We start from the raw sequence: 40,956 nt of genomic DNA on the forward strand, positions 1-40,956 counted from the left end.
CCCAACTCGATAGCCTGCGGCAAACGCTTAACTTCACACACAGCGATACTGCGCGCGTGCGGGTGCTCCTTCAACTCAGTAGAGCTTATTCGGAAACGGACTCGGCACAAGCATGGGCTTTTGCGCAGCAGTCCCAGGCTCTAGTCCGGCAGCACCAACTCACGCTGCTGCTACCCGGAGTTTTGAGTAGCCTGGGGCACGTGCTGTACAAACAGAACCGGCTGCCCCAAGCGCTCCGCTACTACCACCAAGCCCGACGCCTGAGCCAGCAATTGGGCCTACTTGGGCCGTTGGCTTCGAGTTACCGCAGCATTGCCCAAATCCAAGGCAAGCAAAACCGGGCGTTGGCGGCATTACAGTCATACCGGGCGGCGCTGGCCGTATACCGCCGAGTTGGCGACACGCTGGGCATGGCTAAAACGCATAGTGACATAGGCGTCGAATATGAGCGGCAAGGGGACTACGTGCGGGGCTTGCAGGCCTATCTGACGGCTTTGCGCCTAACTGAGCAGCACGATAACAAAGGCTATGTACGCGTCCGTATTCGCTTGCTACTTAACATCAGTGCCCTGCATAGTAGGCAGCAGAATACCCAGCAGGATTTGTACTACCTGCAGCAGGCTCACCGTCTCTTACATCGGTATCCCGATCCTCTTACGGAGGTGAATGTGCTGACTGATTTGGGGTTGCACCATATTGATGCCAAACGCGACTCGGTGGCGAGGCCCTACTTACTGGCTGCCGAGCGGCTGTGGCAGCAGTACGGCGGGCAGGCGCCGCGCCGTGAGCCGGCCGATATTTACTTGGGCCTGGGCACGCTTGCGTTGCGACGCCACGCTTACCGCCAAGCTCATGCCTACTTAAGCCGCGCCGCCGCCTACTACCAACGGATAAACTACAACCTGGAATATCTGGATGTGCTGCACAGTATAGCGGAGGTATACTGGCAGCAACGGCGCTACGGGGCGGCTACCGCTGTCGTTCGTCAGGCTTTGGCATTGGGCCAGCAGGCGGGCTATGCCAACAGTGTGGCCGATAGTTATAAGCTGCTAGCTGACATCAGCGTTACGGCCGGCGACTCAGCGGGCGCGCTTCGTTACCAAACCCGCTACCTGAGCCTGCACGACAGCCTATTCAACCAAGAGAAAGCCCAGCAGCTGGCTGCGTTGAACACGAGCTACGAAATGCAGAAAAAAGAGGCTCGTATCACGTGGCTCCAGCGCAGCATGGCCCTGCAGCAGCACGCACGCAACTTGTTGCTTGGCGGCTTGGCCGTTGTGGCCGTGCTGGGCGGCGCAGTGTACTGGCGTTATCGCCGTGAGCACCGCGCCCGCCGCCAACTGCAAGCCAAGGAGCAGGAGCTAGAGCAGACCCAGCAGCGCCTGCGCCAGTCGCTAGCCGAAAAGGAAGTGCTGCTGAAAGAAGTGCACCACCGCGTCAAGAATAACCTGCAAATCATTGCCAGCCGCCTGGCTTTGCAAGCGCTGGAACAGCCGGGCAACTTCGCTGTGGTCGCTGCCTTGCGCGACAGTCAAAGTTGGGTAAAGACCATTGCGCTGATTCACGAAATGCTCTACCAGTCCGACGACCTGGCCTCGGTGGAGTGCGCGCCGTTTCTGCAGCGGCTTGTGGCGCAGCTCAGCCGGGCGTTTGCCGGCGCTGGCAGCGCCGGCGCTGTAGCTTGTGAGGTGCAGGCGGCCAGCATTCGGCTGAGCACCGCCACCGCCATACCCCTGGGGTTGATTGTCAGTGAGTTGCTTTCCAATAGCTACAAGCACGCGTTCCAGAATACAAATGCCGGCCGTGTGTCCATTCGGCTTGACACGGATGAAGTGCGCGGTGACTACAGCCTATCAGTCCGTGATAACGGCGTCGGTTTGCCCCTGAATTTTTCGCTTGAAGAAACGAATTCTTTGGGCTTGAGCCTGGTACGGGACCTGGCCCGCCAGCTGGAGGGTTCTTTCGCGGTAGAACGGTTAACGGTCGGCACGAAATTCTGCATTTCTTTTCGGGAAGTGACCGAGCTTCCCCAAGCCGCTTAACGCTGTCCTTAGTAGTGCGTCGCTCTTTTTTTACAGTCGTATGCCAAGCCATAAAATTCTCATAGTGGAAGACGAATCCACCATTGCCCGGCACCTGAGCCGGGTGCTCGAGCTCCTCGGCCACCGCGTGACGGGTATAGCCGGCCGCGTGAGTGAGGCCTTAGAAAGCCTACACCAAGAACGCCCCGATCTAGTACTGCTCGACATTAAACTACGCGGCGAGTTGGACGGCATCGACTTAGCAACCCGCCTGCGCTCCGAATATCACCTGCCATTTGTGTTCGTGACCTCGCAGGCAGACGCCCGGACCGTGGAGCGCGCCAAGCTTACCCGCCCCCATGGCTACCTGATCAAGCCCTTCGATGAGAACGACATCTTTGTGGCAGTGGAATTAGCATTGTCTGTTGCGGACGATGCCAGCCTGGCGGACCCCATGTCATCTTCCAGCAAAGAAGAGAAAGTTGAGGATTCCCTGTTTTTGCGGTACCGCAAGCAGTTGGTGAAAGTGCGGTTCACTGACCTGTGCTGGGTGAGCTCCGACCGCAACTATACCACGCTTCATGCCACCTCCGGTAAGTATACCATGAATTATTCGTTGAAATATGTGGAAGAACATCTGCCGAAAAGCGACTTCTTGCGCGTACACAAATCATATATCGTAGCTATTTCACGCATCACCGCTTTTAATTTCAACGACAACTATGTGGTGGTCGACGGAAACGAAATACCTGTCGGGCGGGTCTATCAACCTACGTTGGTCAGCCGGTTTAACTTGCTCAGCGACGAGTGAAGAAAGACTATAGCCTGTTGCTTGTGCGGTAGCACGGGCAGTACCGTCCAAGGCCCATCAGCAATACGAATGGCAGGAGGATGTTTGGGCCGGAACTTCTGCTTGATAGAACGCATAACCCCGGCCATGCAGCCGGCAACTCGCGCTACTTTCGCAGGCCCAGCTTGCTATGCTTGAAGCCGTAGTTGAAGTACAGGGCCAGCCCGATAATCAGCCAGCCGAAGAACAGCAGCCAGTTGTTGACGCCCAGCTGGGTCATCAGGTAGAGGTTGGTGAGCAGGCCCAGCACTGGCAGCAAGCTCAGGCGCCGCCGAAACGACAGCCAGGCCAGCCCCACGCAAAACCCAATGAACACCAGCATGGGGATGTAGTGGCGAAACTCCTCGTAGCCCCCGTCGCCGCGCACGGCGCTGGCAAAGGCTTGCAGCCCTTCCTGGTTGTACACCACCAGCAGCGCCAGCCCCACCAGCATCACCAGCGGCACCAGGTACTGGCCGTTGATGTAGGGCACTTTGAAGCGGGCGTTGCTATGGCCGTGGGGGTCGATGACGAGGATGCCGCCGCACACCAGGGCAAAGGCAAAGAGCGTCCCGATAGAAGTCAGGTCAATGACCAGGTCCATGTTGAGCAGCAGGGCCGGCACGCCCACGAAAAAGCCCGTGACGATGGTGCTGAACGAAGGCGTGTGGAAGCGCGGGTGCACCCGCGCAAACACCGGCGGCAGCAGCCCGTCGCGGCTCATGGTCATCCAGATGCGGGGCTGGCCAATCTGGAACACCAGCAGTACCGAAGCCATGGCAAAAATGGCCGACACCGCCACAATACCCGCCAGCCAGTCCATGCCCAGGCGCTGAAACACAAACGCCAGCGGGTCGCCCACACCCAGCTCTTTGTACGACACCATGCCGGTGAGTACCAGCGTGATGATAACGTAGAGCACCGTGCAGATAATGAGGGCGTAAATCATGGCCCGCGGCAGGTCGCGCTGGGGGTTTTTGCACTCCTCGGCCGTGGTGCTGATGGCGTCGAAGCCGATGTAGGCGAAGAACACCGCCGACACGCCCTTGAGCACGCCTCCAATGCCGTTTGGGGCGAAAGGGCTCCAGTTGGCCGGATTCACGTAGAACACGCCCACCCCGATAACCAGCGCCACCACCGCCAGCTTGAGCAGCACCAGCAGGTTGGAGGCGTTTTTGGATTCCTTGATGCCCACGTACACCAGGGCCGTAATGGCCAGGGTAATCAGGCCCGCCGGCAGGTCCACCACCAGGCGCAGCCCGCCCGGCAGCTCCGGCGCCGCCGACCACGCCTTGTAGCCTTCCAGCTGGGCCGCCGACGCCTCGGCCAGCGGCTTGCCGGCCTGCATCAGGGCCATAACCTCGTGGTAATGCTTGTGGGCGCTCTGCATGCCCATGGTCAGCCACACGGGCAGGTTGACGCCCACCCCCGACAGCAGCCCGGTGAAGTAATCAGACCACGAAATAGCCACCACGATGTTGCCGACGGCATATTCCATAATCAGCGCCCAGCCGATAATCCAGGCCACCAGTTCCCCAAACGAGGCGTAGGCGTAGGTGTAGGCCGAGCCGCTGACCGGAATAGTGGCCGCAAACTGGGCGTAGCACAAAGCCGAAAACGCGCAGGCCACGGCCGTAAACACAAACAGCAAGGACACGGCCGGCCCACCGTCGTGAGAAGCATTGCCGATGGTGCTGAAAATGCCCGCCCCAATGACGGCCGCAATGCCCAGGGCCGTCAGGTCGCGCACGGTGAGGTGGCGGGCCAGGCCACCCCCGCTGCCGCCGTGGCCCTCGGCGTCGGCGGGCGGGTTGAGGAGGATGTCGTCGAGTTGTTTGCGGCGAAACAGGCCGCTGCTGCGCGTGGGAGGAAGGGGCTGGGACAAGGCGGTAGAGGAGAGTTTAGAGGGGCAAAAGATACAGAATAATGCGCCGGGGCTACACCGCAGCGCCCGTTTGCCGTGGAGAGCCGCACGAGAAACCAGGCTGCTGCGTGGCGGCTTACTCACGAGATACCCTATTTCTTCTGTAACTCGCGTGTGGAATCCGACCCAGCTCCGCATCTACCAGGTCGACACCAAATCAAACCCGCTATGCCGCGCCCCGTCATCACCATTTCCAGTCCTTGCCACGAGAGCTGGGCCGCCATGACGCCCGCCGCCCAAGGCCGGCATTGTGCCGCTTGCGACAAAGTAGTAACCGACTTCACCCGTATGACTGATGCCGAGATGCTGGCGTGGCTGCAGCACCCGGCTGCGCCTACCTGTGGCCGGTTTCGCGCCGACCAGTTGCACCGGCCACTGGTGGTTCTGGCTCCGGCACCCCGGTGGCGACAGTGGCTAGGGGCCGGGGTGGCAGTGCTGGGAATAGGAGTAGCAGGGCCTACTGCGGCTCAGGTAACACCCATGGCGCAGGTTGCGCAACAGAGTGCAACCGATGGTGTAGTAAACACCTCCGCAGTGCCTGAGAAACTAGTGCTACCCTCGCGTTTAATCAGGGGACGTGTGACGGATACTCAAACTGGTGAAGGGCTGCCAGGTGTGACAGTATTGGTGAAAGGGACCCATACGGGAGTAACTTCTAATATGGACGGCACCTTTGAACTACTCGTTCCTGAAGCCCTTACCAACCAGCAGGTTATTACCTTTTCCTCAGTAGGGTATATCGAAGAAGAGAAGAATATCGGTACGCTGGTCGCGCAAAATGGCCTGGCTGAAATACACTTGCATGGTGCTGTGACAGGTGGCATTTTTTATCCTGTATATACTCTCCGTGGCTTGTGGCAGCGCCTGATGCGTCCGTTCCAGCGGTAAAGGCGGCGTCCTCTTTAGTTCCTAACCGGCCTTCTGCATTGCCAACTCGGCCGACTATCTGGGCACTCAGCAGATTTTTCCTCCCGCTTCGTGTGGAATCGGCATTGAGGGCGCATCAACTCAGCACACCAACCTGCTGAGCCCTTATGCCGCACCGCCCCACCGTCACCATTCCGCAGCCCTGCCACGAAAGCTGGGCCGCCATGACGCCCGCCGCCCAAGGCCGCCACTGCGCCGCCTGCAACAAAGTAGTAACTGACTTTACCCGCATGACCGACGCCGAGGTAGTGGCCTGGCTGGCGCAGCAGTCCGGTTCGTCGTGCGGCCGGTTCCGCCAAGACCAGCTGCATCGGCCGCTGCATACTGCGGCGCCCGAAGCAACCCTGTGGCGCACGTGGCTGGCTGCTGCCTCGGCGGTGCTGGGGTTTGGTGCTGTGGCTGCTCCCGCTGCTCAGGCTCAGCAAAAAGAGCGAGTGGAAACGCACGTAACCGTGGGCATGGTAGCTACCCCAAAGCCCCCGCAACCCCTATTGCTGCCGCCGCCAGTGGTGCGCGGCGTGGTGCTGGACTCTGCCACGCGGGAGCCGCTGCCGGGCGTGACGGTGCTGGTGAAGGGCACCACTATTGGTGTTTATACGAATGCGGATGGGTCGTTTGAGCTGGTATTGCCGGAGGAGTATCGGGATAATAGCTCAGTAGAGCTAACGTTTAGCTCTATCGGCTACGTCAATCAGTTCCACAGAGCCATTCGCAACGAATCCCTCACGATAGTTCTGGCACCCGACCACCGCGAACTTGGTGGCTTAATGGTTGTTGCGGGCGGTTACTATGTTTCTCCCTGGTACACCCCTCGCGGCCTGTGGCAGCGTCTGATGCGGCCGTTTCGGCGGTGGTAGCCGCCTCCCCCCCGGCCCCGCAACTGCTCCATACGCAGTATCCCGTGGACAGGGAGAGCTGGACGTAACAGTTCTACACCGCCCCTTTGGCTACCGTCTCCGGAGCTGCTACAGCTTGTATTCGCACAGGGGGCCACGTAACGGTTGAAGAATTGTAGCAGCAACACGAGAAAAAAGCCCAGTGCCGCGTAGCAGTGCCAGACACGTTCAAATTGTTTCTTGCACCGCTACGCGGCACCGGGCCTTCTCTTCGTCTATCTACAATCCTCCAGGCCGCTACGCGGCTACTCAACGACACTTGGCTGCTCAACTGGGTAGCCGTACTGGAGGCGGGAGCCGACAGGGCGGCGTCGAACGACCCGGAACTGGCTCCCCCTCTCCACGGGAGAGGGGGCCGGGGGGTGAGGCTAAACCTTTCCACCCTCAAAACCCTTATTCCGGCAGTATGAAAAACTTACTGCTGGCACTTACTATCCTCCTCGGCACGGCTTCCAGCTGTGCCCTCAAGCCCACCAACAAGCACGACGTATTCACGGAGCGGGCCCAGCTGCCCCAGGAAGAAGCCGTGCACCCGCGCAACTCCCTGGAGTGGTGGTACTTCACCGGCCACCTGCGCGACAAAGCCACCGGTGAAATGTTCGGGGTGGAGTACGTGTTTTTCCACTTCAACATCACGGGCAAGAAGGACTGGCAGATGGTCAACTTTGCCCTCACTGACCCGCAGCGCCAGCAGTTCCGCTATGACTATAGGGTGGAGCGCCTGCCCCGGCTGCTGGCCTCGGCCCTGCCGCTCAACCTCAGCACTCAGAAGAAAGACCAGCGCTGGACCCTCACCGGCCAGGAAGGCACCTACCACCTGCAAGGCCGCATGGCCCAGCACCGCGGCCACGCCATCAACCTGCGCACCCAGCCCCTGAAGCCCGTGCTCCTGCACAGCGGCACCGGCTACGAAAACTACGGCGACGTGGCCCGCGCCGGCTACTACAGCTACCCCCGCCTGACCACCACCGGCACCCTCGAAATCGACGGCAAGGTGCGCGAGGTGGAAGGCCAGCTCTGGTACGACCGGCAGTGGAACTGCAACTCCGTCACCAACAAAGGCATCGGCTGGGACTGGTTTTCTCTGCAACTTGATGAGCCGGCCGTGACGGCGGGCGGCGCGGCCCCCACGGCCCCGGTCCAGCACGAAATCATGGCCTACCTGCTGTTCGACCGAAACTCCAGCCGCACCGTGAGCGGGGGCACCTACAGCGGCCCCGGCCAGGCCGTGGACCTCAAAGCCCAGGACTTTCAGCTCGATGTGCTCAGCTACTGGACCAGCCCTCACTCCCGCCTGCGCTACCCCAGCAAGTGGCGCCTGCGCATTCCCAGCCAGGGCTACGACCTCACCATCACGCCCCTCGTGCCCGACCAGGAACTGACCCTTAAGCTATTTGCCGGCATCAAAATGCACTACTGGGAAGGCATGTGCCGCGTCGAAGGCACCCACCACGGCCAGCCCGTGCAGGGCAACAGCTACGTGGAGCTGACGAATCGGGGGAAATCGGAGAAGTGAGATGGTGAGACATGAGACTATGAGACATGAGAGGTGAGACTTTCGTGCTGACGGCCGCGCCGCTAGAACATCGTCTCACCTCTCACTTCTCAAAGTCTCAGGTCTAATCACTACTCCTCCCTCAATATTACCCGGAACGTGGTGCCGCGGCTTACTTCGCTCCACTTCACGAAGAGGCGGCCCTGGTGGTAGTTTTCGATGATGCGCTTGGCCAGGGCCAGGCCCAGGCCCCAGCCTCGCTTTTTGGTGGTGTAGCCCGGCAAAAACACGCTTTCTAGCTTACTCTTCGGAATACCCTTGCCGGTGTCGGTGATGTCGATGGCAATCTGGGTTTTGTTGCGCACGGGGCGGCGCAGGTGAATGGTGATGGAGCCGCGGCCGTCCATGGCGTCCACGGCGTTTTTGCAGATGTTTTCGATAACCCAGTCAAACAGCGGCACATTCACCAGGGCGGGCGTGTCCAGGGGCAGGTCGGTTTTGATGGTGAACGTCACCTTCCTCGATACCCGGCTTTGCAGGTAGCTGATGGCGTTCTGCGTGACGCGCAGGATGTTTTCGGGCTTGAGCACCGGCACCGAGCCGATGTTGCTGAACCGCTCGGTAATAATCTGTAGGCGCCGGATGTCCTTGCTCAGCTCCTCCACGATGGGCTCGTCCCGAAACCGCTCACTCTCGCTCAGGTAGCTCTGCCAGGCCATCAGGCTGCTCAGGGGCGTGCCCAGCTGGTGGGCCGTTTCCTTGGCCAGGCCTACCCACACCCGGTTCTGCTCGGCCCGCCGCGAGTAGCTGAACGCGAAGTAGGCAATAACCGCCAGGCACCCGATAATTGCCAGCTGCACCAGCGGGTAGTAGCGCAACTGCGTCAGTAAGGCCGACTCCTTATAATACAGGTAAGAGCGCAGGCCGGCCCCCAGCTCAATCACAATGGGCGGGTGCTGCTCCTTCATCACCTCCACCTGCTCCCGCAGATACTTTTCCTGCTGCTGGGGCGTGAGGCCCTGGGGCATGTTCAGGTTCTGAGCGTCCACGGGGTAGCCTTCGTCGTTCACCCAGATAACCGGAATGGTCTTGTTGGCCTCCACAATTTCGGTCATCAGAAACGACACGTTCGACTCTTCCTCCGACGTAACCAGGTAGCGCTGGGTGCGGGCGTAGAGGTCAATCTGCTTCTGCTCCCGCTCGGCCAGGCGCCGCACCAGGATGTTGGTGTAAATAACGGTGGCGGCGGCCACCAGCAAGGCCACGCCCACGATAATGAGCTTGATACGGGACTTTTGGTCGTAAATCGGAATCACGCGGAGGAAGACAGCAGGAACAACAACGCGGAGCCACGGCTCCCCGGCGAAGATACGGCCGCCCCGCCGGGAAGTGTCAACTCCTCCGCCCTGGCCTGGTACTTTTCACCAACCATGGGGGCATTGCATAATTTTTATCCGGCTTCAGATGATTCAAACAGCTGTTCGTCCGTGTAATCGGCCTTTTTGTCATCAATCCCGTTTAGTGCGAACCTGAGGCGGGGTGCTACTGTTTTTACCCTAGCAATTTCTAGCGTATTTTTGCCTCCTGTTTTTGCACTAGCTCCCGCTATGCTCTATCCATTCAAGGCCGTTAGTCTCTCCTACAAGAAAGCTCCGCTAGCCATTCGGGAGCTGATTGCCTTGGATGAGGCTGCCTGCCGCCGCTTCCTGCACACCCTGCACCACAACCTGGGCCTTACCGACCTGCTCGTGCTAAGCACCTGTAACCGTACCGAAGTCTACTACTCGGCGGAGCGCGACCAGAGCCCGGTTATCATCGAAGCCCTCGGCCAGCTTAAAGGCCTAGCCCATATTGCCGAACACTTTCCCTACTTCGACGTGCTCGACGAGCACGCCGACGCCGTGCGCCACCTGTTTGAAGTTGCCATGGGCCTCGATGCCCAGGTGGTCGGCGACCTGCAAATCAGCAACCAGGTGAAGCAGGCCTACCAGTGGTCGGCCGATGCCGACGCGGCCGGGCCCTTCCTGCACCGCCTGCTGCACACGGTGTTTTTCACCAACAAGCGCGTGCAGCAGGAAACCGCCTTCCGCGACGGCGCCGCTTCTACTTCCTACGCCGCCCTCGAGCTGGTAGAGGAGCTAACCGCCGACGTGGCCAACCCGCGCGTGCTGGTGGTGGGCCTGGGCGAAATCGGGGCCGATGTGTGCCGCCACCTCGGCGACAGTAAGCTGTTCCCGGACGTTACCATCTGCAACCGCACCCGCAGCAAGGCCGACCTCCTGGCCCAGGAGTGCGGCCTGAAAGTGCTCGATTTTGAATACTTGGTGCAGGGCCTGAAAGAGGCCGATGTCGTTATCAGCAGCATCGCCCGCGACGAGCCCTTCTTCACCCGCGACATGGTAGAGCGCCTCGAAGTGCTGAGCTACAAGTTCTTCATCGACCTGTCGGTGCCGCGCAGCATTGCTTCCGATGTCGAAACCGTGCCTGGCGTACTAGTCTACAACATCGACGCCATTCAGAGCAAAGCCTCGGCCGCTCTGGAGCGCCGCCTGGCCGCCGTGCCGCAGGTGCGGGCCATTATCGAGGAAAGCATGGCCGGCCTCCAGGACTGGACCAAGGAGATGCTGGTGTCGCCGACCATTCAGAAGCTGAAGAACGCCCTGGAGCAGATTCGGCAGGAGGAAATGGACCGCTACCAGAAGAAGCTGAGCGCCGAAGAAGCTAAGCGCCTCGACGACATCACTCGGTCCCTGATGCAGAAGATTCTCAAGCAGCCCGTGCTCCAGCTCAAAGCCGCCTGCAAGCGCGGCGAAGCCGACCAGCTCATCGACGTGCTCACCGACCTCTTCGACCTGGAGCGCCAGCCCGATGTGGCGTAAGCTTTAGCCTCACCCCCCGGCCCCCTCTCCTGCGGAGAGGGGGAGCCAGTTCCGGGTCGTTCTACGCTGCCCTGTCGGCTACCGCCTCCAGAACGGCTACCGGATTGTAGTGGCACGGTAGCCGCGTAGGGGCCTACAGGTTTGTAGATAGATGGGGAAAGAACAGGCTAGCACCGCGTAGCGGTGCCAGAGACGCCCGAACGTTTCTTGCACCGCTACGCGGCGCTACATTCTTCTACGTGTGGTTTCTACACTCCTTTAGCCGCTACGCGGCCACTGTGCTACTACAAGCAGGTAGCCGTCCTGGAGGCGCTAGCCGACAGGGCGGCGTAGCACGACCTGGCGTCAGGCTCCCCCTCTCCGCGGGAGAGGGGGCCGGGGGGTGAGGCCCTACAACAAGAAAGCCCGCTCCGGCTGTCCGGGGCGGGCTTTTCTGGACCGGTACGGCGCCGGCTAACGCATGCGCTACATCGTGTCGCAGCAATCCTCCAGCGAGTCGATAACGTCGAGCAGCTTGGGGATAGACAGGGAGTAGTAGATTTTGGTACCTACTTTAAACGAGGACAGCACGCCACGGTCTTTGAGCGTGATAAGGTGCTGCGAAGCAATGGCCTGGGGCAGATCCAAGGAGCGGTAGATTTCGGTTACCGTCATCTTCTCCTCTTTTCCCAGCAAGTCCACAATGGCCAAACGCTTGGGGTGGGCCAGTACTTTGAGCATGGCCGCTGCTTTATCAACTTTTTTCGATTCTACGCGCGAAAGCAAGGGTTTCATATGTCGTCTGACAAGGGTGGTACGAAGGTAGAGGGGGCATCTAGAATATGCGTAGTACGATATTTTACCCCTTCAAAGTTCCTCCCAGCGGGACAATAGCCAAAAAATTTTACAAAACAGGGCAATCCGCCCTCCGGCGCCTTTGTACGCAGCTGGGGGTGCAAGAGACAAACTGGACGATGGAAAGGACGCTTCCACTGGCAAACAAACCTGCCGAAACGGACGGGCTACGTACCTTTGGCCCACATTTTCCATCTTTTTCCGTCTACTCTCCCGCTAATGAAAGACCTGCTGGCCACCTTTGAAAACAAGCGTCCCGAAATCGTTTTTGAGTGGAAAGACGCCGAAACCGAGGCCGAAGGCTGGGTGGTCATCAACTCCCTGCGCGGGGGCGCGGCCGGCGGCGGCACCCGCATGCGCAAGGGCCTCGACAAGCGCGAAGTGGAAAGCCTGGCCAAAACCATGGAAGTGAAGTTTACCGTTTCGGGCCCGGCCATCGGCGGGGCCAAGTCGGGCATCAACTTCGACCCCCAGGACCCGCGCCGCCGCGGCGTGCTGGAACGCTGGTACCGGGCCGTAATTCCGCTGCTAAAAAACTACTACGGCACCGGCGGCGACCTGAACGTGGACGAGATTCACGACGTCATTCCCATCACCGAAGACTACGGCCTGTGGCACCCGCAGGAGGGCATCGTGAACGGGCACTACCGGGCCACCGAGCCCCAGAAGATTCAGAAGCTGGGCCAACTGCGCCAGGGCGTGGTAAAGGTGCTCGAAGATGCCGCCTACTCCCCCGCCCTCAGCCGCAAGTACACCGTGGCCGACCTGATTACGGGCTACGGCGTAGCCGAGGCCGTGCGCCACTACTACGCGCTGTGGGGCAGCCGCCCGGTGCCGGGCAAGCGGGCCGTGGTGCAGGGCTGGGGCAACGTGGGCGCCGCGGCGGCCTACTACCTGGCCGCCCAGGGTGTGCGCGTGGTGGGCATCATCGACCGGGCCGGGGGGCTGATTCGGGAAGACGGTTTCTCGCTGGAAGAAATTCGGGACTTGTTCTTGCGGCGCGAAGGCAACGCCCTCACGGCTGATAATCTGCTGCCCTTCGAGGAAGTAAACCGCCGCATCTGGTCGGTGGGCGCCGAAATTTTTATTCCGGCGGCGGCCTCGCGCCTGGTGTCGCGCCAGCAGATAGAGCAGCTGGTGGGCGCCGGCCTGGAGGTGATTAGCTGCGGGGCCAACGTGCCCTTCCAGGACCCGGAAATTTTCTTCGGGCCCACCGGCGAGTTTGCCGACGCCCACGCCTCCGTCATTCCCGACTTCATTGCCAACTGCGGTATGGCGCGGGTGTTTGCCTACCTGATGGAGTCCGACGCTGAAATCACCGACGAGGCCATTTTCCAGGATACCTCCCGCATCATCCGCGCGGCCCTGGAGCGCACCCGCCAGCAAAGCGACTCCTGCACCGGCATTGCCCAAACGTCGTTTGAAATGGCGCTGCGGCAGTTGGTGTAAAGGGTCTTAGGGACTTAGGGGCTTGGGGTCTTAGTAACTTAGCTTTGTGCCGAATTGCTTTTTCCCTTTTCATCAGTCTGATTTTGCGAAGAATTAGAACGAGCACCAAATCCATAGGAAAATCTAAGCCCCTAAGACCCCAAGCCCCTAAGACCCTACCCAATGTCCCTTCAAGAATTTCTCGACTACCGCTTTTTGGGTAATGATGTGCGGGCCTATTTGTGGTGCCTGGGCATTCTGCTGTTCGGGTACGTGTTCAAAACTCTGTTTTCGCGGCTGCTGTCCCGGTTGGCGTACCGGTTTATCGGCAAGCGGACGGAAGGCGTCACGGAGGAGCAGTTTCAGGCCCTGCTGATCCGGCCAGTGTCCGTCGTGGTATTTCTGGTGACGGTGTATCTGGCCTTTCAGGTGCTGGATTACCCCGTGCGCAGCGCCGAGCTGGGGCACGACGAGCCCTGGCCGCAGGTGGTGCTGTTTCGGCTGTATCAGGTGAGCATCATCTGGGGCGTGGCCTGGATTGCGCTGCGGCTGGTCGATTTTGCGGTGCTGGTGCTTCAGCGCCGCACCAGTACGGCGGGCGGCTTGCAGGCTGAGCTGGTGCCCTTCGCCAAAGACCTCGTGAAGGTGCTCATTGTGATTCTGGCCTTCCTGGGCATTTTAGGCAAGGTGTTCAATGTCAACGTGACGGCCCTGATTGGGGGCCTGGGCATCGGCGGGCTGGCCGTGGCGTTTGCGGCCAAGGAAAGCCTCGAAAACCTGATTGCTTCGTTCACCATCTTCCTCGACCGGCCCTTCGGCGTGGGCGACCTGGTGACGGTGGGAGGCATTACGGGCACGGTGGAAAAAGTAGGCTTTCGGAGCACGCGCCTGCGCACGGCCGAGAAAAGCTACGTCACCGTGCCCAACAAAAGCATGATTGACAAGCCCCTGGACAACCTCTCCCTGCGCACGGCCCGGCGCGTAGGCTTCACCCTGGACCTGAGCCACAACACCACCAGCGAACAGCTGCGTGCCATCACCGACGAGGCCCGCGCCACCATCCAGGCCCACCCCCTCGTCACCGACGAAGCCCAGGTGAAGTTTGCGGCCCTGACGCCAACAGCCAAAGAAGTTACCGTGCAGTACTTCATCGAAACGGCCAGCTACGATGAGTACCTCGACGTGAAGGAGGAGCTGAACTACCGCCTGATTGAGCTGGTAGAAAAGCACGGCGGCTCGTTTGCCAATGCCGGCACCACGGTAGTGCAGCTGGCTAACCCGATGGCCACCACCGCCGGCAACCCCGCGCCCGCCGCCGTGTAGGGGCGCGTTGCACGCGCCCGGCCACCGAACGGCTACATCGGGAGCTTCCCAGGAGAAGTAGCACGCAGTGGTACTTTGCGAGGCACCAGAATGACCCCTGCCCGGCGTCGTTCCAGTGCCTCCCCAATCACCACTTCGCGTTATATCCAAACACAAAGCCCTGACTGGCACCAGTCAGGGCTTTGTGTTGAGAATCAGCAGATAACCTTACCGGCCGCCCAGCAGACCACCGAGCAAGCCACCCATGCTGCCGCCGCCCAGCAGACCGCCGAGGCCACCGCCACCGGCGCTGCGCGGCGCCGAGTGGGGCTGGCCACCCAGGCCGCCGAGAATAGAAACCAAGGAGCCCAGGCCGCCGCTGCCCACGTGCGTGCCTTGCTGCGGATAGTTGCCGTAGGCGCCGGCCTGCTGGCCACCGCCCATCATGCCACCCAGCAGGCCACCGCCGAGCAACCCGCCCAGCAGACCGCCCAGCGAGCCGCCTCCGCCGCCCATGGCGCCGCTCATCAGGCCACCCAGGGAGCCACCGCCCATCATGCCGCCCATGGGAGAGCCGCCGCGGTTGCCGCCTACTACTTTTGAAATCACCATCGGGGCCACTACGCCCAGCAAGCCGGCCATCAGGGCACTTTTGGGAATGCCGGCGCTTTCCAGCTTGTCGGTGATGCCGCCGAAGAAGCTTTGCTTGGCCGGGTCGTTGGCATCGTGGGGTACCTTGGCTGCTTGGTCTACTACCTGCTCCAGGGTGTGCGTTTGCTGCTGGCTAATGCCGAGGTAGGCCGCAATTTTGTTCACCATTTCTTCCTCCGTGTTGGAGTAAGCACCGTCGGCGCGGGCAAAGCTAATCAGGTCGGTTACCAGGGAGAAGCGCAGGTCGCTGGAGCGCAGGGCTTCCAGATTCTGCTGCACGCTCTGGTTGGTAGCGTCTTTGGCCGCCGACAGCACCTGCTGGGTGGCTCCGCCCGACAGGCCGGCTTGGTGCGCCAGTTGTTGCAGGAACTCGATTTCGGCGGCGGAGGCTTCCCGGTCGGCCGAGGCCAGGCTGGCAATAACGCTCAGGTAGGCCGCTTTTTCTTGCTCCGAGTAATTCTGCAGGAGTTGGGTATCGTTCATGGGTGAAGAGAGTTCGGGGGTGGAAAAAAGAATCTGAAGCCCTTAACGCGAAGCTCCTCCTCTAGGTTAGCGCTGTTTTCTGCCCCCAGCCCGGCCGGCAGCTACCGCCCAAACTTCTCCCGGCGGCCTGACCCGCTTCAGAAATCAAAGTACTCGCCGGTCTGCGGCTGGGCCGGCTGCTTTTTCTCCGGCTTTTTCAGCTCGAATACCTTGCGCGGCGCGGCCGGCGCCGTAGCAGCTGCCGGCGCCGGCCCAGCTGGTGGCAGAGCGGTCCGGGCCACAGCCGTCCGGGCCGGTGGCTCCGGGGTGGTGGGGCCAGCCGGGCCGGCGCCCCGCTCGTAGCGCACGGCAAAGTCCTGCTCGGTGCCTTGAATGGACAGGCGCAGCGCCGGGCCGGTGGCGCGGGCCGCCGCGCGGGGCAGCAGGCCCGGCAGCAGCGGAATGCTCACGTGGTAGTCCATCTGCTGGTCGAAGGTATGGGTGCCCGTAACGCGCAGCAGGGAGGCGGCCCGCACGTTGGAGCGCACCTCCATTTCGGGAATGTACACCGTGCGGCTCTGCACGTACAGGCGGTTTTGCAGCTCCGCAAACTGCAAATGGCGCAGTGTGGCGCGGCTGGCCACGAAGCTGAGCTTTTGCAGGGGCTCGAAGTTGAGCAGCTCGCCCTGGCGCACGGTGGCGTGCACTTCGGCCTCCAGCCGGTCGGTCAGGGGGCTCAGGTGCTGGTCGAAGTAGGTGTCCGACTCGGCCGTGGCCGTGAGCGTGCCGCGCAGGTGGCGGGCCGTAATAAAGCGCTGGCCAAAGTCCTCAAACACGTAAAACAGGCTGTCGAGGCGCAGTTGCCGGCAGCTGGCTACAGTGGTGGCTTTCAGCAGCGTAGGCTGGCGCGCATCCAGGGTGCCGCGCAGGCTGGCCTGGCCCCCGGCGGCCGTGAGCGTGAGGCCCGGCGAGCTAAACACCTGCCCGTGCAGACGCAGCGTGCCGCGCAGGTCGCGCCCGCGCAGGCGGCGGTAGCGCACCCGCCGGGCCGTGGCTTGCAGGTCCAGGGCCACGGTGGGCGGCACCCGCACCCCGCTGCCGGCCCGGCCCGCCGCATTGCCTGGGCCGCCGCCGGCTCCCGCGGGCTGGTAGAGGTAGAGCAGCTCGTTGAAGTCGAGCACCTGCGAAGCCACCGCAGCCTCCAGGCGCACCGGCTGCCCCGGCAGCAGCACGGCCCCCAAGCCGTTGCGCAGCGTGCCATTCACCACAAAGTCGGAGCCGCCCACGCGGCCCCGCAGGCTGCGCACGGCTACATCGTGGCGGTGCAGGGCCAGGGTGCCGGTGAGGGCGGTGAAGGGCTGGCGGAAGTCGCGCAGAAGCAGGTGCACGTTGTGCAGCTCCAATTCGCCAGCGGCCTGCACCGGCGCCGTAGCCGGCCGGGCCCGGAAGGCCCGCCAGTTGTCGGCGAAGGTGAGGCGCAGGCGGGCGTCGCCGCGGGCTTGGCGCACGGCGGCCACCGGGAAGAACTGCACGGCCCGCGCTACGTCCACGTCGGCCTGCAAGTCCAGGCGAAGAAAAGGATTGTCGAGGTTATCGAGCTGCAAGTTGCCCGCAAACGGCCGCCCGCCCAGCTTTCCGCGCACCCCTTGCAGGCGCAGCGTAGCCGTGCGCGCCGCCCGCGCCGCGCCATTGCCGAAGCTGCCGGTCAGGAACACGTGCCGCACGGCTTGGCCCGTGGCCGGGTACACAAACGAAGCGTCGCGGCAGCCGAAGCGCAGGGCCACCGCCGGGTTGCGCCGCCCCGACAGCTCGCCCTGCACCGTGCCGGCAAAGTACACCGCACCCCGGCTCCGATACGCCCCCATGCGCCGGGCAAGGCGGGGCGGCAGCAGCGCCACCACCGACTGCACCGTGGTGCGGCGGCCCGCCACCCGCAGATTCAGCTGGGTAGCCCGCCGGTAGTCCACGGTGCCCGCCACCGTGTAGGCCGCCGGCCCCACCCGCACTTCAGAAGGCTCGATGGTGAGCTGCTGCCCCGGCCGGTCCACGAGCAGGCGGGTGGTCAGGGTTATGTCTTTCTGCTGGAAATAGTCGTCGGAGCCTAGGCGCACGGTTTGCACGCGGGCGTTGCCCTCGGCCGTAATGGCTACGTGCGCCGGAGTTACGGCCAGCTCGGCGCGCAGCTGGGGCGTGCGCACGGCCACGTGCTGGCGCCGGCCCGCGTCGTCGTAGCGCACTTCTACCCGTTCGAGCCGAATGTCTTCCAGTTGCAGCCGAAAGGCCTGGTCGGGCGGCGGGGCCGTGGTATCGAAGCGCAGGATGTGGTAGTTGGGCCGGCCCTGCGCGTCGAGGCGCACCTGCACGCGGGCGTCGGCCAGCATTACGGCCCGGATGCGGTAGCGCCCGGCCAGCAGGTCCCAGGCATCGAAGGCGCAGTACAAGCGCCGGGCGCGGGCCAGCTTGGCCGTATCCTGGGGCAGCGAGCCACTGACCACCACGTCGTGCAGCGTGATGGAGAGGCGCGGAAACTGGTCGAGCACCGACACGTCGAGGCGGCTGGTTTGCACGGGCACGCGCAGGTAGCGGTTCAGTTCCTGCACGAAGCGGGCCAGCAGACGGTCTTGCCCCAGCCACAGGCCCGCTGCCAGGCCCCCGACCAGCACCACTACGCCCCCTACTATCGTTTTTAGTGTCTGACGCACGCGCTTCTCCTCCGCTGAAATTTCTGAGTGGTAACGAGTTGACCCCGCCAGGGCGTCTGCGGCCGAAATTTCTTCGGCCAAAGATGGCAGAAAGAGTTGCGTTTTCGAAAAGGACCCGCCATATTTGCCATCCCAAACGGGATACGCCTTGGGAGATTAGCTCAGCTGGTTCAGAGCATCTGCCTTACAAGCAGAGGGTCGGCGGTTCGAACCCGTCATCTCCCACTTTTCGTTTTTTTACTTCTTCGGGAGATTAGCTCAGCTGGTTCAGAGCATCTGCCTTACAAGCAGAGGGTCGGCGGTTCGAACCCGTCATCTCCCACCATCCCGTTAGGACAGCCCAATCAGGCTGTCCTTTTTTGTTGTGAGTTATGAACGGTGGTGAAAAGCGGCTGTGCTGACGTTGCAGTAGTATTGTCATGCTGAGCCCAGCTTGTCATGCTGAGCTTGCCGAAGCATCTCTACCGCTTCGTCCGCACAATTGAGAGTAGCCAGAGGGAGAGATGCTTCGACAAGCGGACGCCAGATGGAGCAGGACGGTTAGCATCTAGCGTCAGCACGCAGGATGCTTTGACTTTGGCGGTGCCTACGCGCAGCAGGACAACACCTCGGCAACATCAGCATGCGAAACGACTTAGTTGCGGGAGGAATGTTGAATTTAGGGGCTGATTCCTGCTCTTCCCTGCATGCCTTTGCCCGATCTGCTTGCCCGTTTGCGCTTGCCCCATACCGCCCGCCGCTGGGTGGTGCCGCTGTTTTTCGGTGGCTTGTTTGTGCTGGGGGCTCTGCTGCACCGCGACTATGGCGTGTCGTGGGATGAGCCCACCGACCACCTCAACGGGCTGGTAAACGTGAAGTATGTAGCGGGCCTGGTGATGCCGGAGCGGGTGCGGCAGGAGCCTTCCAGCCACCTAATTCCGGAGTTGGAAGGCTACCGCGACAATGACCACGGCGTCATCTTCGAGGTGCCGCTGAGCGTGCTGAGCTACCTGCTGGTGCATCACGACTCGCGGGCCTACTTTTTTCTGCGGCACTTCCTGATTTTCGGGGTGTTTCAGCTGGGCGTGTGGGCGGTGTACCGCATTGGGCGCACCTGGCTGGGCGACTGGCGCTGGGGGCTGCTGGCGGCCGGGCTGCTGGTGTTGTCGCCGCGCCTGTTTGCCGAGTCCTTTACCAATGGCAAAGACATCCTGTTTCTGGGGCTGTTTGCCTTCGGGATGAGCACGCTGGTGTCCTTCACCACCGCTCCGTCTGCGGGGCGGGCCGCCGGGCACGGCCTGGCTACGGCCCTGGCTACCGATGCCCGCATCCTGGGTGTGCTGCTGGTGGCTTTTACGGTGGTGATGGTGGGGCTGGACCTGCTAGACCGGCCAGCCGTGGAGCGCGGGCGGCGCCTGCGCCTGCTGGGCCTGTATGTAGCAGTGGCGGCGGCCGGTACGGTGGTGGGCTGGCCCTACCTTTGGGCCGACCCCGTGGGCCACTTCGTAGCGGCTTTTCGCAGCATGGGCCACTACCGCTGGCCCTTCACCAACCTCTACCTGGGCCAGTACTACAGCCCTTATACTCTGCCCTGGCATTACGCGCCGGTCTGGATACTCATCACCACGCCCCTGCCCTACGTGCTGGCGGCGCTGCTCGGGCTCGGGTTCAGTGCCCGGTCGGTGCTGCGGGCCCGGCCCTGGCTGGCGGGCCTGGGCCTGCACCGCCTCGACCTGCTGATAGCCGGCTGGCTGCTGGGGCCGCTGCTGCTGGTTATTGCCCTGAACTCCAGCCTCTACGACACCTGGCGCCACCTCTACTTTGTGTACCCGGCCCTGGTGCTGCTGGCGGCTCGTGGCGTGCAGGGCCTGGCCAAGGCCGCCAGCCCGGCAGCGCCGGGGCCCTGGCTGCGGCCCGCCGCCACGCTTTTGCTGCTGGGCGCTTTGCTGGAAACCGGCCGCACGGCCGGGCGCATGGTGCAGCTGCATCCGTTTCAGCACCTGTACTACAGCTTTCTGCCCGCCGAGCAGGCCGAGCGGCTGTTCGACCGGGACTACTGGGGGTTGTCGGTGCGCCAAGGGCTGGAGTGGCTGACGCGCCAGCAACCCACGGGGCCGCTTCGCATCCATGTGCGCTGGCCTATGCACAACCCGCTGTACAACAACAGCCTGATGCTGCCCCCGGAGCAGCGCCAGCGCATCCGCTACGTTCCGGCCGACTCGGCCGACTATTTCCTGACCACCTACCGCTGGCACCCGCAGCCGTTTGCCGACTCCGTGGGCACCGAAATCTACACGGTGCGGGCCGAGGGCATCCGGATCCTGTCCATCTTTCGCAAACCGCCCACGCCGTAAGTTTTTCTTTTCTTCATCTGCGGCTTCCGCTAGCCGCTTCTCGTCTTATGCCGCTTCTCGAAGTTTCCTCCCGCCAGCAGGTGCGGCACTTTCTGGACCTGCCCGCCCGCCTCTACCACGACCAGCCCCAGTGGATTTCGCCCCTCGACCACGAAATAGAGACCGTTTTCGACCCCAGGCGCAACCCTAATTTCGCCCACGGCGAGGCCATTCGCTGGGTGCTCACGGCGCCTGATGGTACGGTTATCGGGCGGGTGGCGGCTTTTGTGAACCAGGCCACCGCCTTCACCGATGCCACGCTGCCGGTGGGCGGCATGGGCTTTTTTGAGTGCATCAACGACCAGGCCGCCGCCACCGAGTTGTTTGAGGCCTGTCGCGCGTGGCTGGCCGAGCGGGGTATGCAGGCCATGGATGGGCCCATCAACTTCGGGGAGCGGGACCGGTTCTGGGGGCTGCTCACGGCGGGCTTCACCGAGCCCAACTACGGCATGTTCTACCATCTGCCTTACTACCAGCAGCTATTCGAGAACTACGGCTTTCAGACCTACTTCAAGCAGTACACCTGCTACCGCGAGGTGGCCGCGCCCCTGCACGATACCTTTCACCGGGCCGCCGAGCGCTACGCCCTGGAGCACCCCGAATTTCGCTTTACGTACGCCGACAAGCGCAACCCCGAGAAGCTGGCCCGCGACTTTCACCACGTCTATAACCTGGCCTGGGCCAACCACAGCGGCGTTAGTGCCATGCCCCTGGACAAGGCCCGGGAGCTGGTGCGGCAGATGAAGCCCGTGCTGGACGAGCGGTTGCTCTGGTTTGCCTACGCCCACGATGAGCCGGTGGCCTTCTTCGTGAGCTTGCCCGAGCTGAACCAGCTATTCAAGCACGTGGGCCGCAACTTCAACCTCTGGAACAAGCTGCGCTTCCTGTGGGAAAAGCGCCGCTACGAGCAGCGGCCCGACAAAAAGCTGTTCGGCGTCATCTTCGGGGTGGTGCCGGCTTGGCAGGGCAAGGGCGTAGAAAGCGCCCTGATGGTGCACGCCCGCGCCGAGTTTATGCGCGCCGGCTACACCGACATCGAGATGAACTGGATTGGCGACTTCAACCCCCGGATGTTGGCCGTCACCCGCTCCATCGGGGCCCGCATCTACAAAACCCACACCACCTACCGCTACCTTTTCGACCGCACCCGTCCCTTCGAGCGCAGCCCGATTATTCGGTAAGTGCCTCTGTCATTGCGAGCCGAAGGCGAAGCAATCCGTCCTTTCCTCTGCGCCGAGCGTCTGAACTCTCAAAAGTTCCTGACGTGTGTGCCTCACCCCCAGCCCCTTTCCGGGAGAGAGGGAGCCGGACAAGACAGCAGGCCCCTGACACCAAGCAGACTGCAGGGGCTTGCAGAGTTCGAATGCTTCTGCCCTGAGAAGGACGGATTGCTTCGCCTCCGGCTCGCAATGACAGGCTTTAAACTTTCTAACCTATAAACTCCTGATGCAGCTTCAGCACCTGCGGGATGAGCAGGTGGGCGTCGTCGTTGTGGATGACGTGCTCGGCGCGCTGCATTTTCTCTTCTTCGCTGAGCTGCTTGCCCATGATGTTTTGGATGTCGTCGGCGGTGCGGTGCGGGTCGCGGCGCAGCACGCGGGCCTGGCGCACGGCGGCGGGGGCGTACACGGTAATAATCTGGTCGAGCTGGCGGTAGGCGCCCGATTCGTAGAGCAAGGCGGCTTCTTTGAGTGCGTAGCGGTGGCCTTCGGCTTGGCGGGCGGCGGCCCACTGCTCGAAGTCGCGCCCCACGTGGGGGTGCACCAGGGCGTTGAGGCGGGTTAGCTGCGCGGGGTTGGGGAAGGCCACCCGCGCTAGGTAGGTGCGGTTAAGCTGGCCCTGAGCGTTAAAGGTTTCGGAGCCGAAAGCGGCCGTTAGCTCCTCCCGCAGCCGGGCATCGTGGCTCATCACCCACTTCGCCCGCGCATCCGAGTCGTACACCGGCGCCCCCAGCACCTGAAACAGGCGGCACACCACGCTTTTGCCCGAGCCAATTCCGCCAGTGATTCCGATTTTGAGCATGAAGTGAGGAAGTGAGATGGTGAGTAGTGAGGTAGTGAGTGGAAAAGAGTGGTCATGCTGAGCAAAGGCGCAGCCAGAGGCGCAGTCGAAGCGTCTCTCCCGCTTCGTTGCAGTGGTATTGTCATGCTGAGCTTGTCGAAGCATCTCTACCGCTTCGTTGAGCAAGCGTTAAGAGTTAGCCAGCGGTAGAGATGCTTCGGCTGCGCTCAGCATGACAATACCATTCACACAGCAGCACGTCAGCTCACCTCCGCCACCTCACTATTTCACTTCTTTTGCCCGCACGCCAGGGGTGAGAACGAGGAAGCCACGGGCCTGGGCGGGCTTTTGGGCCAGGAAGGGCTGGAGGCTGGAGTCGCTGTTGGTGAACTGGCCGTAGTGAAGCTGCACCCGCACCTGCTCGGGGCGGAAGGCGGCGGTGTCTTCGGGGAAAAACTCCAGCTGCACACGCACGGTGGCGGGCGTGAGCTGGTAGCGGCGGCCGGGCGGGGCGTCGAGCAGCTCGGGCACCACCTGCACCGGCACCCGGATAACCTGGCGCGGCACCAGCCGCACGCGCACGTCCTGCACGTTGGTCGTCACCAGCTCGGGCCCGCCGATGGGCACACGGATGTCGCCGGCGGTGCTGCCGGCTGGTGCCTGGGGCAGGTGTACCAGGTAGGGGCTGGGCAAGCTTCTGACCTTGCCGGCCGGCCCCCGAAACACCACGCTGGCCGGCTCAAACTGCGCCGCGTAGGGCAAGGCCGCGCCCGAAGCCGCCGGGCTCAGGGCCAGCGGCAGCCGCCGGCTAATCAGCTCATCAAACGCCACCCACAGCGTGTCGGTGAGCAGGTAGTTGAGCTGGAGGCCGTCCATGCTCTGCTGCAACGCCGGCCGCAGCATACGGGCCGTCACAAAGCGGGTGGCGGGCAAGTCGGTCACGGTCAGCTCGGCGGGCTTCAGGTCGAGCTGCAACTGGCGGCGCAGCAGCTTCCAGCCCCGGCCCGTCACGTTCACGGGTACCTCCGTGGGCAAAGGGTGCACCGGCACGTAGCGGCTTTCGTTGTAGCGCCACGCCACGGGGTAGGTGATGCGCGTGGTGTAGGTTTTGCCCAGAGCATTAAGCAGCCAGAACGTGCTGGCCGCCAGAAAGCATGCCGTCACCGCCCGCCAATAGCTCCGCTCCTGCCCGTAAAACGGGCTGAAAAACCAGCGCAGCAACCGGGCAGGACGAGCAAGCGGCACAAATACAGAAAGTGAAAGGTGATGAAGAAATGTAGGTGCGCAAGTGGGACCTCACCCCCTAGCCCCCTCTCCAAAAGAGAGGGGGAACTAGTTTTAGTTGCCTCACCCCCACCCCTCTCCGAAAAGGAGAGGGGCTCTAGCGCTAGTTTTTAGCTGATGCTCTATCAGCCTACTGCTCAACTACCATCAACCACCCCTAGCCTCTCCAATTAAGGGACTCTAGCTCTAACGAACTAGAACTAGAGCCCCTCCCTTTTGGGGAGGGGTTGGGGTGGGGTTGCTAGTCCCCCCTCTCTTCTAGAGAGGGGGCTAGGGGGTGAGGTTCACGCCGTCTTGCTGGCTACCTCCCGCGCAATGGCCGACCGGTCGAAGCGCAGGCGCACACCCTTGTCTACTTCTACGGTTACGGTGTCGTCGCTCAGGTCCACCACCTTGCCGTGCAGGCCCCCGATGGTCACCACGTTGGCGCCCTTGGCCAGCGCCGCCCGAAACTTCTTGGCCTCGGTAGCGCGGCGCTGCTGGGGCCGGATCAGAAAGAAGTACATGACCACTACCATGAGGACGAGTGGCAGGTACTGGAACAGGCCGCCCGCTCCGGGGGCCGCCGCTTGCAATAATAGAGTTGACAACATAACGCGGGGTTCTTGCAATGATTCTACGAGTTGCGGGCCGCAAAAGCCAGAAAGTTGGGCTGGGGCGGGCTGTACCCACTCCCCGGCCCAACTTTCCGTAACTGCCGTGCGGCGCGTAATGCTTACTGCCGCACCGGGCCGTTCTGGCCGTCGGGCAGGATGTTGGTTTTGATGGTCACCTTGGTGATGCTCGGCTGGGTGTTGGCCTGAATGGCTACCTCCTTGTTCTGAATGCCGGTTTTGCCGTGGCTGTCGAACTGCACTTCGATGGTGCCTTTCTGGCCGGGCTGCACGGGCTCCTTGGTCCAGTTGGGGGTAGTGCAGCCGCAGGAAGCCGTGGCCGTTTCAATCAGCAGCGGCGACTTACCTGTGTTCGTAAACTCAAACGTGTGCTTTACCACCTCGCCCGGCTTGATGTCGCCGAAATCGTGCTCGGCTTTCGCGAAGGTCATCACCGGGGCGTTGGGGTTAGGCGCTTCGGTTTCGTTGGTTACGTTGGGGTTGTCTACCACCGGGTTAGCCGCCGCGGCCGTAGCGGCGGCGTTCATGCCCTCGGCGCCCACTTCGGCGGCCTTGTTGTTGTTGCAGGCCCCCAGCAGCAGCGTGCCGGAGAGCAGGAAAGCAGAAAATAGCGTGCGTTTCATAACAAGAGGAAAAAAGCCGGCGCAGCGGCCAGTGAAATCCAGAGAAAGTACGTTGCAGCGGCGAAGGTACGGCATAATCTGCCACCGGTAAATACCTGAGTGGCAGGCCCGCCGCTACTTGCCCAGGTTGCCGATAACAGCCTGCGCAAACTCGCCCGTGGAGGCCGGGCCGCCCAGGTCACCGGTGCACTTCGACTTATCTTGCAGGGTCAGGTCCAGGGCCTTCTCGATGGTGGTAGCGTACTCATGCTCCCCGATGTGGCGCAGCAGCATCAGGGCCGAGCGCAGCAGGGCTGTGGGGTTGGCCTTGCCCTGGCCCGCAATGTCGGGGGCCGAGCCGTGCACGGCCTCGAAGATGGCCATGTCGTCGCCCACGTTGGCGCCCGATACCACGCCCAGACCGCCCACCAAGCCGGCGCACAAGTCCGAGAGGATGTCGCCAAACAGGTTGGTGGTTACTACTACGTCGAACTGCTCGGGCTTCACTACCAGCTGCATACACATGTTGTCGATGATTTTATCCTCGAACACGATGTGCGGAAACTCGGCAGCCGCTTCCTTGCAGGCGTCCAGCATCAGCGTGCCGGCCATCTTCAGAATATTGGCCTTGTGAGCTAGGGTCACCTTTTTGCGGCCGTGCTTGTCGGCGTAGGCGAAGGCGGCGCGGCAAATCTTGCGCGAGCCTTCCTTGGTGATGCGGTTAAACGAGTCGGCAATGCCCAGGCGCTCATCGTACACCTCCAGGCCCGAGTACAGGCCCTCAGTATTCTCCCGAAACAGCACCAAGTCCACGCCCGAGTAGCGCGTCTGAATACCAGGCGTGGTTTTAGCCGGCCGCACGTTCTGGTACAGGTCGTACTTCTGGCGCAAGGTCACGTTGATGGAGCGGAAGCCCTTGCCCACGGGCGTGGTGATGGGGCCTTTCAGGGCCACGCGGTTTTTCTCCAGCGAAGTCAGCAGGGCCTGCGGAATCAATTCGCCCGACTGGTCAAACGTGGTCTGGCCGGCATTCTGCTCCTCCCACTGCACGGGCACCTGGGCGGCGGCAAAAATGTCGGTTACTGCTTTGGTGATTTCCGGCCCGATGCCGTCGCCGGGAATGAGGGTGATATGGTGCATTATCTTGAATGAGTGATTGAGTGAATGAACGAATGAGTGAATGAATGACCACTACTTCCGGGTTGGAACGGCCACTCATTCACTCATTCGCTCATTCACTCATTAAAAAAATCAGGCTGTCTTGCGGGAGTTGATTTGGTTGATGAGCTGGTCGACGTCGCCGAGCAGCTGCTCGGCCTTGCTCTTGGCGTCCTGAATCACGCGCTGGCCTTCGCTCTTGGCCGAGCTGGGGCCCTGGTCGGCGCGGCTGGTCACCAGGTTTTCGGTGAGGTCGGCCAGGGTTTCGCGGTATTTCTCCAGCTTGTAGCTGAGCCAGCTGCGGGTTTCGCGGCCCTTCTCCGGGGCATACAGCAGGCCGATAGTAGCTCCGGCCAGGGCGCCGCCCGCGAAGCACAGAATGCCGGTAGTGGTTTTGCTACCCATATGTTGGAAGTAAGTAGTGAGTATTAGGTATTAGGAAACCCAAAACATCTGCAAGTACGGAGAAATTACGGTGGAGGTAACACTCAGTGCTTTCAGGCAAGGCGCCGCCTTCACCCACCAGCATCTTACTACCAATTACCTGCTACCACCTACTGGTTGTCCAGCAGCCCGCGGCCCGACTTGCGGATGGCGCCGCTGGCCGTCAGGTCCTGGGCCAATTTATCCAGAATCCCGTTCACAAACTGCTTGCTCTTGGGCGTGGAGTACATCTTGCTGATTTCGATGTACTCGTTGATGGTCACTTTCACCGGAATGGCCCGGAACAAGTGCATCTCGCACAACGCCATCTTCAGCAAAATCTTGTCGGTAAGCGCCACGCGCTCCACGTCCCAGTTCTGCACCGACTCGGCAATCAGCTTCTCGTACTTCTCGTCGTCCTGCAAGGTCTGGCGGTACAGGCTTTCGGCAAACTCCTTGTCTTCCTGCCAGTTTGCCGACAGCGACATGAGCACCAGCTTCTCGTCGGCGGCCTCGTCGAGCATCTTGATGGTTTTCACCACCAGGTTTTTCACAATGGGCCGGTTTTCCTCCCAGTTCAGGTCGTCTTCCTCGATGTAGGCCGGCAGGCTGGTGCCCTTGAACACGTACGTCTTGTAGAGGTGCTTCAGGATTTCCTGGTCCTCCGGGTAGTTGCCGGCCGGGGCCGCCAGGTAGCTTAGCAGCTCCGGGTCCTGCTTTATTTCGGTGCGCCACGCGGTGCGTAGAGCTTCCATCTCGGCCTCGCCGTGCCACTTCAGCGAGCGGCGAATGGTGAGGTCCTGGAGCTGGAGGTTGCCCATGAGCTTCTCAATCACGGGGTTCTGCTCCAGGCGGGCGGTGTCCAGCAGGGGCTCCTTGGCGGCCGTGAGGCGGCGGGCAGCCCGTTCCTTTTCGTCCTCAATCACCTGAAGCAGCGCCTCCGGAATGTTGAGCAGGTGAATGTACTGGTCGTGGATGCTCTCGGCGGCGTGCACCATCTGCCCGCCGTAGTAGGTGGCGTCTTTGGCCACGGCTTTCTGGTAAAACTTGATGGCGTCCTGCACGGCGTCGTTTACGTCGGCGTCGTCGGTTTTTTCTGGCTCCTGGCCGGTTTTGTGCCATTCTTTAAAGATTACCTCGGCCAGCTTGCGCTGCCCTTGCAGCTGCCGCCGGTCCTGGGGCTCGGGCGAGTTCAAATCGGGCGCGAAGGCATCCGCAATCCGGTCAACGGCCAACAGATAATCCGACCCCACCGCCTGATGGTAGGCGTACAGGGCCTGCATGACCTTAATGCGAAGCGTGCGACGGTTGAGCATGGAATAGAAGTGAGTACAGAGAAGTGAGAAGTGAGACTTCTTCCGACCCTTGGTGATGTTGGTAAGCGTAATTAGTCGTTCAGGGATTTTCGTAACCCATAAATCATGCGTTGCAATTCCCCTAAGCGGCTACAGATTTCTTCGGTAGCCGCGGCACTGATGTAGCCAAATGATTCGGCCAGCAGAAATTGTGTTTCCAATTCGTATGATGAGCCGTTGGAAACAGACAAGAAATGCTGAAACTCCTTTGCTGAATCTCGCCCGGCTCCTTCTGCCACATTCGATGGTATCGAAACCGCAGCGCGGCGCATCTGCGAAATCAGTCCAAATCGTTCATCATCCGGAAAGCCCGCGCAGCTCGTGTAAGTCAGCCGCGCTATTTCCATAGCTTTCTGCCAGACTTTAAGTTCTCTGAACCGGTGTTTCATTTGAGTAGAAGTGAGAGGCTAGATATGAGAAGTGAGATACATAGTTTAAAACTACTGGTCTGGATGCTAGCAGCGCAAAAAAAGTCTCACTTCTCACTTCTAACCTCTCACTTCTATCAATAGGTTGATTTAACCTTGCCGATGGCAGCGATGCGCTCCTCGGCCTGGCGGATGGCGGCGGCCTGCGGGTGGGTACCTTCCTGCTCGGCCTTGAGCAGCACCTGGGTGGTGAAGTCGTAGATTTTCTCGGTCTGCGTGAGGGCCGACTGGCGGCTGCCCCCGATTACCTCCGAGTACACGTTGATGAGGCCGCCGGCGTTGATAAGGAAGTCGGGGGCGTATACGATGCCGCGGTCCACGAGGGCGGGGCCGTGCACGTTTTCCTCGGCCAGCTGGTTGTTGGCGCAGCCCGCAATTACCTGGCACTTCAGGCGCGAGATGGTGTCGTCGTTGATGGTGGCTCCCAGGGCGCAGGGCGAGTAGATGTCCACATCCTGGTCGTAGATGTCGTCGAGGTCCACGGCCGTGGCGCCGAAGCGGGCGGCGGCCTGCTGGGCGCGTTCCGGGTAGTAGTCGGTCAGCACCAGCCGGGCGCCTTCTTTCTGCAGGTATTCCAGCAGATAGGTGCCCACGTGGCCCACGCCCTGCATGGCCACGCGCTTGCCCTGCAAGGAGTCGGAGCCGAAGGCCCGCTTGGCGGCAGCCTTCATGCCCATGTAGGTGCCGTAGGCCGTAACCGGCGACGGGTCGCCGGAGCCGCCCATGCTCTCGGGCAGGCCCGATACGTGCTTGGTTTCCATGCGGATGTATTCCATGTCCTTGGTGGTCATGTTCACATCCTCAGCCGTGATGTACTTGCCGTTGAGGTTCTGCACGAAGCGCCCGAACTTACGCAGCAGGGCTTCGGTCTTGAGGCTTTTGTCGCCGATGATGACGGCCTTGCCCCCGCCCAGGTTCAGCCCCGAAATGGCCGCCTTGTAGGTCATGCCGCGCGAGAGGCGGAGCACGTCGTGCAGGGCTTCGGCGTCGGAGGCGTAGTGCCACAGGCGGGTGCCGCCCAGGGCCGGCCCCAGCACCGTGTTGTGAATGCCGATGATGGCGCGCAGGCCGGTTTCGTGGTCGTGGCAGAACACTACCTGCTCGTGCTGATACTCGGCAATCTGCCCAAAGACCGACGTGTCGGCCAACGCTTTCGTTTCAACCATTCGGATGCGGGAAAAAAGAGGTGGGTGGGGGTGGGTTGTCGTACCTTTGCGGGGCTGCTGCCGCACCGGGCGCCCGCACCTCGCTGAACGATTGACGATGCCACTAGGCTATTTCCCGTCGTTCAATGAATTCGCGCAGTCCGGCCACCGGCACACTCCCGCAATGCGGGTGCAAAAGTAGCCGGTTTTTCCGATTTCAGCCAGCTCCACGCAGTCTTTTCCTGGGAGTTTAGAGGTTTGGAAGTTAGAAAGTTAGAAAGTGGTTTTGCCTGGTTGAGGTCGGTTTCCCGACCAGCTGCCGAAACCCTTCCGTAGTCTTTTAACTTTCTAACTTCCAAACTCCTAAACTTCCCAACTCGCATCTGTGCGCGCCCTATCTGCTACCAATAAATACCTGTTGCGCTACAAGTGGCACTTCCTCGGCGGGGTGCTGTTTGTGGCCCTGAGCACGCTGCTGGCCATCTTCCCGGCCCAAATTGTGCGCTACGCCTTCGACCTGGTGGGCGAGGGCATCGACCTCTACTATCTGTACGCCGGTACGCCGGCCCAGAGCGGGGTCTACAGCCTGTTCGGGCGCAACATCCTGCTCTACGGGGTGCTGATTCTGCTCATGGCTCTCTTGCGGGGCATCTTCTTGTTTTTCATGCGCCAAACGCTCATCGTAATGAGCCGGCACATCGAAAACGACCAGAAAAACGAGGTCTACGAGCACTACCAAAGCCTGCCGCTGAGCTTCTACCGCCGCAACAGCACCGGCGACCTGATGTCGCGCATTTCGGAGGACGTGGGTCGGGTGCGCATGTACATTGGGCCGGCCATCATGTACTTCTTGCAGCTGGTTATTCTGTTCGTGCTCATCGTGCCGCTCATGCTTATGGTCAACGTGAAGCTGACCTTGTACACGCTGCTGCCCTTGCCCATTCTCAGCATTAGCATCTTCTACGTCAACAACCTGATTGAGCGGAAGTCCGACGAAATCCAACGCTCCCTGGCCGGCATGACCACCTTTGTGCAGGAGGCGTTTTCGGGCATTCGGGTTCTGAAGTCGTTTGTGCGCGAGGAAGACTCGCACCGGCAGTTCACGCTGGCTTCGGATGAGTACAAGCAGAAGTCCCTGAGCCTGAACTTCGTCAACTCCCTGTTTTTCCCGCTCATCCTGTTTCTGGTGGGCCTGAGCACCATCATCACGGTTTGGATTGGGGGCCAGGAGGTGATTCGCGGCACCATCACCACGGGCAGCATCGCCGAGTTTCTGATTTACGTGAACCTGCTGACCTGGCCCGTTACGGCTCTGGGCTGGACCAGCTCCCTGGTGCAGCGGGCCGAGGCCTCCCAGGCCCGCATCAACGAGTTTCTAAACCAGAAAACCGACATCGTCTCGCGCCAGAACCTGGAAGTGGAATTGCAAGGCGACATCGTGTTCGACCACGTGTCCTTCACCTACCCCGACACCGGTATTCAGGCCCTGCGCGACGTGAGCTTCCGCATCCGGCCGGGCCAAACGCTGGCCATCATCGGCAATACCGGCTCGGGCAAAAGCACTATTGCCGCCCTGCTCTGCCGCCTCTACGACGTAACCCAGGGCCGCATCCTCCTCGACGGCCACGACCTGCGCGACTTGTCCCTGCGTACCCTGCGCAGCCAAATCGGCTACGTGCCCCAGGACGTATTTCTGTTCTCCGATACCATTCGCAACAACATCAACTTCGGCCTGGAAAACCCCACCGAGGAGCGCATGATTCAGGCCGCCAAGGATGCTAACGTGTACGACAACATCGTGCAGTTTCAGGAAGGCTTCGACACCAAGCTGGGCGAGCGGGGCATCACCCTGTCGGGCGGCCAGAAGCAGCGCGTTAGCATTGCCCGCGCTCTGGTCAAGGAGCCCAAGATTCTGATTTTGGACGACGCCTTGTCGGCCGTGGACACCAACACCGAAAACGCCATCCTGGGCGCCCTCCAGCGCATCATGCACAACCGCACCAGCCTCATCATCAGCCACCGCGTGAGCAGCGTGAAGCTGGCCGACGAAATCCTGGTCCTCGACGACGGCCAAATCGTGCAGCACGGCACTCACGAAGCCCTCATGCAAGACCAGGACGGCCTCTACCGCGCCCTCTACGAGCGGCAGCTGCAAAGCGAAGAAGCCTGAATGTAGAAGTGGGAGGTTAGAAGTGAGACGATGAGAAGTGAGAGGTGAGACTTTTGTTCTATCGAGCCTGATGCCTTCAGAACATCGTCTCACTTCTCATCGTCTCACTTCTACGCACCACTCATCATCTGCGCCGCCTGCCAACCCGTGCCGGCGCCCATGGCCACGCCCATGCCATTGCAGCGCAGCGCCCCGAATACCCCCGGCGCCAGCGGCCGGATGATGGGCGCCAGCTCGGCGCCAAAGGCCATAACCCCGCTCCACCGAAAATCAATGTGGGGCCGGCGGCCGGGCAGAATGACGGTGTGCAGCAGGTCTTCCAGATAGTGCTGCACCACGGGCGTAAGGCCGGGCTCGGTGGTGGCTTCGGTGGCCGGGTCGAGGTGGCGGCCGCCGCCCAGCAGCAGGCGCTGCCCCACCTGCCGGAAGTAGGTGTAGCCTCGGTCGTAATGAAACGTGCCGGGCAGGTGCAAGTCGGGCAGCGGCTCCGTTACGAGCACCTGCCCACGACCCGGCGCCACGTCCAGTTCCGGAAAAAACTGCCGGCTGAAGGCGTTGGTAGCCAGCAGCACCTGCCCGGCTTCCAGCTGGCCCAGCGGCGTATGAACTCGTACGAATCCACTGCCGGGCTCCAGCGCCGTTACCGGCATACCGTGCAGCACCACCACGCCGGCCGCCCAGGCCCGTTGGAGCAGAGCCAGCATAAGGCGGCCCGTATCCAGGGCGCCTTCAGCGGTATTTTCCAGCATGTGCTCCACGCCCGCCAAGCCCAGGCCAGGCAGGCGGTGGGTGGCGTCGCGGAAAATGTCGGGGCGGCCGATGATGGGTGCCAGCAGCTCGTTCAGGTAAGGCAGCTGCCGGTAGCATTCCGCCGCCAAGGCCGCATCCTGGAACCGAAACAGCTCGAAGCCACCCACCGGCTGGTAGTCAAGCGCCTCATCCCCGAGCAGCTCCCGCAACCGGCCCAGCCCCTGCCACCGGGCCCGCACTACTGCCTGCAAGGCCGCTGCACCACCGCGCCGCTGCTGCTCCAGCAGCTCCGACGCGGAGCCAAAGCAGGCAAACCCGGCGTTTTTGGTGCTGGCCCCGTTGGGCAGCGTGTCGCGCTCCAGCACGCACACGCGGGCCGTAGGCCGCAGCTGCCGGGTGTAGATGGCCGCCGTCAACCCCACAATACCCGCCCCCACAATCACCACATCGTACCCCGACAGAAAAGTGTGGTGCTCCCAGTAGGAAACCGCCGTGTGCGCCATGCAGTGTATGCTCTCCGCAGCCGTAGCCGCAGTCGTTAATCAAAGAAAACGCCTTCTACCGGGCGGCAGAAGGCGTCTGTCTACACCTATCGGGCGTTCAGCCGCAGACCGGTTACTGGCCCAGCAGCACCCGTTTCATGCCGCGCCGCTCGCCCGAGGAGCACTGCACAATGTAAGAGCCGGGCGGCAGGTTGCTCACGTCGAGCACGGCGGCATCAGTGCCCACCATTATGTCGCGGGTAAGCACGGGGCGGCCTTCCGGGTCGTTTACCTCTACGCGGGTAGGGCCGGCGGCATCGGTGCGCACCGTGAGGCGCTTGGTCAGGGGGTTGGCGTCCAGGCGCACTTTCAGCGGACCGTTGTTTGGCGCGGGGTCCGCCATCTTGTCGGTGATAAGAGCGGGCGGGGCCGCCGCGACCATAGGAGCCGCAGGAGCCGGGGCCGCCGGCTGAGCCGAGCTAGGGGCCGACTTAGCGGCGTCGGGCTTGGCCGGGGCCTTGGTTTGCGCGTACACCGGCTGGCATAGCACGGCAGCTAGCAGAAACACGAGAAGAGTAAATGTTTTCATACGCATTCAGACAGGGTGTGTGAATCATACGGGGAGGGTAAAGATAAACATTTCCGCGGCTAAGTGGCTGTCCTTGACGAAAGAAGAAACCACGTTACCCTCAGTATAGGCCCTACGAAGGGCACAGGAAATAAAATTTATCTTGTTACCGGTTCTCAGCTCACCGTTTTTAACCGCCACTAAACGAAGCATCTACCTGCTTATTGTTCTGCTTGCACGAGTTTTCTACTTGCTTGCGCAGAATAAAATCCGCTGCTAAAGCTTGCGGAATACGGGGCGGCGTGCTTACCTTTGTCCCACAATTCTATCGGGGTGTAGCGTAGCCTGGTATCGCGCCAGCATGGGGTGCTGGAGGTCGTAGGTTCGAATCCTGCCACTCCGACAGAACAGATTCCTGTCGAAAAAGCCGCTGAACTTAGGTTCGGCGGCTTTTTTAGGCAGTAGCAAGCCAGAATACCTCGTGTGTGCCCAGGCCAGCACAGTTTAATCGGGGTGTAGCGCAGCCCGGTAGCGCGCTACGTTCGGGACGTAGAGGCCGTAGGTTCGAATCCTGCCACCCCGACTCAGGTATTCTACTATCTCAAACCGCCCGCTGAACCCAGTTCGGCGGGCGGTTTTGTTTTTGGCTATATAATTCTGAAGCTATCCTTCGTTATTGCCGGGCTTGGCAAAATCGTTTATCCAATCATTTCACTTTTTCCTTCTCTACCCCCCATGCAAAAATTAGTGGCCGGCATCAGTGTATGCGCTTTAAGTGTGGCTGCCATTGCAGCCTCCGCCCAAATTACGAAAGGTGTTAAGCTCCTGGGTGGTTCTGTTGGCTACAACGCCTATTCTGTTACAGAGGATTTTGACACGAAGTTTACGCCCGAGAAAAGAAGCAGCTTCTCTGCTGCTCCTGCGGCAGGCTTTTTCATTGCTGACAATGTAGCTGTTGGTATTTCCCCAGGTTTTTCAACTAATAAGACTGTACTGAAAGAGGGAGTTCTGAATGGACCGAATAGCCCTGTTGTGGTGACACGAACTGATAAGGAACATTCCGTTTCTATTGCTCCTTTCTTACGGTATTACTATTTGCCAATCGAGAATTTTGGCATATACGGACAGGTATCGGCTGGGTATGCTCTTGGGCGGTTTGACAGGGATATCGATCAATCCTCAAATGTATTCAGTGCAAACACCCGTGAGGTATTTGCGGCTATTACCCCAGCGCTGGTTTTCTTTCCTATCAATAAGCTTGGGCTTGAGTTAACCTGCGGTTCAGTTGGCTATAGTCGCGCTAAAAGAATACCGCAAAACCTACCCGTTGACTTTGAAGGAGACGGTTTTATTACTTCCCGCTTTGGGGCCAGCTTTGGCCTTAGTTCTTTAGCCTTAGGAGCTTCTTACTACATAGGCCGTTAACTGACGCAGACTGCCGCCAAGCATGAAAAAGCCCGACAGATAATTTCTGCCGGGCTTTTTCGTGTCCATAGTCCACTTCTACTTCACCACCGCAAACACCTCTGGCTCGCCTTTATCCGGGAACCGCTCCAGGTACACGTGCTGCAAGGTGAGCTTCTGGGCGGCGGCGTAGTCTTTGATGCCGGCGTACAGTTTCTCGGGAGCCACCAGGTAGCTGGCGTCAATGCGGGCGTGGAGCACGCGCTGCCCGGCCGGGAACGTGCGGTACGTGTAGCCCGCCGGCAGCTTCTGCGCCGTGGTATCGGCCACTACGACGCCCACAAACACCTTGGCCGCGTCGCGCGAGGATTCGGGGCTGTTGTAGAAGATGTTGCCAAAGTCGCCGCGGAGCTGGCCGCTGCTGCGCAGCTTGTAGGCCTCGCGGGTCAGGTCGCCGAAAGCCTGGTCGTTGGCGGGGCCTTCATAATAGCGCCCGGCCACGAAGATGGGCTGGCTGGTGGTTTGCGCAGCAACGGTAGCGGCCCGAAAGCCACCCATGCGCCAGTAGGCCACCGTAAACCCAAGGCCCAGCAGCAGGGCTAGTGCCAAAAATACTTTGTTCATGTGGTAGGGGCGCGTTGCACGCGCCCGGTCGTGGGGGAATAGTTGACGCAAAGCTACGCGGCAGCGGGGCATCCGCTCGGCTTTCTGTGGACAGGCGGCACGGCTTCGGCGGGGGGCGCGTGCGACGCGCCCCTACGATGACAGTACATCCTTGTATTGCATCTGATAAAGGTTGGCGTAGTAGCCGTGCAGTTGCAGCAGCTCCTCGTGAGTGCCGGATTCCTTGATTTCGCCCCGGTCGAGCACGATAATCTGGTCGGCTTTCTGGATGGTGCTGAGCCGGTGGGCAATAACCAGCGACGTGCGCCCCTGCATCAGCCGCTCAATGGCCTGCTGAATCAGCTCCTCCGTCTCCGAATCAACCGACGACGTGGCCTCGTCCAGAATGATGATGCGCGGCTGGTACACCATGGCCCGCACGAAGCTGATAAGCTGGCGCTGCCCCACCGACAGCGTAGCGCCACGCTCCATTACCTGGTAGTCGAGGCCGCCGGGCAGCCGCTCGATGAAGCGCCGGGCCCCTACCAGGTCGGCGGCTTCCCAGATTTGCGCGTCGCCGATGTCCGGCTTGCCCAGGGTGATATTGTCGCGGATGGTGCCCGCAAACAAGAACACGTCCTGGAGCACCACCCCAATGTGGCGGCGCAGCTCCTTGAGGTCGTACTCGCGCAGGTCGTGGCCGTCGATGCGAATAGTGCCTTTGTTGATTTCGTAGAAGCGGCTAAGCAGGTTGATGATGCTGGTTTTGCCGGCCCCGGTGGCTCCCACGAAGGCGTAGGTCTGCCCGGCTTTCACCGAGAAGTTCACGTCACGCAGCACCCATTCTTCGTCGTTGTAAGCAAACCAGACATGCTCAAAGTCTACGTCGCCGCGCAGGTCGGCGGGGGCGTAGGTGCCGTTGTCGGCAATCAACTCCTTGCTGTCGAGCAGCTTCAGGAGGCGCTCCGTGCTTACTAGGCCCAGCTGCAAGGTATTGAACCGGTCGGCAATCTGGCGGATGGGCCGGAAGAACAGGGCGTTGTATAGGATAAAGGCAATGAGGGCGCCTTTGGAAATGGTACCTTCAATCTGCCCCTGGGCTGCGTACCATACCAGCAGGCCTACGCCTGCGGCGGCCAGCACCTCGGCCACCGGGAAGTAGATGCTGTAATAGAGCACCGAGCGGATGTTGGCGCGGGTGTGCTCCTGGTTGATGGCCTTGAACTTGCGCAGCTCCCGCTCCTCATTATTGAAAATCTGCACCACGTTCATGCCGGTCAGGTGCTCCTGCACAAAGGAGTTCAGGTTGGCCACGGCCGTGCGCACCTCCTGAAACGACTTCTTCACCTTTTCCTTGAACACATAGGTACTGAACAGCAGGGGCGGAATCACTGACAGGCTAACCAGCGTCAGCCGCCAGTCCATGTAAAACATGAACCCGATGATGAACACCAACTGCAGAATGTCGCCAATCATGGCGGCCAGCCCTTCGCTAAACACGTCGGACAGCGTTTCTACGTCGGAAATGTTGCGCGTAACAAGCACGCCAATGGGTGTCCGGTCGAAAAACTTCAGCCGCAGGTTCAGGATGTGCTTGTAGAGGTCCACCCGAATGTCGCGCACAATGTACTGGCCCAGCCAGCCCCCAAAGTAGGTTTGCAGGTAGCTCACAATGGCGTGAGCCACAAGCAGCACCGCCAGCCAGCCAAACATGCGGTTCAGCCCGGCCCAGTCGCCCTGCTCAATGGTTACATCTACCACCCGCTGAATCAGGAAGGGCCGCAGCGTGCCCAGCACGGCGGCGGCTATGGTCAGGAAAATCAGAAAGTAAAATACCCGCCGGTAGGGCCGCACGTAGGCCACCAGCCGGCGCAGCACCTGCCAGTCGAAAATATTGCCGCTTTTGGTGGCCGTTGTAGCTTGTTGCTCCATGCAGGAGAGAAGATGAGTAGCAGAAAGATAAAGCACCGCCGCGCAAAAAGCCGGCCTGCCTAAGCGTTATTCCTGGCTTGGCAAAAAGCCTTGCGAGTGAAATTCACACAATTACAAACCCCAGCCCGCAAGAGGCTATGCTTTGTATGACAGGTAAGCTGGAGCAATGTTGCTTACGCGCCGGAGAAGTACGGCAATCCGGTTGGTAGCCGTGCTTCTGTTACCAATTCCTCCGGATATTCTACCCGGCACAGAAACAGCCCGTTGGCCAAAGCCGCCCCACTGGCATGTACCCGGTCGAGGCTGCGGAAGATTTCCCCAAACTCCTGCGGACTCATCTTGCCGCGCCCCACCGTGAGCAGCGTGCCAACTACCAGCCGCACCATGCCCCGCACAAACCGGTTGGACCTAATGCGGAATACCAGTCCGCCCGGCACCTCATGCCAGCCCGCTTCCAAGCAAGTGCAGACGTAGTGTTTCTCGCTGCCCTTCACCTTCGAGAAGCTGGTAAAATCGTGGGTTCCGAGCAGCAGCGCCGCGGCTTCGTTCATGGCCGCCACATCGGGGGCTCGGTCCAGGTATAAGCTGAAGCTGGGAGCGAAGGGGTCGGGCACGAGGCGCACGTGGTACTCGTAGGTGCGGGCCGTGGCATCGTAGCGGGCGTGGGCCGTATCGGGCACTGGATGCAGGGCCTGGGCCCGAATGTCGCGGGGTAAGGCCCGGTTCAGCCGGTACAGCAGCGTAGACAGGTCCAGGCCAGCGGGTATATCAGCATCGAAATGCGCCACCTGATGGCTGGCGTGCACGCCCGAGTCGGTGCGGCCACTGCCCAGCGAATACACCGCCTGCCGCAGCACCTGCGACAAGCAACGGTCCAGCTCCTGCTGCACCGTAAGCACGCCCGGCTGCATCTGCCAGCCGTGGTACTGGGTGCCGTCGTACGCCAGATGAAGAAAATAACGCACTCGGTTGTAGCTAACAGCTGCGAAAATAGTTCCGATTATTTCTCCTCTACCAACGCGTAGAGCAAGGAATCCAACATTTGGCCATCCTTCACCACGCTGCGGCGCATACGAGCTTCCAGCTCGTACCCCGTCTTTTCCAGCACCCTTCCCGACGCCAGATTAGTGGCAAATACCACCGCGTACAGCCGGCACACGTCAAAGCTAGCCAGCACGTAGCGCGACACCTCCTGCACGGCGGCCGTAGCCACGCCCTTGCCCCAGTGCTTCCGGGACAGCCAGTAGCCAATTTCGCCCGACCGGCGCCGCACATCCGACTTGAAATGAACTCCAATACTGCCCACTGCTTCCCCATCTACCTCAATGGCCAGGTGCAGGTCGCGCTGGCTGTCGGCCACTAGGCATAGAAAGAACTCTGCATCCTGAGCCGTGTAGGGGTAAGGAAAGGTGTCGCGCAGATTTTGCCAGATGGCCCGGTCGTTGGCGTGGTGGGCCAAGGCCGCGGCATCCGGAAACCGCCAAGGCCGCAGCCGCGCCCCTGGCAGCGGCAACGCAAGCGTAGGAGTCAGCCGCGGGTCAGTCATGGGTGAGCACAGCAGCACACCAGAAATGCCTCCAGCCGTCGGATAACTCCACCGCCTGTGGGCATTTCTGACTACAGCTTCTCATAGATAACTGCGGCGCCTTGCCCTACGCCCACGCACATAGTAGCCAAGCCGTAGCGCACGTTGTCGCGCCGCTGCATCTCGTGCAGTAGCGTAGCCGTAATGCGGGAGCCACTGGCTCCCAGCGGGTGCCCAATGGCAATAGACCCACCGTTTACGTTGACCTTCTCCGGGTCCAGGTTCAGGTCCCGGATGCAGGCAATGCTTTGCGCCGCAAACGCCTCGTTCAGTTCAATCAGGTCGATGTCCTGTATCGTTAGGCCAGCCCGCTGCAGCACTTTTTGCGTAGCCGGCACCGGCCCAATGCCCATGTACGCTGGGTCTACACCCGCCACCGCCGAAGCCACCACCCGCGCCATGGGCTTTAGGTTGTAGCGCTTCAGGGCTTCCTCGCTCACCAGCAGCACGGCCGCTGCCCCATCGTTGATGCCCGCTGAGTTGCCTGCCGTTACCGTGCCATCGGCTTGGAAAGCTGGCTTCAGCGTGGCTAGCTTCTCCATGCTCGACAAGCGTGGGGGCTCGTCCTGGTCAAACAATGCAGTGTCGCCCTTAGGCTGCGGGATAAAAACCGGTACGATTTCGCGGCGGAACCGTCCTTTTTCAAATGCACGCTGGTATTTGCGCTGGGAGTTAAAGGCAAACTCGTCCTGCTCCTCGCGGCTGATACCATACTTGCGGGCTACATTCTCGGCTGTTTCCCCCATGGCATACGGGTGGTGCAGCTTCGATAGTCTCGGGTTGACAAAGCGCCATCCCAGCGTAGTATCATGGGCCGTAAAGTCGCGAGCAAACGCCGTTGCCGACTTTGCCATTACGAATGGCGCCCGGGTCATGCTTTCCGAGCCGCCAGCCAGGTACACGTCACCTTCCTCGGCACGAATAGCTCGGGAAGCATCCATAATGCTTTGCAGCCCCGAGGCACACAAGCGGTTCACGGTGTTGCCCGGAATTGTGGTGGGCAAGCCAGCCAACAGGGCAGCCATACGGGCTACGTTGCGGTTGTCTTCCCCGGCTTGGTTAGCGGCCCCAATAATTACATCTTCAATGGCCGCTTTGTCCAGCGCGGGTGTACGCCGCATCAACTCCCGCAACACGTGAGCGGCCATATCATCGGGGCGGACGCTGCTCAGTGCCCCACCAAATTTACCAATAGGAGTGCGGACCGCGTCCACAATGTATGCTGTAGGCATTGTACGTAGTGCAAGTATTCCAGTGGTTGTTGGCTACTTTTGCCAACCAAAATGCGGCGTTTTGTCCGCCGAACTATCAAAACACAAAGATGATACAAAGAATCCAAAGCGTGTTCTTGTTGTTGCTGGCGCTGGCTATGCTCAGCGTCTTGTTCCTCCCTATCTGGAGCAAAACAGACCCCGCAACCCAACAAACTCTAGTGCTCTCAGCCACGAAGCTAGCCAGTTCATCCGCTAGCCCCACCTCACCAGCCCCGGTTAGCACATGGCCCATTGCCGCGCTGGCCGCCGCTTCAGCAGCAACAGCCCTCTTCGAAATTTTTCAGTATCGGAACCGGTTCACCCAGCTCAAACTTGGCGTTGTAAACTTTCTACTAATTGTCGCCACCATCGGAGCAGGATTCTACTACTCCAGCATAGGTGAAAGGCTACTCAACATCAAGATGCCTGGGACGTTTGAAGCTGGCTTCTATTTACCAACCCTCGCCTTGCTACTCA

General features: G+C 61.1%; 34 protein-coding genes and 4 tRNA genes (2 of these 38 cut by a window edge). 17 read left to right on the top strand and 21 right to left on the bottom strand.

All coding sequences use genetic code 11. The features are described 5' to 3' along the window. Both OIS53_RS14170 and OIS53_RS14175 read left to right on the top strand, forming a co-directional pair. On the top strand, positions 1-2,042 hold the 3' portion of the coding sequence (locus OIS53_RS14170; RefSeq protein WP_264682362.1) for a histidine kinase dimerization/phosphoacceptor domain -containing protein. It extends 25 nt beyond the left edge of the window; only the last 2,042 of its 2,067 coding nucleotides appear in the window; its start codon lies beyond the left edge, outside the window; the stop codon is at positions 2,040-2,042. Between the two features lie 40 nt (positions 2,043-2,082). Beyond that, positions 2,083-2,832, top strand: a complete 750-nt coding sequence (locus OIS53_RS14175) for a LytR/AlgR family response regulator transcription factor (protein WP_264679232.1) — start codon at positions 2,083-2,085, stop codon at positions 2,830-2,832. Between the two features lie 145 nt (positions 2,833-2,977). On the opposite strand, the gene OIS53_RS14180 is transcribed toward OIS53_RS14175, so the two are convergent. After that, positions 2,978-4,735 (bottom strand): amino acid permease, encoded by a 1,758-nt coding sequence (locus OIS53_RS14180; RefSeq protein ID WP_413775163.1) that lies wholly within the window; start codon positions 4,733-4,735, stop codon positions 2,978-2,980. 519 nt (positions 4,736-5,254) lie between these two features. On the opposite strand from OIS53_RS14180, the gene OIS53_RS14185 reads away from it, so the two are divergent. From OIS53_RS14185 to OIS53_RS14195, 3 genes are all read left to right on the top strand, one after another. Continuing rightward, positions 5,255-5,662, top strand: a complete 408-nt coding sequence (locus OIS53_RS14185) for a carboxypeptidase-like regulatory domain-containing protein (protein WP_264679233.1) — start codon at positions 5,255-5,257, stop codon at positions 5,660-5,662. A gap of 146 nt (positions 5,663-5,808) precedes the next feature. Further along, entirely contained in the window at positions 5,809-6,558 is a 750-nt protein-coding gene (locus OIS53_RS14190) for a carboxypeptidase-like regulatory domain-containing protein (protein ID WP_264679234.1), read from the top strand. A gap of 445 nt (positions 6,559-7,003) precedes the next feature. Continuing rightward, on the top strand, positions 7,004-8,113 hold the full coding sequence (locus OIS53_RS14195; RefSeq protein ID WP_264679235.1) for a lipocalin-like domain-containing protein: 1,110 nt from the start codon (positions 7,004-7,006) through the stop codon (positions 8,111-8,113). A gap of 110 nt (positions 8,114-8,223) precedes the next feature. Here OIS53_RS14195 and OIS53_RS14200 read toward each other — a convergent pair whose 3' ends face one another. Beyond that, positions 8,224-9,408: an ATP-binding protein gene (locus OIS53_RS14200; protein WP_264679236.1), complete on the bottom strand. Its 1,185-nt coding sequence runs from the start codon at positions 9,406-9,408 to the stop codon at positions 8,224-8,226. A gap of 291 nt (positions 9,409-9,699) precedes the next feature. On the opposite strand from OIS53_RS14200, the gene hemA reads away from it, so the two are divergent. Next, on the top strand, positions 9,700-10,971 hold the full coding sequence (gene hemA, locus OIS53_RS14205) for a glutamyl-tRNA reductase (protein WP_264679237.1): 1,272 nt from the start codon (positions 9,700-9,702) through the stop codon (positions 10,969-10,971). Between the two features lie 465 nt (positions 10,972-11,436). On the opposite strand, the gene OIS53_RS14210 is transcribed toward hemA, so the two are convergent. Further along, positions 11,437-11,745 (bottom strand): ArsR/SmtB family transcription factor, encoded by a 309-nt coding sequence (locus OIS53_RS14210; RefSeq protein WP_264679238.1) that lies wholly within the window; start codon positions 11,743-11,745, stop codon positions 11,437-11,439. A 279-nt stretch (positions 11,746-12,024) separates the two neighbouring features. Here OIS53_RS14210 and OIS53_RS14215 point away from each other — a divergent pair, with 279 nt between their 5' ends. Together OIS53_RS14215 and OIS53_RS14220 are read left to right on the top strand one after the other, a co-directional pair. Continuing rightward, positions 12,025-13,254 carry a Glu/Leu/Phe/Val dehydrogenase dimerization domain-containing protein gene (locus OIS53_RS14215; RefSeq protein ID WP_264679239.1) on the top strand — a complete coding sequence of 410 codons (1,230 nt, stop codon included), beginning with the start codon at positions 12,025-12,027 and terminating at the stop codon, positions 13,252-13,254. A 162-nt stretch (positions 13,255-13,416) separates the two neighbouring features. After that, positions 13,417-14,556, top strand: coding sequence for a mechanosensitive ion channel family protein (locus OIS53_RS14220; protein ID WP_264679240.1), 1,140 nt, complete (start codon positions 13,417-13,419; stop codon positions 14,554-14,556). A 207-nt stretch (positions 14,557-14,763) separates the two neighbouring features. Here the strand turns inward: OIS53_RS14220 and OIS53_RS14225 are convergent, their stop codons facing one another. Both OIS53_RS14225 and OIS53_RS14230 read right to left on the bottom strand, forming a co-directional pair. Next, the gene (locus OIS53_RS14225; protein WP_264679241.1) at positions 14,764-15,669 is read right to left on the bottom strand and encodes a TerB family tellurite resistance protein; all 906 of its coding nucleotides are present in this window, start codon (positions 15,667-15,669) and stop codon (positions 14,764-14,766) included. A 137-nt stretch (positions 15,670-15,806) separates the two neighbouring features. After that, on the bottom strand, positions 15,807-18,350 hold the full coding sequence (locus OIS53_RS14230; RefSeq protein WP_264679242.1) for an AsmA-like C-terminal region-containing protein: 2,544 nt from the start codon (positions 18,348-18,350) through the stop codon (positions 15,807-15,809). 150 nt (positions 18,351-18,500) lie between these two features. Between OIS53_RS14230 and OIS53_RS14235 the strand changes: the two genes are divergently transcribed. The 4 genes from OIS53_RS14235 (at position 18,501) to OIS53_RS14250 (ending at position 21,903) form a co-directional block, all read left to right on the top strand. Then, positions 18,501-18,575, top strand: a tRNA-Val gene (locus OIS53_RS14235). A gap of 22 nt (positions 18,576-18,597) precedes the next feature. After that, positions 18,598-18,675, top strand: a tRNA-Val gene (locus OIS53_RS14240). Between the two features lie 367 nt (positions 18,676-19,042). Further along, on the top strand, positions 19,043-20,683 hold the full coding sequence (locus OIS53_RS14245) for a hypothetical protein (protein ID WP_264679243.1): 1,641 nt from the start codon (positions 19,043-19,045) through the stop codon (positions 20,681-20,683). A gap of 47 nt (positions 20,684-20,730) precedes the next feature. Continuing rightward, positions 20,731-21,903 carry a GNAT family N-acetyltransferase gene (locus OIS53_RS14250; RefSeq protein ID WP_264679244.1) on the top strand — a complete coding sequence of 391 codons (1,173 nt, stop codon included), beginning with the start codon at positions 20,731-20,733 and terminating at the stop codon, positions 21,901-21,903. Positions 21,904-22,150: 247 nt separating this feature from the next. On the opposite strand, the gene coaE is transcribed toward OIS53_RS14250, so the two are convergent. The 9 genes from coaE to OIS53_RS14295 form a co-directional block, all read right to left on the bottom strand. Next, entirely contained in the window at positions 22,151-22,744 is a 594-nt protein-coding gene (gene coaE / locus OIS53_RS14255) for a dephospho-CoA kinase (protein WP_264679245.1), read from the bottom strand. Positions 22,745-23,005: 261 nt separating this feature from the next. Next, on the bottom strand, positions 23,006-23,968 hold the full coding sequence (locus OIS53_RS14260; protein ID WP_264679246.1) for a hypothetical protein: 963 nt from the start codon (positions 23,966-23,968) through the stop codon (positions 23,006-23,008). Positions 23,969-24,291: 323 nt separating this feature from the next. Continuing rightward, positions 24,292-24,600: a preprotein translocase subunit YajC gene (yajC, locus tag OIS53_RS14265; protein ID WP_264679247.1), complete on the bottom strand. Its 309-nt coding sequence runs from the start codon at positions 24,598-24,600 to the stop codon at positions 24,292-24,294. A gap of 122 nt (positions 24,601-24,722) precedes the next feature. After that, positions 24,723-25,244: a DUF1573 domain-containing protein gene (locus OIS53_RS14270; RefSeq protein ID WP_264679248.1), complete on the bottom strand. Its 522-nt coding sequence runs from the start codon at positions 25,242-25,244 to the stop codon at positions 24,723-24,725. Positions 25,245-25,358: 114 nt separating this feature from the next. After that, positions 25,359-26,363 carry an isocitrate/isopropylmalate dehydrogenase family protein gene (locus OIS53_RS14275; protein ID WP_264679249.1) on the bottom strand — a complete coding sequence of 335 codons (1,005 nt, stop codon included), beginning with the start codon at positions 26,361-26,363 and terminating at the stop codon, positions 25,359-25,361. A gap of 111 nt (positions 26,364-26,474) precedes the next feature. Then, positions 26,475-26,786, bottom strand: coding sequence for a YtxH domain-containing protein (locus tag OIS53_RS14280; protein WP_264679250.1), 312 nt, complete (start codon positions 26,784-26,786; stop codon positions 26,475-26,477). 149 nt (positions 26,787-26,935) lie between these two features. Beyond that, positions 26,936-28,120 (bottom strand): transcription antitermination factor NusB, encoded by a 1,185-nt coding sequence (gene nusB / locus OIS53_RS14285; RefSeq protein ID WP_264679251.1) that lies wholly within the window; start codon positions 28,118-28,120, stop codon positions 26,936-26,938. A 71-nt stretch (positions 28,121-28,191) separates the two neighbouring features. Then, positions 28,192-28,548: a four helix bundle protein gene (locus OIS53_RS14290; protein ID WP_264679252.1), complete on the bottom strand. Its 357-nt coding sequence runs from the start codon at positions 28,546-28,548 to the stop codon at positions 28,192-28,194. Positions 28,549-28,664: 116 nt separating this feature from the next. Then, positions 28,665-29,753: a Glu/Leu/Phe/Val dehydrogenase dimerization domain-containing protein gene (locus OIS53_RS14295; RefSeq protein ID WP_264679253.1), complete on the bottom strand. Its 1,089-nt coding sequence runs from the start codon at positions 29,751-29,753 to the stop codon at positions 28,665-28,667. A 364-nt stretch (positions 29,754-30,117) separates the two neighbouring features. Between OIS53_RS14295 and OIS53_RS14300 the strand changes: the two genes are divergently transcribed. Beyond that, positions 30,118-31,902, top strand: coding sequence for an ABC transporter ATP-binding protein (locus tag OIS53_RS14300; RefSeq protein ID WP_264679254.1), 1,785 nt, complete (start codon positions 30,118-30,120; stop codon positions 31,900-31,902). A 110-nt stretch (positions 31,903-32,012) separates the two neighbouring features. Here the strand turns inward: OIS53_RS14300 and OIS53_RS14305 are convergent, their stop codons facing one another. Continuing rightward, complete coding sequence (locus tag OIS53_RS14305; RefSeq protein ID WP_264679255.1) at positions 32,013-33,155, bottom strand: NAD(P)/FAD-dependent oxidoreductase; 1,143 nt, start codon at positions 33,153-33,155, stop codon at positions 32,013-32,015. 112 nt (positions 33,156-33,267) lie between these two features. Beyond that, complete coding sequence (locus OIS53_RS14310; RefSeq protein ID WP_264679256.1) at positions 33,268-33,723, bottom strand: T9SS type A sorting domain-containing protein; 456 nt, start codon at positions 33,721-33,723, stop codon at positions 33,268-33,270. Between the two features lie 308 nt (positions 33,724-34,031). On the opposite strand from OIS53_RS14310, the gene OIS53_RS14315 reads away from it, so the two are divergent. The 3 genes from OIS53_RS14315 (at position 34,032) to OIS53_RS14325 (ending at position 35,127) form a co-directional block, all read left to right on the top strand. Beyond that, a tRNA-Pro gene (locus tag OIS53_RS14315) sits at positions 34,032-34,105 on the top strand. A 106-nt stretch (positions 34,106-34,211) separates the two neighbouring features. Next, positions 34,212-34,285, top strand: a tRNA-Pro gene (locus OIS53_RS14320). Between the two features lie 152 nt (positions 34,286-34,437). Beyond that, on the top strand, positions 34,438-35,127 hold the full coding sequence (locus OIS53_RS14325; protein ID WP_264679257.1) for a PorT family protein: 690 nt from the start codon (positions 34,438-34,440) through the stop codon (positions 35,125-35,127). 78 nt (positions 35,128-35,205) lie between these two features. On the opposite strand, the gene OIS53_RS14330 is transcribed toward OIS53_RS14325, so the two are convergent. The 5 genes from OIS53_RS14330 to OIS53_RS14350 form a co-directional block, all read right to left on the bottom strand. Beyond that, positions 35,206-35,730: a hypothetical protein gene (locus tag OIS53_RS14330; protein ID WP_264679258.1), complete on the bottom strand. Its 525-nt coding sequence runs from the start codon at positions 35,728-35,730 to the stop codon at positions 35,206-35,208. A gap of 132 nt (positions 35,731-35,862) precedes the next feature. Continuing rightward, positions 35,863-37,641: an ABC transporter ATP-binding protein gene (locus tag OIS53_RS14335; protein WP_264679259.1), complete on the bottom strand. Its 1,779-nt coding sequence runs from the start codon at positions 37,639-37,641 to the stop codon at positions 35,863-35,865. Positions 37,642-37,814: 173 nt separating this feature from the next. Next, complete coding sequence (truA, locus tag OIS53_RS14340) at positions 37,815-38,606, bottom strand: tRNA pseudouridine(38-40) synthase TruA (protein ID WP_264679260.1); 792 nt, start codon at positions 38,604-38,606, stop codon at positions 37,815-37,817. Positions 38,607-38,641: 35 nt separating this feature from the next. Continuing rightward, positions 38,642-39,187: a GNAT family N-acetyltransferase gene (locus tag OIS53_RS14345; protein ID WP_264679261.1), complete on the bottom strand. Its 546-nt coding sequence runs from the start codon at positions 39,185-39,187 to the stop codon at positions 38,642-38,644. A 71-nt stretch (positions 39,188-39,258) separates the two neighbouring features. Next, positions 39,259-40,458, bottom strand: a complete 1,200-nt coding sequence (locus OIS53_RS14350; RefSeq protein WP_264679262.1) for a thiolase family protein — start codon at positions 40,456-40,458, stop codon at positions 39,259-39,261. A gap of 29 nt (positions 40,459-40,487) precedes the next feature. Here OIS53_RS14350 and OIS53_RS14355 point away from each other — a divergent pair, with 29 nt between their 5' ends. Next, positions 40,488-40,956 carry the 5' portion of a DUF4293 domain-containing protein gene (locus OIS53_RS14355; protein ID WP_264679263.1) on the top strand. 68 nt of this gene lie beyond the right edge of the window, so the window shows 469 of its 537 coding nt (coding positions 1-469); the start codon lies at positions 40,488-40,490; the stop codon falls past the right edge of the window.

Origin of the sequence: Hymenobacter sp. YIM 151500-1, assembly GCF_025979885.1 — a bacterium.
Lineage (GTDB): Bacteria > Bacteroidota > Bacteroidia > Cytophagales > Hymenobacteraceae > Hymenobacter.

Coding starts and splice junctions, on each gene's coding strand:
- OIS53_RS14175 (WP_264679232.1), top strand. CDS start 2,083: ATGCCAAGCCATAAAATTCTCATAGTGGAAGACGAATCCACCATTGCC.
- OIS53_RS14185 (WP_264679233.1), top strand. CDS start 5,255: ATGGCGCAGGTTGCGCAACAGAGTGCAACCGATGGTGTAGTAAACACC.
- OIS53_RS14190 (WP_264679234.1), top strand. CDS start 5,809: ATGCCGCACCGCCCCACCGTCACCATTCCGCAGCCCTGCCACGAAAGC.
- OIS53_RS14195 (WP_264679235.1), top strand. CDS start 7,004: ATGAAAAACTTACTGCTGGCACTTACTATCCTCCTCGGCACGGCTTCC.
- hemA (WP_264679237.1), top strand. CDS start 9,700: ATGCTCTATCCATTCAAGGCCGTTAGTCTCTCCTACAAGAAAGCTCCG.
- OIS53_RS14210 (WP_264679238.1), bottom strand. CDS start 11,745: ATGAAACCCTTGCTTTCGCGCGTAGAATCGAAAAAAGTTGATAAAGCA.
- OIS53_RS14215 (WP_264679239.1), top strand. CDS start 12,025: ATGAAAGACCTGCTGGCCACCTTTGAAAACAAGCGTCCCGAAATCGTT.
- OIS53_RS14220 (WP_264679240.1), top strand. CDS start 13,417: ATGTCCCTTCAAGAATTTCTCGACTACCGCTTTTTGGGTAATGATGTG.
- OIS53_RS14225 (WP_264679241.1), bottom strand. CDS start 15,669: ATGAACGATACCCAACTCCTGCAGAATTACTCGGAGCAAGAAAAAGCG.
- OIS53_RS14250 (WP_264679244.1), top strand. CDS start 20,731: ATGCCGCTTCTCGAAGTTTCCTCCCGCCAGCAGGTGCGGCACTTTCTG.
- coaE (WP_264679245.1), bottom strand. CDS start 22,744: ATGCTCAAAATCGGAATCACTGGCGGAATTGGCTCGGGCAAAAGCGTG.
- yajC (WP_264679247.1), bottom strand. CDS start 24,600: ATGTTGTCAACTCTATTATTGCAAGCGGCGGCCCCCGGAGCGGGCGGC.
- OIS53_RS14270 (WP_264679248.1), bottom strand. CDS start 25,244: ATGAAACGCACGCTATTTTCTGCTTTCCTGCTCTCCGGCACGCTGCTG.
- OIS53_RS14275 (WP_264679249.1), bottom strand. CDS start 26,363: ATGCACCATATCACCCTCATTCCCGGCGACGGCATCGGGCCGGAAATC.
- OIS53_RS14280 (WP_264679250.1), bottom strand. CDS start 26,786: ATGGGTAGCAAAACCACTACCGGCATTCTGTGCTTCGCGGGCGGCGCC.
- nusB (WP_264679251.1), bottom strand. CDS start 28,120: ATGCTCAACCGTCGCACGCTTCGCATTAAGGTCATGCAGGCCCTGTAC.
- OIS53_RS14290 (WP_264679252.1), bottom strand. CDS start 28,548: ATGAAACACCGGTTCAGAGAACTTAAAGTCTGGCAGAAAGCTATGGAA.
- OIS53_RS14295 (WP_264679253.1), bottom strand. CDS start 29,753: ATGGTTGAAACGAAAGCGTTGGCCGACACGTCGGTCTTTGGGCAGATT.
- OIS53_RS14305 (WP_264679255.1), bottom strand. CDS start 33,155: ATGGCGCACACGGCGGTTTCCTACTGGGAGCACCACACTTTTCTGTCG.
- OIS53_RS14310 (WP_264679256.1), bottom strand. CDS start 33,723: ATGAAAACATTTACTCTTCTCGTGTTTCTGCTAGCTGCCGTGCTATGC.
- OIS53_RS14325 (WP_264679257.1), top strand. CDS start 34,438: ATGCAAAAATTAGTGGCCGGCATCAGTGTATGCGCTTTAAGTGTGGCT.
- OIS53_RS14330 (WP_264679258.1), bottom strand. CDS start 35,730: ATGAACAAAGTATTTTTGGCACTAGCCCTGCTGCTGGGCCTTGGGTTT.
- OIS53_RS14335 (WP_264679259.1), bottom strand. CDS start 37,641: ATGGAGCAACAAGCTACAACGGCCACCAAAAGCGGCAATATTTTCGAC.
- OIS53_RS14345 (WP_264679261.1), bottom strand. CDS start 39,187: ATGACTGACCCGCGGCTGACTCCTACGCTTGCGTTGCCGCTGCCAGGG.
- OIS53_RS14350 (WP_264679262.1), bottom strand. CDS start 40,458: ATGCCTACAGCATACATTGTGGACGCGGTCCGCACTCCTATTGGTAAA.